Source organism: Rhodococcus sp. IEGM 1366 (assembly GCF_033142425.1).
Lineage (GTDB): Bacteria > Actinomycetota > Actinomycetes > Mycobacteriales > Mycobacteriaceae > Rhodococcus_F > Rhodococcus_F globerula.
Genome location: NZ_JAWLRZ010000007.1, coordinates 345097 through 401166, shown reverse-complemented (window position 1 = coordinate 401166; position 56070 = coordinate 345097). Strand labels below are relative to the sequence as shown.

Here is a 56070-nt window from a genome sequence, read left to right as displayed (position 1 = left end):
TGCGGCGAGTTCGTGTGCGAGTCGTTCGCGGGTGTTCTTGGGGGGTACGAAGTAGAGGCTGGCTTCGAAGATGTGTTTGTCGACTGCGGTGGGCCAGTAGTGGTAGGTGAGGTACCAGCCTGGTGCCCAGATGAGGAGCATGAAGTTGGGGAAGATGGTGAAGCTGTCTTCGCCCCAGGCTGCGTGGCGTGCGGGGTTGAGTGTGGGGGGTAGGGGGTCGAGGCCTTCGATGTCGGGGCGGTCCCAGGGGCCGAAGAGTCCGCTGCGCAGTGCGCGTTCGATGGGTTTGACCATGTTGAGGTCTTTCGGCGGTGCCATTCCGCCCCATGAGGAGATGAGGGAGTGGGGTCCGTCGAGTTCGTAGTGGAGTGCTTCGAAGCCGGTGGCGGCGAGTTTGTCTGCTTCGGCCTTGGTTGCCTGCTTCTGGTGCAGGATGGGGGCGTGGTAGAACTCGGCGAATGCGTCGATGAAGAGTTTCCAGTTGCTGCCGATTTCGGCGCGGTAGCTGTAGACCTCGGTCATTTCGTGGAAGGGGTAGCCTTCGACGCCCTTGAGCATGGGGCCGAGGTATTCCTCGAGGCTTTGCTGGGGGTTGAGGTTGACGAAGATGAAGCCTTGCCAGGTTTCGCAGGTGACTTCGACGAGTCCGTAGTCCTGTTTGTCGACGTCGAAGAATTCGCCTTCTTGTTGGATGAAGGAGAGTTTGCCGTCGAGGTCGTAGCGCCAGGCGTGGTATTTGCAGGTGAACTGGCGGCAGGTGCCTGAGGTTTCGTCGCCGGGGATTTCGTTCCATACCAGCTTGTTTCCGCGGTGGCGGCAGACGTTGTGGAATGCGCGGATGGTTCCGTCGGCGCCTTTGACGATGATCAGGGAGGTGTTGACGGCGGCGAGTTCTTTGGTGAAGTAGCTGCCGGTGCGGGGGACTCGTTCGACTCGTCCGACGTTGAGCCAGGTGCGTTTGAAGATTGCTTCGCGTTCGGCTTCGTAGTGTTCGGGGTCGATGGAGTCGGTGTAGTCGACGGGTGCGGTGCCGAGGTGGGGATACTGTTCGGTCCAGCTTCCCGCGGCCGGTTTGGCGAAGTGTGGCACGGTCTACTCGCTTTCGTGGTCTGGCTCGATGCCAAATGAGTTGAAGGCCATGGCCATCAGGCCATAGCAGCCGACGGTGAAGACAAAATCCATCAGCTGTCGTTTGTCGAAATACTCGCTGAGTGCAGCCCAGGTTTCGTCGGAGACGATCGAATCGACTTCGAGCTCTTCGACGGCGCGCAACACCGTGATGTCGGGTTCGACGAGGGCTTCGCCGCGCATCGCCGATTCGATCTCGGCCGGCGTCAGGCCTGCTTCCTCCTGGGCGATGATGATGTGGTGGGTCTTCTCGTAAGCGCAGTTTCGGCGCGTTGCAACCCTCAGGATGGCGAGTTCGCGCAGGCGCGGCGGAAGGCTGTTGCGGTACAGCATTCGCGTGCTGAAGATGAGGAAGTCCCTGGTCAGTTCAGGGTGATTCACCAGAGTGGACAGAGCCGGTCCGGCACCTTCCGGGTTCTGCCGCTCACGGGGCAGCATTCCGCGCAACGACATTCGGACCTGGTCGTCCCAATCTGCTTCGGGTAACGGAGATAGCCGCATCAGATGTTCGTTTCCTTTGCTGTCATCGAAAGGTGCAATATTTTCGATCTCATCTTTGAGAATCACATTCTCTTTAACTGAGCGCAATATTTCCACAGTCCTCACCCGTCGTCAACGTCGGCCGGGTTCGGTCGGTCTACACACAAAAAACACGCGGTGTTCGACAAACGAACACCGCGTGAGATTCAGGGTCTGCTCGACCCGTTAGAGTTCGACATCAGCCACGGCGACTCGGCATCTCGAATCCTGACAGGATCACGGCATTGGTCTCGGCAGCACTCTCGCGCAATACCTTTGCCTCCTGGTACTCGTCGGACTCGTACCAAGTACGTGCCGCCTCGACCGATGCGAACTCCAAGACAACCGTCCGGTCGCCGTGCCAATCGCCCTCGAGTACGCGAGGTGTCGTCTCGACCGACAGAACTGTGGCGCCGCCCTTTGCCAGTGAGGGCGCAGATGCCCGGCCATAGGCATTCATGCCGGCTTCGTCCTTGACGGCTTCGGTCAAGATGACATATCCCTTGGGCATTGCGTACTCCTGGTTGTCGTGATTGATGGTTGAAAGTGAAGTCAGGTCAGGGTGATTGCGCGCTCGGGGCAATTCGAGACAGCGTCACGAACTGCACCTTCCGAGTCTGTCGGAACCTCGTCGGCAATCGCCTCGGCGTAACCGTCGTCGGTGAGAGTGAAGACCTCAGGGGCGATCGTGAGGCAGACGCCGTGCCCCTTGCATCCGTCCGGGTCGACAGTGACCTTCATCGGGCGCCCTCCTCGGCGAGCGTGTACTCGAGATTCAAGTTGGTGAGACCGCGGAGGATGAACGTCGGAACATACTGGAAATTACGGTTATCCGCCGTTCCGTGAATGCTCTCCGAAATTCGGATGTCCGTGGTGCGGTCCAGAAGGCGCTCGAGGCAAATCCGGGCTTCCGTACGAGCGAGTGGGGCGCCGGGGCAGCTGTGAATGCCGCGGCCGAAGGCGATGTGTGTGCGGGAATTGGGTCGATCGATGTCGAACGTCGCAGCATCCGGGAACTGGCGCGGATCGCGATTGGCGGCGCCGTTGACCAACATCACCGTGGTTCCTGCCGGGATATCCACTCCGCCAATGGTTGTGGGAACCCGAGAGAGCCGGAAATCGCCTTTGATCGGGCTTTCGATCCGCAGTGTCTCTTCGATGAAGTTGGGAATGCGGTCGCGTTCCTTGCGTAGAAGTGCTTGGAGCTCCGGCTCTTCCGCAAGAATCTTCAGTGCGGAGCTGAGCAGGCGGACCGTGGTTTCCTGGCCGGCCGAAAAAAGGTTGGCAGCAACATGTACAACGTCTGCGACATCGGGGGTCGAGCCGTCCGGGAACGTTGCGGTGGCCAAACCGGTCATGACATCGTCACGTGGTTCACGGCGACGGTCCTCGACGTAGGCGGTGAACTGTGCGTACAGGAATTCCATCGGAGTGTGGGCCATCGTGTCGTCACCGGTGCTTCCGACGCCGCCGCCCCCACCGCCGTGCGGTTGCCCGAGATTCCGAACAAAATTGTTGCGATCGTCCTCGGGAACACCGAGCAGATCGGCGATGGCCAGCAGCGCATACGGCAGCGCGAACTCGCTGATGAATTCACCTTCGCCGCCCTCGAGTGCCTTGTCCAGCAACTGGTCTGCGAGGGTCCACATCCAGTCCTCGTTCTCTTTGAGGCGCTTGGGAGTGATCAATCGCATGAGCAGGGCGCGGTGGTCGGTGTGCATCGGGGGATCGAGTGTCGGTAGCTGATCGTTCATCGGGAGCTTGTGTCGGTGCAGTTCGATCAATTCCGAGACGTCGTCGCCTTCGAGTGGGACCGGGAAACCTGGGAACGGACCGGTAACCGACGTGCACGACGAGAATGTCACGCTGTCCTGCAGCACCTCCACGGCTTCCTCGTACCCCGTCACCATGACTACGTCGTGGTGCGGTTCGCGCTTGACGGGGCATTGACCGCGCATCGCCTCGAAGTACGGATACGGGTCCACGACAAGATCGTCGTCTTTGAAAAAGTTCTTGGTCTCGAAGTCGGTCATGGCTACACCGTTTCCCGCGACATCGCTCGCGCGTATGTCTCGATTCTTGAGGCGAGGGGCTGCTCACCTGAGTCAGTGGGTCATTTCGAACAGTGGGACATTTTCAGAAGGATGGTTCGGTGAGACGGTTCAGGACCGCGTCGCCGCCGTCTACGACCTTGGGCTGATGCCAGATTTCGACGCACATCGCGACCATGATGACGGAGTGCACCAGGCGGAGCAGATTGCGCGCGTCGTCGGGGAGATCGTCGAGCGGAAACTTGTCGCAGTAGGCAAGAGCGTCTTGAAGGACGGGGAAACCGGCGTCGTAGAACGCCTGCATCGTTGCCATGCTGCTCGTCATCCGCATATTCCAGCGTTCAGCCTCCGTTTCGAGACTCCACACGGCGGCAAAATCCTCGAGTTCCGAGAATTGCTGAGGAAGAAGAGGATTGATGTTCGTCATGCATTCACCCCGGAGCCTTGGTAATTCGCGACCCAGTCGGCAACGGACTTGTGGAAATGCCGGACGAGGAGTTCCTGGTCGTTGAGTGGGAAGTCGCTCGAGTCGCCCAGAGCGTCGAGACCCTGTTGAGTTCCGACGAGGGTGCCGGCGTCCTGCAGAGCGAACTCCTTGAACATGACGACGGCGCATTCCTGTGCAGCGCGGTCGCTGGCGCTTTTGGCCGGTGGGAAGAAGAGTGTGCCCTCGAACCGGTGCGTGTTGTGCGACGTAGGCCAGTAGCGGTAGACGAGGTACCACCCGCTCGCCCAGATCAGGATCTCCAGGTTGGGGAAGATTTGGAAGTTGTCGGCCGCCCATGCCTTGATGCGTCCCGGGTTGGTTCCGGACAGCTCGCCCCCGAGATCGGGTTCGTTCCACGGGCCGAACAAGCCGCTGCGCGTTTCCATTTCGATCGGGTACTGGAAATTGGCCGGCCACAGTCGACGCGGAACGCTGGACGTGGACACCATTCGATGGGGCCCGTCGAGTTGATAGTGCGGAGCCTCGAAACCCTTCATCATCTGGGGCCTGGCGTCGGGGGTTGCTTCCTGGGTATGCAGCGACGGGACGTGGTAGTACTCCTGGAATGCGTCCAGGAAGACCTTCCAGTTGCAGTCGATGTCGGCGCTGAAATCGTAGCGCTCGGGCATCTCCTCGAACGGATACCCCGCCAGATCGGTGATCATCGAACCGAGGAATTCGGTAAGAGTGGTGGGCGGTTCCTTGGCGAGATTGACGAAGATGAACCCTGCCCAGACATCGCAGTGCACCGGGACCAGTCCGTAATCGGCCTTGTCCAAGTCGAAGAACTCGCCCTCCTGCTGCACAAACGTCAGTGACCCGTCGAGCGAGTAACGCCACGCGTGGTACTTGCAGGTGAAGGCGCGGCACGAGCCGCTGGTCTCCGCACTGGGAATGTCGTTCCACACCAACTTGTTTCCGCGGTGACGGCAGATGTTGTGGAAGGCGCGAACCTGCCCCTCCAGATCGCGCACGATGATGAGCGAGGTATTGGCGACCTCGATTTCCTTGGTGAAATAGCGACCTTTGTCAGCGACGTCCTCGACGCGCCCGACATTGAGCCACGCCTGCTTGAACACTGCTTCGCGTTCGGCTTCGTAGAATTCGGGCGAAATGCAGTCCTGATAGGACACCGGCCCGGTTCCGACGTCCGGATAGTGCTGGGTCCAGCTTCCTTCGGCAGGTTTGGGAAAGAGTGCCATGCGGATGTCCTTCTATAGTGGCGGCGCTTCCGATGCTTCCCAGCGCGCCGTCAATTGTCAAGAATTGCATTCTGTTACAAGAGTATTCGTATCCTAGGCAGTGATGCCAAGACTTTGTCCGTAATTGTGCATTGTGGTGCAACATATTTCGATATCTCGGGCAGTGCGGGCGAAAATGAAAAGACCGCAACGCCCGGCATGCGTGAAGCTATGCATGCCGGACGCTACGGTCTGTACAGTTTTCTTGCTTCCCAAGAGCTTTCGCGCGAATCCGTGTCTAGACGATCAGACGACGGGTTCGACGGTGACGGCTACGTAGGCTGCGCCGCTGTCGGGGACGCGGGGTTGTTTCCAGACTTCGATGGGGAAGGTGACCATGACGAAGGATTGCATGAGGTGTACGAGTGCTCGTGCGTCGTCGGGTAGGTCGTCGAGGGGGAATTTGTCGCAGTAGGTGATGGCGTCTTCGAGTCGGTTGAAGGCGGCGTCGTAGAAGTCTTGCATTTCGGGCATGGTGGAGGCGAGGCGTTTTGCGTAGCGTTCGCCTTCGGTGGGGAGGATCCAGTCGGCGAAGCGTTCGAGGTCGGCGAAGTCAGTTGGTAGTGGCATCGCGGTGCTCCTTGACGTGTGTTCGTGCGGTGTGGTGAAGGTGGCGGATGAGGAGTTCTTGGTCGCAGAGGGGGAATTCGGTGACGGTGCGGGTGGCCATCATTGTTTGTGAGGCTTCGAGGGTGTTCGCGTCTTGGAGTGCGTATTCCTTGAAGGTGACTGCGGCGAGTTCGTGTGCGAGTCGTTCGCGGGTGTTCTTGGGGGGTACGAAGTAGAGGCTGGCTTCGAAGATGTGTTTGTCGACTGCGGTGGGCCAGTAGTGGTAGGTGAGGTACCAGCCTGGTGCCCAGATGAGGAGCATGAAGTTGGGGAAGATGGTGAAGCTGTCTTCGCCCCAGGCTGCGTGGCGTGCGGGGTTGAGTGTGGGGGGTAGGGGGTCGAGGCCTTCGATGTCGGGGCGGTCCCAGGGGCCGAAGAGTCCGCTGCGCAGTGCGCGTTCGATGGGTTTGACCATGTTGAGGTCTTTCGGCGGTGCCATTCCGCCCCATGAGGAGATGAGGGAGTGGGGTCCGTCGAGTTCGTAGTGGAGTGCTTCGAAGCCGGTGGCGGCGAGTTTGTCTGCTTCGGCCTTGGTTGCCTGCTTCTGGTGCAGGATGGGGGCGTGGTAGAACTCGGCGAATGCGTCGATGAAGAGTTTCCAGTTGCTGCCGATTTCGGCGCGGTAGCTGTAGACCTCGGTCATTTCGTGGAAGGGGTAGCCTTCGACGCCCTTGAGCATGGGGCCGAGGTATTCCTCGAGGCTTTGCTGGGGGTTGAGGTTGACGAAGATGAAGCCTTGCCAGGTTTCGCAGGTGACTTCGACGAGTCCGTAGTCCTGTTTGTCGACGTCGAAGAATTCGCCTTCTTGTTGGATGAAGGAGAGTTTGCCGTCGAGGTCGTAGCGCCAGGCGTGGTATTTGCAGGTGAACTGGCGGCAGGTGCCTGAGGTTTCGTCGCCGGGGATTTCGTTCCATACCAGCTTGTTTCCGCGGTGGCGGCAGACGTTGTGGAATGCGCGGATGGTTCCGTCGGCGCCTTTGACGATGATCAGGGAGGTGTTGACGGCGGCGAGTTCTTTGGTGAAGTAGCTGCCGGTGCGGGGGACTCGTTCGACTCGTCCGACGTTGAGCCAGGTGCGTTTGAAGATTGCTTCGCGTTCGGCTTCGTAGTGTTCGGGGTCGATGGAGTCGGTGTAGTCGACGGGTGCGGTGCCGAGGTGGGGATACTGTTCGGTCCAGCTTCCCGCGGCCGGTTTGGCGAAGTGTGGCACGGTCTACCTCTCGTTCTCATGTTCGTGTTCCGCCGCGATGCCGAAGCGTGAATTGGCTGTGCGCTGCGGCTGGTTCGGCTGGTACAGATTTCTGAAGGATGCACTCTCTCGAATGAGAATGCGATTCTCAACAACGAAATTCAGACTGCCATATGCGAATGTCGGTAGTCAACCGCTATCGCCGGAGTTTGGAGAAATCCCAGCTCACGATGTTCTCGGGAACGAGTTGGAGCCAGCCGTGCCGGCCGTCGTAACTGAAGTTCCCGTCCTTGCCGATGTACTTGTCGGCAAACAGGCGCTCGGGGGTGATCAAGGCGTCGTCCGGTTCCCCGTGGCGAGGTATTTCGCCTACTTGTCGCACCTTTCCCTCCAGCTCAACGCCGCGTAAGCCGAGGAAGTCCGTATCTCCCTCGTCGACGATGACGCTTACCCGGGGATCGAGTTCGAGATCGGTCCACCGTCTGCTCCGGGTGAGTGAATTGAGCCAGATCGAGGTTCCGTCCCAGACGAACCACAGGGCGCTGACGTGTGGTCTTCCGCTCTGCCCGACGGTCGCCACTCGGCAGATCGGCTGCGCGGAGAGGAACGAATGGCGTTCCTCCTCTGTCATGGCGATGGCGGTTCCACGACGCTGTCCTGACATTTTTCCTCCTGCGAATAGTCAAAGAGAGCTTGATTCTCTAGTATGGAGAATATAATTTCCTAGGAAGTCGTCAATTTGGACGATCCACCGACGAGTACCTGTCGGCTCGGCCTGATTTCTTCGCGTCGACACTTGACGCCCACAGGTTCGGCCCTGCTCGGCGATCGACCTATCGAAAAGGGAGGTTCACCATGACCGCACCAATACCTTTGCGGCCGGGAGGCCAGCTCGCCAGTTCCGTGTGCACCACGCGGGTGATCGTCGTCCGCGCACCTGCAGCCGGAAACCCGGTAATCGCCTGTGGGGGTAGCCCAATGGTTCCCGCTGCGCCGGGGCAGGCGGCCGCCTCAACAGTCACCGACGCGGTCACGCTCATCGGGAAACGCTATGTAGACGCCGATCAGAGCCTCGAAGTGCTGTGCACGTCGTCCGGAGTAGGTGAACTGAGCTGCGACGGCGTTGCCATGACCCTCAAGGCTGCCAACGCGCTCCCCGCCTCCGATTGAACATGTAGACAGCAACGAAAGTCGGTGCGGGAGTTCGGGTAACCGGGCGCCGCACCGACGAGCCTTCAGGTGATGCACAGCAGAGGAGTCGATTGTGTCCGGCGGTATGAATTTCGAACTGACCGAGGATCAGGAATTGATCCGCAAGTCGGTCGCTGAACTGGTGAAGAAGTTCGACGATCAGTACTGGATGGAGAAGGACCGGGCGCACGAGTTCCCCGTCGAGTTCTACAACGCCATCGCCGAGGGCGGTTGGCTGGGAATGACCATCCCCGAGGAATACGGCGGTCACGGGCTCGGAATCACCGAAGCCACAATACTTCTCGAAGAGGTGGCCAGGTCCGGCGGCGGCATGAACGCCGCCAGTTCGATTCACCTGTCCATCTTCGGAATGCATCCGGTGGTGGTCCACGGGTCCGATGAACTCAAAGCGCGAACACTGCCGCGTATTGCGTCAGGTGACCTGCATGTCTGCTTCGGAGTGACGGAACCGGGTGCCGGTCTGGACACGTCTCGAATCTCGACCTTCGCCAAGCGCGACGGAGACCACTATGTGGTCAACGGGCGTAAGGTATGGATCTCGAAAGCACTTGAATCCGAGAAGATTCTGCTTCTGACCCGTACCGAGCGTTATGACGACGTCAAGAAGAAAACCGACGGAATGACGTTGTTCCTGACCGATCTGGACCGCAGTTGTGTCGACATCCGGCCGATTGCGAAAATGGGTCGAAACGCCGTCACGTCCAACGAATTGTTCATCGACAATCTTCGGATTCCCGTCGAGGACAGGGTTGGTGAGGAAGGTAAGGGGTTCTCGTACCTCCTCGACGGCCTGAATCCGGAACGCATGCTCATCGCGTCCGAGGCGCTCGGTATCGGCCGGGTGGCACTCGAGAAAGCAGTGAAGTACGCCAACGAGCGTGAGGTATTCGGTCGGCCGATCGGCATGAATCAGGGCATTCAGTTTCCGCTTGCGGACGCGCTCGCCCATCTTGATGCCGCAGAGCTGGTGCTGCGCAAGGCAACCTGGTTGTACGACCAGGGCAATCAGTGTGGCCGCGAAGCCAACACGGCCAAGTATCTGTGTGCCGAAGCAGGTTTTGCCGCTGCGGACCGAGCACTGCAAACTCACGGTGGGATGGGCTATTCCGAGGAATACCACGTCGCCCGCTACTTCCGTGAGGCCCGACTGATGCGGATTGCACCCATCAGTCAGGAAATGATTTTGAACTATCTGGGATCACATACTTTGGGAATGCCGAGGAGCTACTGATGACCGCAACCAATCCGATGTTCGACTTGACGGGACGATCAGCACTGGTCACCGGCGCGGCCGGCGGTATCGGCTCCGCCGTTGCGCGGGCGTTTGCGACGGCTGGCGCGACCGTGCTGGTCACCGACGTCGACGGTGACGCGGCAGCTGCTGTTGCAGAACGTATTACGGCGGCAGGTGGCAAGGCGGACAGTTTTGCGCTCGACGTCAGGGACCGTGCAGCCGCCGACGCCGCGGTGGCACGAGCCGCCGGTTTCACCGAGGGGAAGCTGCACATCCTGGTGAACAATGCCGGCGTGACCGCGCCCGCGATGTTCAAGGATCTTGCGCAGGATTCGTTCCAGCGGATGCTCGACATCCACCTGCTCGGCGCATTCCATTGCTCGCAGGCAGCTTTGCCGTTCCTGGCTACCGACGGGACAGGGCGAATCATCAACGTGACGTCCTCGGCCGGAATCACCGGAACGCTCGGCCAGGTGAACTACTCGGCCGCGAAGGCCGGGATCATCGGCCTGACCAAGTCTCTGGCTCGGGAACTGGCGCGTAAGAACATCCTGGTCAACGCACTTGCCCCATTGGCTGCAACGCCGATGACCGAGACCATTCGCACCGACGAGAAGTTCGCCGCGAACATGATGACGCGAATCCCGTTGCGCCGCTGGGCGGAGCCCGAGGAAATCGCGGGTGCCTTTGTGTTCCTGGCGTCGAATGCCTCTTCCTTCGTCACCGGGCAGGTGCTGCCGGTGGATGGTGGCATGGTGATGTGATGTCGGGTTCGGAGCCTGCCGCGGGCTCCTCTGCTACATCAGGGGGGCCGCTCGCGGGAATTACCGTGGTGACGTTGGAGCAAGCCGTGTCCGCTCCGATGTGTACGCGTACGTTGGCGGATTTCGGCGCCCGCGTGATCAAGGTCGAGAATCCGCAGGGTGGCGATTTTGCGCGAGACTACGACGATGTCGTGAATGGTCTTGCCGCACATTTTGTCTGGGCCAATCGCGGTAAGGAATCAGTCACCTTGAACTTGAAGTCCGAGGCCGGGATCGAAACCATGCACAGGCTGTTGGACAAGGCTCACGTGTTGGTGTCGAACTTGGCGCCGGGCGCGATGGCACGACTTCGTCTGTCGGCGAGTGATCTGGCCGAACGGCATCCGGATTTGATCACGGTGGAAATCGACGGCTACGGCGCCGGCGGTCCGCTGTCGCACAAGCGGGCGTACGACCTTCTCGTCCAGGCAGAGTCCGGTGCATGTGCCGTCACCGGACGCCCGGGCGAGCCGGCAAAACCCGGACCGCCCGTCGCCGATATCTCCTCGGGACTGTATGCGGCGCTGTCGATCCTGGCGCTGCTGTGCGGTAAGGGGCGTGGAAACGGCGGCGAACTGTCGTCGGTGTCGGTGAGTCTGTTCGACACCATGACGGAGTTGATGGGCTACCCGCTCACGTACACGAAGTACTCGGGGATCGATCAGCAACCATTGGGGATGAGTTCGCCTGCAGTATCACCGTACGGTTCGTACGGGACCCGAGACGGGCAGACGGTTGTACTCGGCACGACCAACGACCGTGAATGGCAGCGACTTGCCCGCGAGATACTGGAGCGTCCCGACCTGGCGGACGACACGCGGTTTGCCGGCAACTCCGGGAGGGTTCGTCATCGGGAGGTTCTCGACGAGGCCATCGAATCATGGTGTGGTCGACACGATCTCGAGCACATTCAGAAGACTGCCGACGCTGCCGGAATCGGAAACTCTCGCTACAACCTCCCCAGCGAAGTGCTCGAGCACCCACAACTGAGTGCTCGTGACCGCTGGCGGCAGGTCGACACATCTGCCGGCCCGATCGAGGCACTGCTGCCACCGCCGATCATTGCGGGCTTCGAGCCGCCGATGGGGGCGGTACCGGGACTCGGGCAGCACACGGATCGTGTCCTCGCGGACTTCGGTTTCACCGGAGACGACATCGCCGCGTTGCGCGGCGACGGCGTGATCGGACCGGCGTACTGCTGATGGCGCACGAGAAACACACATCGGTGGCGCCCGGCCCCGTCCTGCTGAGCGACGACCGCGACGGCGTTCGGACACTGACGCTCAACCGCCCGCACCGTAAGAATGCGATCAATCCGGAACTATGGGCAGCACTGCGCGATTCGCTGGTATCCCTCGAGACCAACCGCGATGTTCGGGCGCTGGTCATCGAGGGGGCAGACGGCGCGTTCTGTTCGGGTGCGGATCTGTCGGAAATCGCCGATATCCACCCGATGCACAAGTTGCGTGTCCTCACCGATGTTGCCCTGCTGCTCCACGAACTGCCGATACCGACCGTCGCCAAGGTGTCCGGAGTGGCCGTTGGTGCAGGGTGGAATCTGGCGCTCGGGTGCGACCTGGTGGTGGCCACACCCGAATCGACGTTTTCGCAGATCTTCTCCAAGCGCGGGTTGTCCTTGGACCTCGGCGGATCATGGCTGCTGCCAAAACTTGTCGGTCTACAACAGGCCAAACGCCTTGTATTGCTCGCCGAGACCATTGACGCCGAGGAAGCCGAGGCACTTGGCCTGGTGACCTGGGTTGTGCCGAAATCGGAGATCGACGGATATGCCCGCGACCTGGCACAGCGATTGGCGTCAGGACCACCTATCGCGCTGGCACAGAGTAAATCGTTGTTGAACGAAGGCGCCGACCGCACGATGCGGGATGCGCTCGCCAACGAGGCACGCGCGCAGGCAATGAATTTCGGTACCTCCGACGCACCGGAGGCGTACGCCGCATTCGCGGAGAAACGTGAACCACGATTTGCCGGCCGCTGGGCCGTGCCGCGAATCGGTAGTTGAACAGAATCAGTTCGGAGAGTGGAGAGACATGCGTGAAGTTGTAATCGCCGAAGCAGTTCGGACTCCGGTGGGGAAGCGCAACGGCGGGTTGTCGAGCGTACATCCGGCGGACTTGTCCGCAGTGGTCCTCGCCGCCCTGGCCGAGCGCACCGGAATTGATCCCGGGATCGTCGACGACGTGATCTGGGGTTGCGTCTCCCAGGTCGGTGACCAGTCGAGCAATATCGGTCGCTACTCGGTACTCGCAGCCGGATGGCCCGAGTCCATCCCGGGTACGACGGTCAACCGAGCGTGCGGTTCGAGCCAGCAGGCACTCGATTTTGCGGTGCAGGCCGTCATGTCCGGTCAGCAGGATGTTGTTGTCGCGGGCGGCGTCGAAGTCATGAGTCGGGTTCCGCTGGGCGCTGCCAAGGCGTCCGGGCAGCCGTATGGCCCCAAAGTCTTCGAACGCTACGACAATTTCTCGTTCAATCAGGGATTGTCGGCCGAGGCCATCGCACAGAAGTGGGCTCTCACGCGTACCCATCTCGACGAGTTCTCCGCGCTTTCACACGAGCGCGCCGCCGCAGCCCAGGACGACGGCGCCTTCGAGAACCAGATCGTCTCGGTGACAACCGATTCCGGAGTCGTCTCGGCTGACGAAGGTATTCGCCGCGGAACCTCGGTGGAGACTCTCGCGAAGTTGAAGCCCGCATTCGCAGATGACGGAGTCATTCACGCGGGCAACTCGTCGCAGATTTCCGACGGCGCCGCAGCACTGTTGGTGACGACGCCGGAGCGGGCACGTCAGCTCGGACTGACGCCGATTGTTCGCTACTGCGCAGGCGCTGTGACCGGTTCCGATCCGGTGCTCATGCTCACCGGTCCGATTCCGGCGACGGACAAGGTCTTGAAGAAGGCTCGAGTCGACCTGAACGAGGTCGGAGTGTTCGAGGTCAACGAAGCCTTCGCGTCGGTGCCACTGGCGTGGCTTGCGGAAACCGGTGCGGATCCGGCATTGGTCAACCCCCTCGGCGGCGCGATCGCGCTCGGACATCCGCTCGGTGGTTCCGGAGCGGTTCTGATGACTCGAATGATTCATCACATGCGCTACAACGGAATTCAGTACGGATTGCAAACAATGTGTGAGGGTGGCGGCACCGCGAACGCCACGCTCGTCGAACTGGCTGTGTGAGGAAGATACAAAATGCGCAGAGAAGTGTTCACTCCCGATCACGAGTCATTCCGTAAGCTCGCCCGCGATTTCATCGAGAAGCACGTTGTCCCCGAGTACCCGTCGTGGGAAAAGGCCGGCCAGATGCCGCGGGCGACTTTCGAACAACTCGGCTCGTTGGGGCTGCTCGGTACCGCAATCCCCGAGGAGTACGGGGGAGCAGGGATGCCCGACTATCGGTACAACGTCATCTTGCAGGAGGAGTCGGCGCGCGCGCTGGTCACGTTGAGCACGGTCCGCACACAACTCGATGTGATCCTTCCGTATTTCCTTGCCTACGCTAACGAGGAACAGCGATCACGTTGGTTCCCCGGGTTGGCGGCAGGAACACTTCTCTCGGCGATCGCGATGACCGAACCGGGTACCGGTTCAGATCTTGCGGGCGTACGCACCACTGCGGTGCGCGACGGGGACGAGTACGTGATCAACGGTGCCAAGACATTCATCACCGGCGGCTTGCTCGCTGATCTCGTGATCGTTGTCGCGCGCACGTCGACGGATCCGGAGAATCGACGCGCCGGTCTTTCACTGCTGGTCGTGGAGGATGGAATGCCCGGGTTCACCCGCGGGCGTGTCCTCGACAAGATGGGCTGCAAGGTTCAGGACACAGTCGAGTTGTCGTTCGACAATGTGCGAGTGCCTGCTGCGAACAGATTGGGCGACGAAGGCGCCGCGTTCGGCTACCTCGGTCGCAATCTTCCGCAGGAGCGGATGACTGTTGCTGTCGGTTCGGTGGCTCAGGCTCGGGCCGCGGTGACGGCAACTATCGAGTACGTCAAGGAGCGCAAGGCTTTCGGGACACCGGTTGCGTCGTTCCAGAATACGAAGTTCGAATTGGCGGCTATGTCGGCGGAGATCGAGGCCGGGCAGACGATGATCGATCGGGCGGTTCTCGATCTGGTCGACGGCGAGTTGTCGGGTGCTGATGCAGCACGGGTCAAGTTGTTCTGCACCGAAATGCAAGCGCGCGTGGTCGACCGATGCCTTCAGCTTTTCGGCGGTTACGGCTACATGATGGAGTATCCGATCGCGAGGCTGTACACAGATGCCCGGGTGGCACGTATTTATGCAGGTACGAGCGAGGTTATGAAGGTGATAATCGCGAAGTCCCTCGGGTTGTAAGCGATTTAGGGGTCTTTGCGCGCGCGGCGACCGAAAAGCGGCACATTAGCTGTGTCCTGTTGCACAACTTCATCTTTGATGAGACGCTTGTCACAGAGCTTAAAACAACCTACTGTGTGTTCAGTAGGTTGCTTTGAGCAGAGGAGTTCGATGACCGCGCAGCGCCCGTATGCCACTCTTTTAGCAAAAGGCGAAGACCGGAAACAGCTCATCCTTTCCGCTGCTCAGCGACTACTTGCACTAAACGGGTGGCGCAGTACGACGCTCGCGCAGATCGCCGGTGAAGCCGGTGTGACGTCGGCTGGACTTTTGCACCACTTCGAGTCCAAAGAACAGTTACTGCATGCCGTGCTCGACGCGCGGGATGCAGATGACGATGCTCATGCTGATCGAACTGGCGATGTCATAGAACAGCTCGAGCAAGTGGGTGCGCGGTTCGAACGCTCGCCTCACTTGATCGGGATGTACTCGGTGCTTCTGATCGAGAGTTTGGATCCGGAAGCCCCGTTGCATGGTCGCCTGCTCGCTCGGCAGCGTGCGGCAATCGACACGATTGCCGCAGGTATTCTGCGCGGTCAACGCGCAGGAAAATACCGCAATGATATTGACCCGGCCGTCAAGGCCGTAGAGATTGTCGCGTTTCTCAACGGAATGGAGACCTCATGGCTGCTCGATCGTTCGATTCCACTGACCGAAATCTTCAAGGACTACACGCAATCGCTGACTCGACAGCTCGCGCTCGCCGGCACAGCCTGAGGTACCGTCTGGCAGTCCTCGCGCCCAGCGTTGCCGACGTGGTGCGCCATGCAGGCGGGTGGATGTTCGACCAGGTAATGGCTGGCTGGGACGTCACGGTTATCGTCGAAAAGCACGAGAACACTCGGCCGTTGCAGATTCTCGGGGCAACCACGTTGGATTTGGAGTCCGTGATGGCCGCGCCCAACGGGCCGCGCCCGCAGGCGATTGCTCTGGCGGGTGATCTGTTCGAGTCCAATGCGATGGTGCGTGAAGGATTGCTCGATACCCTCGATCGCGGCATTATCGACGTCACGTTGTGGGGTGACACGGTCCCGAGCGATCTTGCTCATCACTTCGGGCCGAGCTCGCACCAGTTAAGCCGCGCTGCAATGGTTTTCAAGTCCCACGCACTTGCGGCCGCATCCAGCTCGCCCGATCCCGTCGGTGCGACCGAAATGTTTCGTGGGGTCAGTCTGTTCGGCAAGTGTCCGGCAGACGGAGTGAACCTCGTGTCAGTCGGTTAGTGAACTACTTCCCGCGCACAGTCCGGTGCGGGAAGGATCGAGAAGCCACATGCTCCGGCTGTTGATACGCGTGAACGTGTATCAACAGGCGGAGCATTGTTGTGAGAAAGCAGTGCATGTGAACAGTAATGACTTTGTCAGCAGATATGGCCCGGTAGCGCTGGTGACTGGTGCTTCCTCCGGCATCGGTCAGTCGTTTGCCGAACAGTTGGCGGCCATGGGCCTGGATGTGGTCTTGGTTGCGCGTCGGGAATCGCTCCTGGGGGAATTGGCCTCGAGATTGCGAGCAGAGCACGGCGTCGAAGTAACTGTCTGCTCTGCAGATCTTGCTGAAGTTACGGCGACGGCGTCGATTCTCGACGCGACATCAGGCCTCGATATCGGGCTGGTTGTGAGTAATGCCGGTTACGGGTTCAAAGGAGAACACTCCGCCATGGACCCAGCAGAGCTGGCGGACATGGTGATGGTGAACTGCACAACGCCCATGCTGCTGACCCGTGGTTTCATTCCGCGCCTACGAGCGCGTGGACGTGGCGGCATCATTGTAACCAGCTCGATCGAAGCATTGTTGGGTTGCCCGTATTCCACGGCCTATTCGTCGAGTAAGGCATTCCTGAACAGTTTGGGAGAGGGCCTGTGGGGTGAGCTGACGCCGGAAGGTATTGACGTACTGACGATTTGCCCGGGGGCCACCGATACCGAAGCGCTGCGGCGGAGCGGGATCGACCCGGCCACGATGAATAATGTCATGTCACCGGACGAGGTGGTGACGCTGACCTTGGACAACATCGACAACGGGCCGACGCTGTTTCCCAGCGACCATCACAAAGCGGTTTTCGATCAACTCCTGTCGATTCCTCGTCGAGATGCTCTGACGGCGATGGCTCGGGGTATGAAGGTGAACTCGGTCCAGCCCAACTAGTCGGGACGGGCAAATGTCTTGGTCGCGTGTTGTTTTGCGGGGATCGCGAGATTTCCTTGCATTCAGCGCATCCGGGTGAGAATATTCTTCTCATGCCAAAGAATCTTGTTCTGGGTGTTTCGGGCGCACGGGTCTCACAGGCGCCGCGGATCGAGGTGATCGAGGAATGAAGGCCGAGGATCTTTTCCATCTCGGGATCGTCACCGAAACGTTCGAGCAGACCAGGGACGAACTGTCGTCGCTGTTCGGGTACGAATGGGGCCCTGAGGTCGGTGGCCCGATCGACGTCACATTACCGAGCGGCGATGCCACAGTTGATCTGCGATGTGCGTATTCGGTGACCGCGCCGCGCGTGGAAATCATTCGCGCCGTTCCGCAGTCGACTCTGTGGGATGCAAGTAGAGGGCAAGGCATTCATCATGTCGGGTACTGGTCCGACGACGTCGCGGCAGATTCTGCAGAGCTGGCGCGTCACGGATACGTCACCGAGGCAACACGTCTCGGGTCTGATGGCATACCGTTCTTCTCGTTTCAGCGTAGTCCTTGGGGATTTCGGATCGAACTCGTGAGCAGAACCGCGAAGACCGGCCTCGAACAGTGTTGGGCGACACCGGTCGCGCGGGAAGCGGAAGTTGGTGCGAAGTCATGACTACTGTCGGAATTGTGACCGGCGCGGGACGTGGCATGGGTTTTGCCTGCGCGCGGCGTCTGACCGACTCGGTGGACCGTTTGTTGCTGGTCGACATGGATCCGGAAACCGTGGCGGCGGCAGCAGCTGAACTTTCCGGGACCGGCCGCGCCGTCGTAGAACCGTTTGTTCTCGATGTCACGGACCCTGCTGGCCTTGCTCGTCTGGTCGATCGAGTGCGTGAACTCGGAACCTTGCGGTCGATCGCACATGTCGCCGGAATCTCGCCGACCATGGCCGACTGGCGCAGAATCTTTTCTGTCGATCTTGTGGGTACCGCCTTGCTCGCGCAAGCGTTGCGCCCGCTCGCCACGGCTGGCACGGCAATGGTGTGTTTTGCATCCATGGCGCCGACACTGGCGTCGCTCGAGCCGGACGCTACCACCGCTGCGGCACTGGAAGATCCTCTGCGAGAAAACTTTCTGGACGAGATCTACGAAGCGGTCGGGCCCGCGATCGAACACACCGGCGCCGCGTACGCATGGGCGAAATACGGTGTTCAACGTTTTGTGAAACACGAGGCCGTGCGATTGGGAGCCGTCGGCGCACGCGTCTGCTCGCTGTCACCCGGATTGATCGACACCCCTCAAGGCCGACAAGAAGCCGAGAACAACGCGCACCTGAGTGCGCTGGTCACACAGACGCCTCTTGCCCGGACCGGTACTGCTGACGAAGTAGCAGCAGTCGTGTCGTTCCTGCTCTCGGATGACGCCAGCTTCCTCAACGGAACAGATATTCTCGTCGACGGTGGAATCTGCGCCGCGGTGCATACCAGCGGCGGACTGAGTGCGGCTCGTTCGTGACGGGGTATCTTCTTCCGATGGACATGAGTGGTTCGACCACCGAGCCGACACAAGATCTGGCAACCCGAATTGCTGCGCGGGCCTTGGCAGATCGAGGCGCTGTGTATGCCAGCGAGGTTCGCCGATTGCTTGACGCCGCGTTGGTGGTCATCAGGTCACTGGGAACGAACTCCCGCCCTCGCGTCGCGGATATCGTGGCACAAGCGGGCCTGTCCAACGATGTCTTCTATCGGCACTTCAAGTCGAAAGATGCACTGGTTTCGGCAATCTTGGAGGATGGCTCCGAGCGTTTGACAACGTATGTTGCGCATCAGATGGACAAGGAGAACACCCCAGAGGGGAAGATTCGGCGGTGGGTCGAAGGTGTCCTGTCCCAGGCCGACGAAGATTCGGCGGCCACCACCCGAGCGGTGCTCTGGAATGCGGGTGGGACGGGCGTCGGCGCAGTTTCGGGGCCACCGTCGGCGAGCGGTCCACTGGCGACCCTGCTGCGTGGTCCCCTTGCGGAACTGGGCAGCGCAGCACCGGAGTTCGATGCCACATTGGCGGCACACGCGACAGTCGGAAAGCTTTCCGACTACCTCTGGCAGCGGATTCAGCCTACCGATTCGGATATCGACCGGATCACCGAATTCTGTTTACGCACAATAACGCCCGCCTAGTCGATCTCAATCAGGTCTGAGACTTCGAAGAAACAGTGCTACCGCGGACTGAACATGCCGTTCTTGATCTGCGGGGTCATGCACAATTCCGAACGAGGCCAGGCGGGCCGGACCGCCGGACGCCATGCCGAGAAAGAGTTCGGCGAGTACGTCCGGTTCCTCGGCGACGATCTCGCCGGCCTCGGCATGCCGCACGAGTAGATCTGTGACCAACTGTTTGCGCGGCCAGAATCCCGTGCCGTGAGTTCGACGAGCGATGTCCGGAAAGCGCTCAGCGTAGGTGATCGCGATCTGTTCGAGTTTGATCATGGACGGGTTCAGGGCGCGGCTCAGTGCCGTCCTCGCGATGGTGGTCAACGCGACTTCCAGATTGTCGAGATCAGGTGCAGGTGGTTCTGGCACAGGCCAATCCGTGCGTTGGACGGCCCAGCCGAGAACCGAGCGGAAGACTGCTTCCTTGGTGGGGAATCGTGTGTACAGCGTCGGTTTGGTAGTGCCGGCCGCGGCAGCGATGGCATTCATCGACGTCCCCTCGTATCCATGCTCGAGGAACATGGCGAGGGCGCCTTCACGTATGGCGTGATCCAGTGCGGTGGCTTGCTCGAGAGTGGGGCGCCCCCCGCGGCTTCGGCGTGCTCCGGCTGCGCCCGGTTCGGACCTGTGCGACGTCATGAACATCAGTGTGCCAGTCGAACTCAGCTATAGACAGAAAACTAAACCCATGGGTAAAGTTAATTCCGGGGGGCAACATCGACTGGAGGCACAATGTCAGGGACGACCACACAGCGAGATGAGATTGTCGAGCGACTCGACGCGCGATTCCAGGAACTGCGTCAGCAGGTACCGGTACTGAAGCAGCGGGCGGACGACGAGGGGATCACCGAAATCGCACGGCGTGAGGACATGATTCCTCTGCTGTTTCCGCATACCACGTACAAGAGCTACCCGGAATCGTTGATCGCTAAAGGTCAATGGGCGCAGCTTAATCGGTGGCTCGATTCGCTTTCGGCGCATCGCGTCGAGGGAGTGGACGTGTCGGACGTCGTCGACGTCGACGGGTATATCGATGCCCTCGAAGCTGTCGGGCACCTGGTGTCGAGTTCGAGTGGGACCAGCGGGAAGAGTTCCTTCCTCAACAAGTCCGTACAGGATCGCGAAGTGTCCATGCAGAACATGCTGGACTGCCTGACGGACTTGGGGATTCATCGCGACAACTCGTGGCACGTTATCCCGGTCGGGCCGGAAACGGGTCTGAGTGGACACAACGCCCTACGTGATCTCATCTACAAGGAGTACGGCCGACCGGACGGAATCGAGCGGCCGTCGGGCGCGGAGGCAAGCGGTCACTATGCGTATATGGCGCGTCTGTCTGCCATGCGTAAGGCAATGGCAGACGGGACCGCGGCACCGGACGAGCTAGCTACCCATGAGGCGTCAGCCGCCGCGCGCCAGGCGGAAAACGAACGCCGTCTGCGGCATTGGGCAGAGCAGATCATCGAACACCGCACCGAGAAGATCTTCTTCAATTCTCAGTTCCCGAACCTGTTCCGCCTCACCGAGATTCTGCGAGAACTCGGAATGAAGGAGGGAGACATCACGGGGGAGAACGCGATGACTGCGGGCGGCGGGCTGAAGGGCATGTCGCTGCCGGCCGATTACCAGAACCAGATCTTTCGAATGCTGAATATCGATCCGAGCAGGTTCTTTCATTACTACTCGATGCAAGAGCTGAATATTCGTTTGCCGAAATGCGCGTCGGGTCGGTACCACGTTCCTTCGGAGCTGGTTCTGTTCGTTCTCGACAAGAACGGCGAAGCGCTTGCACCCGAGTCGGATGGCAAGGTGGAAGGCCGCGCCGCGTTCTTCGACACTACCGTCGACGGACGTTGGGGCGGAACGATCACCGGAGACAAGATCTCGGTCGAACTCGGTGACTGCTCCTGTGGCCGAACCGGCCCCACGGTTGACGCAGACATCACCCGCTACTCCGATCTGGCAGACGACGACAAGATCACCTGTGCCGGCACCACGGACGCGTACGTCCGCGGATTCCTCGAGGACTGAGAGAAACTTCAATGACTACGTCATCAACACTCGCACCGAGTAAGTCCAAGATCCGTGTACCTCATTTCATTCGAGGCAAGCTCGTCTGGGGTGAGGACACCGAGTATCTGTCGCGGGACTTCGGGGTTCCGTTTGTCACGCCTGCTCTGGAACTGAACAGATTATTCGTGCCACGCACCGAACCCGGACCGGCATTCGACGTGCCGGTCACGGACATCATCGACTTCCTGGTCGAGACGGCAAAGCATCTCACGCTCGAGACAAACGAGTACCTGCAGGAATCCCTCGAGATGACCCTTCAGGTCAGTGCGCTACCTAGACGAATCATCGAGAACACTTTTGCGCGGCCGGGACAATTCCTGACGCGGGAGGCGCTGGAATACCGTCTTGACCGCACCTTCGGTGATCGCAACCTCCTCGACGGATGGGTGGAGCGCACCGACCCCAACGGTCGTGTGAGCCGGGTACGGGCATTCCCACCCCGCCTCGTGCACATGCTTGCCGGAAACTCGCCGAGCGCCGCTATGACATCGATCGCAGACGCGGCGCTTGTCAAGGCAGTCAACGTCTTCAAGATGCCATCGGCCGACCCGTTCACCACCGTGGCGGTACTGCGCACCATGTCCGACATCGAACCCGATCATCCGATCCTGCGCTCGATGTCCGCCGTGTACTGGCGCGGCGGTGACGAGAAGGTCGAGAGCGTGCTCTACCGCTCCCAGTACTTCGACAAGCTTGTGGCGTGGGGTGGTGGCCCCGCCATCGAGAACGCCGCGAAGTACGCCGGTCCTGGCTTCCAGCTGATCTCCTTCGACCCCAAGGTCTCGATGTCCGTCATCGGACGCGAAGCCTTCGAGTCCGAAGAGACCCTCCGTGAGGTGGCGGAGCTGGCAGCGTCCGATGCCACGATCTTCAACCAGGACGCCTGCCTCGCGGCGCGTCACATTGCCGTCGAGGGTGACATCGAGCAGGTGGATCGCTTCTGTGCGTTGCTGTGTGAGCGTCTGGGAGTCGACCGCGACTTTGCCGAGGCCGTTGGTCCCAAGACGCCGCGCGATATTCGCGAAGAAGTCGAGGGCATGCGGTTCCTCGAGCCCGACTACCGCATCTGGGGCAGCTACGACGGCAGTGGTCTTGTTGTCCGCTCACCGGAACCGGTGGACTTTCACCCGACCAACAAGACGGTCAACGTCGTCCCCATTGCATCGATGGCCGACGCGGCGCATTTCGCGACGGTGGCAACACAGACCGTGGGTGTTTACCCGACACACCGCAAGGCCGAGGTACGAGATCGCCTGGCAACGGCAGGAGTTCAGCGTGTGGTGAAGCTCGGTAGCGCGTTGACCGGCAGTATGGGCAGCCCGCACGACGGCATGTACCCGTTGCATCGATTCGTCAACTGGGTAGTGGACGACGATGCCTGAAGCCGTGAGTGGTGCAGGCATGCCGCTGCGAGTGCTCGGCAGATCCGGACTGCGAGTCAGTGAAATGTGTCTGGGCGCCATGACATTCGGAACGGACTGGGGCTTCGGAGCCGACGAGTCCATTTGTCAGGATATCTACAAGGAGTTCCGCAGTGCCGGCGGTAATTTCATCGACACAGCCAACAATTACACCAACGGTGCGAGCGAGACGATTCTCGGGCGGCTGATCCCTTCCGAGCGCGACGATGTTGTCGTGAGTACCAAGTACACGCTGCCGACACATCCGGGTGATCCCAATTCCGGTGGAAATCATCGGAAAAGCTTGCGTCGCAGTGTCGAAGAGAGTCTGCGACGCCTCGGCACCGACTACATCGACTTGTTGTGGGTGCATGCGTGGGATCGGCAGACGCCGGCCGAGGAGACGCTCCGCGGACTCGACGATCTGGTCCGCAGTGGCAAGGTCTTGGCGATCGGTATCACGAATACTCCGGCCTGGGTGGTTGCCCGCTCGAACGCAATCGCCGAGTTGCGCGGTTGGAGCGCCTACTGCGCCATGCAGGTCGAATACTCCTTGGTGGCACGAAGTCCCGACCGTGAGCTTCTTCCGATGGCGAGCGAATTGGATTTAGCCCTGTGTGCGTGGAGTCCTTTGGCTCGCGGCCTACTTGCCGGAAAGGGAGACCCCGAACGACTCTCGCCTGCCGGTCGGGAGGCCCGAACCGTTGCCCAAGACATTGCAGCCGAACTGGGAGTCAGCCCCGCGCAGGTTGCCTTGGCGTGGGTCATACGTCGGGGGCTCATGCCGTCGATCGGCGCGCGCACGGTGGAACAGCTTCGAGACAACCTCGGCGCTCTGCAGGTGATGCTCGACGAAGGGCAGCAGGAGCGTCTCGACGCAGCATCGCGGGTGCGACTCGGCTATCCGCACGATTTCCTGAACGAGCGGCGCGCGGTGTTGGAGCCGCAGGAGTTGTAGCAGCTTCAATTTCTGAAAAGCATCGCCAAAGGGTCGGCACTTTGTTAGATTCTCGACATTAGAGTCGGCTTATTACGTCATCTTGTAGATGGGAAGTGCGTTGGACAAGCTCGATCATTGGATCGCCGGTAGTGCGGTGATGCCGACCAGTGCCAACTACATGGCTGTCACAGACCCGGCAACCGGATGTGAGGCAAGGCAACTCGCGTGCGGTAATGCTGACGACGTCGACCTGGCGGTTCAGGCCGCATCTGCTGCCGAAACGGCATGGAAGCAGATACCGGCGCTTGCTCGGGCGCGGTTGTTCGGTGACCTCGCCCGGGCCATGCGCGCCGATTCTGCGGAGTTGGCCCGGTTGGAGATCAGTGAAACCGGTAAGCCGGAGGCCGTTGCACTGGCTGAAGTCGAGAACTCCGCGACGTACTTCGATTTCTACGGCGGGTTGATCGGCATGCCGGCCGGTGACACTCTCGACGTGGCACCGGATCAGCATGTGTACACCCGCCGTGAGGCTTTCGGAGTAATCGGAGTCATCACGCCGTGGAATGTGCCACTGAACCAGGCAGCGAGGGCGTGCGCACCAGCTTTGGCTGCCGGCAACACAGTGGTGGTCAAGCCGTCGGAGAGCACGTCGGCGTCGACGGTTCGGTTGGCTCAACTCGCGACCGAGGTGGGTTTTCCGTCCGGAGTCTTCAACGTGGTTCTCGGTACGGGGCAGGATGCGGGTGCTGCTTTGGTGGCCCATCCGGATGTGTCCAAGGTGGCATTTACGGGTTCCGTGGGAACCGGCCGTGCTATCGGGCATATTGCTGCAGACCGAATCATCCCGGTCACACTGGAATTGGGTGGAAAGTCCGCCAACATCATCTTTGCCGACGCCGATGTGGAGAAGGCCGTCGCAGGTTCTCTCCTCGCTTTCACGGCCAATGCCGGCCAGGTGTGTTCCGCCGGCACAAGGCTCCTGGTTCATCGATCGATCCACGACGGGGTCGTACAGAAATTGGCTGCGGGTGCCGCAGCGGTGCGTCCCGGGCGCGATATCGGTCCACTGATTACCAGGGCGCAGTTCGAACGAGTGCAGGAATACTTCAAGATCGCGGAATCCGAAGGTGCACAGGCTGTAACCGGAGGAACAGTCTCTGTGGTGGCACAGGAGACCGGCGGCTTCTACATCGATCCCACGGTGTACATCGGAGTCGACAACTCGGCCCGGATCGCGCGCGAAGAGATATTCGGACCCGTGGTTCTCGTGCTCGCGTTCGATACCGAAGACGAGGCGATCGAACTGGCAAACGACTCGGATTACGGACTGGTAGCCGGTGTTTGGACCAGCAATGTGTCGCGGGCACTGCGGGTCAGTGAGCGGATCCGAGTTGGTCAGGTGTTCGTCAACACCTGGTCAACCGGATCCGTGCAGACTCCGTTCGGCGGGTGGAAGAACAGCGGTTACGGGCGCGAAAAAGGTGTGGAGGCACTCCATCACTACAGCCAGGTCAAGTGCGTGACCATCAAATTCGAGGGAGATTCACAGTGACACAAGATAGCCCGCTCGATCTGGCTCACCAGACCGTCTTCGAGGCCGGTTTGGCAGTGCGTAGGGAAGTCCTCGGTGCCGAATACGTCGATGCGGCAATGACCCGGAATGCCGGGACTGACGGCGAAGAGTTGCAGAAGTTCGTGAGCGAGTTCGTGTGGGGCGGTGCCTGGACCAGGCCAGGCCTGGACCGACGGAGTCGTTCGCTGATCAATCTCGGAATTCTGATCGCCCTCAGCCAGCCCCATGAGTTGTCCGTCCACGTTCGCGTGGGTCTGAGCAACGGCCTGACTCGCACAGAGATCACCGAAGCTGTTATCCACGCCACCGCCTATGTGGGAGTGCCCATGGGTATGGCGGCGATGCGTGTGGTTCAGGAAACCCTGACTGCCGAACTGGGCCCCCTCACCGCGGAGGTCTCGGCATGAGCGTGATTCCGTTGCCGGGCAAAAGTGTCGGTCTTGTCGGGCTGGGTGCGATGGGTGGCCCGATAGCCCGCAACTTCGTCAACTCCGGCCAACCGTTGATTGTCCGTGACGCCGATGCCGCGTCGCAGCAACGGTTTCTCGACAGTCATCCGAGTGCAATGGGCACAACGGATTTCGCGGACTTCGCGAAGTGCGACGTGGTGGTGCTGGTCCTGCCGACCAGTGACATCGTCGATGCCGTGGTTCTCGGTGAGGGGGGACTACTGTCGCAACTGCAGGCAGGTAGCACCATCGTGGACATGGGGTCGAGCATTCCGGACCGCACTCAGAAGTTGGCTGGAATAGCCGCCGAGCAGGGTGTTCGAGTTGTCGACGCCCCGGTCAGTGGCGGAGTCGGACGTGCACTGAAGGCGGATCTTGCCGTGATGGCGGGCGGTGACGCCGATGTGGTTGCAGAGGTTCTGCCGCTCCTGCGTGCCACCGGAACGGCAATCATCCATGTCGGTCCGGTTGGGTCGGGGCACGCTGCAAAGGCACTCAACAACCTTCTTGCAGCCAACGGTCTTGTTGCCGCAGCGGAGGCCATGTTGGTGGGCCGCAAATTCGGTATCGATCCGGCGACGCTCCTTTCGGTGATCAATGCCAGTAGCGGCCGGAACCAGGCAACGGAGACGAAGTATGAAAAGTTTGTTCTGTCAGGAACATTCGACTCAGGATTCGCCGCAACTCTGATGCGCAAGGACATCGGAATCGCTTTGGATTTGGCTCGTTCTCAGGACGTATCCACTGTTCTCGGCGACACGCTCGGCAAGATCTGGGAAACCGCTGTCGACGGCTTGGCTCCAGGAGCAGACCAAACCGAGGTTGTGCGATACCTCGAGGAGCTTGCGCAGGTGTCGCTTCACGATTAGCTCCGTGTAGGTGATGCGAGGCGCGTACCCCTCATTCCACGACACCCCGTCGGATGCGAAGATGATTCGAATCCAACGGGGTTTCGAATTCAGCGGAGTGAGGTGGTCATGGCTTCATCGCCGCGGCGCGTGGGTGCCGAGAAGTCGAAGACGCGAGATGTTCTGCTGGACAGTGTCGAGAAGATGATGCTGGACACCGGCTACGCCAGCGTGACCTATCGATCTTTGGCAGCAGAGGCCGGTGTGACCGCGAGCCTGGTCCAGTATTACTTTCCCACTCTTGACGACATCTTCCGCGCCGCAATTGCGAGGTACACCGATCGCAACCTCGCGGTACTGCAATCTGCGCTGCAGAAACGAGCCGAAGATCCGTTGCATGTGTTGTGGGAGTACAGCTGGGATGAGGCCACAAGTGCTCTGATGACGGAGTTCATGGCTCTCGGCAATCACCGTGAGTCAATCCGTGCTGAAATCGCCGAAGTCACCGAACGGGTCCGGCAACTGCAGATGGAGGCCGTGGCTCGCAAGTTCGGGCCGGGTGCTCGACCGGACGGCCGGCTGTCTCTCGGCGCAATGGTGTTGCTGATCACCGGGATTCCCAAGTTCCTCAATCTGGAATCGGGTATCGGCGTCGACACTGCGCATGCCGAAGTGGTGGAAGCACTCGAGGGCTACATCGATTCGGTGGAGCCTCGCATTACGCAGACTGCGCGCACCAAGCGACCGCGGACGTAAGAAACGGATCGCGGCTTTTTTCGAAAATTGGTACGACTGTATAGCAAGTGCGGTACTGTCCTGTAGTGCGCGAGCTCGCTTGACCTCAGACTGCTTACCGAGCGCCAAAAGTACCTCTTCCCAGTATTTTTCGAGAAACGTGCCGATCGAGGAGTTCTTCTTGCCTGCTTCCATACGTCCCATCACGTCGACCGTCGGACTGGAGGTCACAGGTCTGACTGCCGACGATCTCATGAAGTCGGACTCTGCCCGAGAGATTCGGCAACTCCTGGACCGGCATGGGGTCCTGGTGTACCGCGAGATCAACATCGACGACGACGCCCTGTTGGCTCTCAGTCGTGCACTGGGCACCGTCGTAGTCCAATCCACCGGCGAGCACCGCCTCCCGGAGATTCAGACCATCACCATGGATCCGTCCAAGACGAATGCAATTCTCGCGTCGTATCGAGCGGGAAACTTCCACTGGCACATCGACGGTGCCACACAAGTCATTCCGCAGCAGGCGACGCTCCTGAGCGCTCGTGAGGTAGATCCAGCCGGGGGCGACACCGAGTTCGCCAGTACGTACGCGGCCTATGACGGCTTGAGCGACGAGGAGAAGGCCGAGTTCGAGCCTCTCGAGGTTGTGCACACGTTTGGGCATGCACAGTCGCTGGCGAACCCGGATCCCGACGAAGCAACCAGGCGAGCCTGGGCACGGGTACCAGCGCAGGTTCATCCGTTGGTATGGACCAGGAAGAATGGACGGAAGTCGCTGTTGCTGGGCGCTACCGCGTCCGAAGTTGTCGGTTGGCCGATCGAGCGAAGTCGTGCGTTGTTGGATCGACTGCTCGCGTGGTCCACGCGACCCGAATACGTACTGCGCCAGGTGTGGCGCAAAGGTGACCTGGTCATCTGGGACAACACCGGAATGCTGCATCGAGCGACGGAGTTCGAGCCCTCGTCTCAGCGTCTCATGCACCGCACGACCTTGGCGGGGGAGGAATCAGTCTGTCGTGGTTAGGGTCTGTGGTGGTTGAGGATTGGCCGAGTCCGTGAACACTATTTGCGACTATGACATGCGTCTGGGCTTCGCATCGTCTTTGTTGGTGATGCGAAGCTTGCACGCCGTATATGGTTCTGGCAGAGTCGGGTTCAGTCTCGGTGGACTGGGCCTTGGCGGGTGGTGGAGCGGCGGCGTCGTTGTTTCGGATCGATCGCAGCTGGTGGGATGAACCAAGGTTTGCGATCGGTACCCATTTTGATTTCCCAGATCCCGCGGAACCCGCTGGTGCTGTGGATCAATCGGTGATGATTTCGGCAGAGGAGGGTGAGGTTGTCCATCACCGTCAAGCCTCCGGTTGACCAGGGTTGTATATGGTGCGCGTCGCACCAGGCCGGAACCGCATCGCAGTTGGGGAAGGCGCAGCCTTTGTCCCGGGCGATCAACGCAGTCCGCTGCTCAGGTGTGACGAGGCGTTTGTGCGGAGTCGCATCCAGCGGTGCCCCGCTCCCGTCCATCAACACGGTGGAGAGCATGCAGTCGCACGCGAGCATCCGGGTCAGGCTCACACTCAGTGGTCCCATCCAGGGCATGTATCCGACATCAAGATCTTCGACATCAAGCTCTGCGTCCCGGCTAGGTCTCGTAGTGGCGCAGTCGCGATGCTCGGCAAGATCTTTCGCGGTGATATGCACATTCACATGCGGACGCTGACCACCATCAACACCGGTGACGGCGTTGTCGAGGTAGCGGCGGATCAGTTCCGTGAAGGCATCCGCGGTGCGTTTGGCTGCCGACCGCTGATCCGGGGTTCCGTCGGCAGCCGGTTTCGGCATCGACAAACCCGAGAGAGCCGACAACAACATTTCACCAGTGAGTGCATCGAAATCGCCCTTGATCGCGACCCGACCGTTCAACGTCGGCGAAATCCGCAAGACGTTGAGGTCGTCATCCTCACCGGGCGGAGTCTCATCGGATTCGAATATCCGCTTCAAAACCGCAATCGCGTAGCGGAGTTTGATTGTGGTCGCCTCCACGCCGGATGCCGCAGCGAGCAGGGTTTTCATGCAGGACGGTAACGCACTGTCCGGCATTCCTTTTGGTGGTGATTCGCAGAACGCGACGATTATTGCCGCATGATCGAGCGAGAGATCGCCGGCCTCGAATTGGGCAGTAATATCCGGGAATACCCGCAGTGCGGCACCGAGTGCGGCGATCTTGTTACCGGCCGCGTTCTGCAGCATCGTGTTCGCCGCCAGCCAGCGACCGACACCCCGGTAACAGAGCACCTGCTCATCCGGATTGAGTGACAACTCGTCGACCGCGGCAAGTCGAATCGCTTCCAATCGAAGAATTTCCGCCGATACACAGACTGCAACGTCTCGAACCTCGGCCGGTCGTAGCCGCCACAACCTGCCACGCACACCCGCAGCCGAACCGGCTACAACATCCCCCACCGCAGTTGAATCGCAAACCGTAGTCATCAAGGCCTCCCCACCCTGACCCAATTATAGTCGAACAAACATTCGAATCAAGAGGCATTTCGGGCACATTCGGCCGAATGATATTTGTAGCCAGAATCTTTGACCAAAGCCGAAGTGGTTTCAGGAGCCGTGACGACCGGCGCGCTGAATCGAGAGTCGATGCTCGTACCGTTCCGACGCATGCACCGTCAACGAGATCTCTACCGGAACTCCATTGCCGTTCCGGTAGACCCGCTCGATGTGCAGGGCGGGTCTACCCGGCGGGGTGTGCAGAATTTCGGCGATGTCGTCGGATACGAGAATCGCGGTGACAGTTTCTTCAGCTCCGGCAACAGGACCCGCGACGCTACCGACCGAGGCAAGGATGGTCCCGGGAGTACGGACTGTCGGGATCAGGTTCTCCGATATCAGTGTTTCGGCGACGTCGGGCGGAAGAATGATCGTGTTGACCGCATACGGCTGGTTGTCGATCCAGCGCCGAACCTTCAACTGCGCCACAACAAGACTGTCGAGTTCGAGCTTCTCGGCGTGGACACGGTCGCGTTTGAGTTCGAGAGGCGAGATGACTTCCATCTCGGTGCCCGGCCACTCCTCGAGTTGTTCGATCGAATCGGTGGAGCGGACGGAGCGGCCGGTGCTGGGCTGATCCGTCGGAAATGTTCCCCGACCGCGGACGCGATATACCAGTCCGTCCGCCACAAGCTCCTGAAACGCTCGCCGCACCGTTTGCCGTCCGAGGCTGTACTCGGTCATGAGTTCGGTATCGGTGGGCAGCGGAGTGTCCTTGTCGTACCTGCCGGCAGCGACCGCTTCGGCGAGCGTCAGAGCCAGGCGCCGGTACCCCGGTAGATCGGTACTGCCCGACAGGACTGACCCGCCCATCTTGTTCTCCCAGATCATGGTCGATTGACTGCCGATAGTGTCATCGGCAACGCTATCCCATTCGGAAGAACCGGCGTGAGTCAGACGCGATTCGGTAGAGCGGCGTTGACCGCGTCGTCGAGCAGTCCGAGATTACCGTCCAGCTCGGTGACGATCTTTCGGACGACGCCCACGTCCTTGCTCAGGAAATCTCCGACCGAATCTGCGAATGCAGACACTGAGCCCTTGGCTGAAACACTGGTCAGTGCACGGCTGTTGGAACTGCCGTATGGCAGGGCCGCGAGCAGATCGCCCTCGTCGATGCCGAGTTGTGTTCCCAGTGCGACAGCTTCGGTGAGAAGGCCGATCTGAGCGGCGAACAGAGCATTGTTGACTAGCTTGACCCGCTGTCCGTTGCCAGTGGGGCCGACATAGAGAACTGGATCTGCGTAGCTTTCCAGGGTCGGCTGGATGCGTGCCAGGGTGTTGGCATCGCCGCCGACAAAGAGGGTCAACCTACCTGCGGCGATATCGTGCGGTCCACCGCTGACCGGTGAGTCCACGACTGCGACACCAAACTGTGCTGCTTGCTCGGTAACGGCTTCAGCTGTGCGCGGGCTTCCCGTTGTATGCAACACCAGGGTGGATCCGCGAGGCATCGACGCGAGCAAGTCGCTGCCGAGACATATCTCGCGAACCTGCTCGTCCGTGAAAACGCAGATGATCACGAGGTCGGTATCGCCGCCGACCTCTGCGAAGGTGGACACGGCCTGCGCACCGGAGGCTTCCAGGGCAGTTTTTGTTGCGGCGGAGCGTGCAAGCCCGCGAACCTCGTGACCGGCTTCGACGAGACGGCTGACCATCGGTCCGCCCATCCGCCCGGCGCCGATGAACCCGACGCGTGTCATCGGCGGTGATCCATGAGTTCGAGGGTGGCGTCAGCTGCGGTCAGGACGACTCCGGTGGGTGCTTGGGCTGTTGTCGCGAGATCTGCAATCAGCCCGACGTCCTTCTGCAGCAATGTGCCCGCGTGCTGGGCGATACGCTCGAGCGTTCCACCGGCAGAGACGATCCGGCTCAGCGCGAAGCTGTTTGCCGTGCCGTGCGAGATCACGTCTCCGAGGCGGTTGGGATCAACACCGAGCGACTGGCCGAGCGCAAGCGTGTTCGCGGCTGTAGCCAAATTTGCCGTGAAGAGGAGATTGTTGAGCAGCTTCGTGATCTGACCGGACCCCAAAGGTCCAAGGTGAACAACAGGATTCGCGTACATCGAGAAGACGGGACGGACGCGTTCGAAGTCTTCGTCGCTGCCGCCCACCATCACCAGAAGGCGGCCCTCGGTTGCGGCGATGCCACCGCCACTGACGGGAGCGTCAACGACGGAGATTCCTCGAGTAGCCGCTGTTTCCCCGAGTTCGCGACAGGTATCCGGGTGAACCGTGCTGTGCACGGCAATGATTCCACCTGGCTTCATGCCCGCGAGGACGCCGTCCTCACCCGTGACAACGTCGAGAACATCGGCGTCGCTGCCGACGCAGATGCACACGAGATCGCTTGCCGCGCCTAGTTCCGCCGCAGATTCGGCGAACTTGGCTGCGGTGTCGGCAAAGGGAACGCGGGCTTCGGGACGTCGTGCCCACAGCGTGGTTTCGTAGCCGGAGTGGACGATTCGCCGTGCCATCGGCGCGCCTTGGCTACCGAGTCCGATGAATCCTACGTGCATCGCGGGTCCTCCTAGAGTGATCATGAAACCTCCTGTAGCTGTGGCCGCCAGAACAAGCCGAGAAGTACGGCGGTGCCGACCGCGCCCACTCCGAGGGCGATACCGCCACCTGCCCACCCGGAGAGTTCGATGTTCAGTGCGCCGTCGAGCGATATGCTGCCTGGCCCGAGCATGGCTGCGGCGAGCGCTACAAGCGCGAGCACCATCACATACTCGTAGCCGTCACGAAAGATGAAGAATCCGTTGGGGCGGTGTGCCAGTATCCCGGCAACCAGCATGACCGAGATGACCGCCGCACAGGCAAACGGATTCAGGAATCCGACGATCAGCAAGACACCGGCACCGACTTCGGTGACCACGCTCATCCAGGCCTGGAATGTGCCGTTGCGTAATCCGAGTCCGCTGAACCAGCGAGCCGTGCCCTCGATCTTTCCGCCGCCGACCCAGTGATTGACTCCGTGAGCAATCATGGTCGAGCCCACGGCCAATCGGATCATTAGAAGTGCAACATCTGCGGAATTCATGGGGTCACCTTCCGTGGCTCGCGTGCGCGGCCGTGCTGTCGTCTGTTGTCAGGTCTGCGAATTCGGATCGGCCGGCGATGCATTCCTCGACAAACGCCAAGACGCGGAGGTGATATGCAGTCGCGGTGTAGCCAAGGCTGAGGTTGTGTCCACCGTCGAACTGCTTGTCCACGACTACTCTCGGCGCAGCGGTGAACAACTCGGCGACGGTGAGCAACGCCTCGGGATCGTTACGCCACACATGCTCGTATTCGCCTGCAGTGAAATGGACGGGAATATTCACGCGTGCAGCAAGATTCGGAAAGTTCTCGCGGGGCCAACTTCGCACCACGTCACCTTCGTACTTCGGTGTCCGGGATGCGATCGGAAGACCGCCGAACAGTTCTTCCGGGTACAGCCGACTCGGCTGCCACAGCAACTCGCGCACGGCGATCGGATCGGCGTTGCGGGCGGTGACGCCCAGGATTTCCTGGGCAAGGGGCTGTTGCTCTCGGCCGGTGCCGGAGAGTTCGATTCCGAGGAAGGCGTCTCCGCGATCGTCCGCGGCCAACCTGGTGGCCAATTCGCAGCCGATGGAGTGAGCCAATACGAATATTCCTGCGCCGCGGTCGATTCCCTCGAGGTGACGCTCGATCGCCGCATACGTTACGTCGACGCGAACATCGGGATCGGCCAATTCGGTCGCATGGGGATTCGAGCTGCCGTAACCCGGCCGGTCGAGCGCCAGCACGGTGAATCCGAGGGCTGCTGCGGTGTGCAACAGCGACAGGCGGGGGTGCCCGGGGCAGTCGAAGTACGCAGAGTTTGTTGCTCCGCCATGCACAGCGAGAATGACCGCGCGCGGTTCTGGAACCTCGATCAGCAACGCGGACATGGGAATACCGTCGACATCGACGATCCGGTGTACGGGAACGGGGCCTGAAGCGGTCGTGCCAGCCGAACTGGCTACTACGGTATTCGTGGTGCTCATGTATCCGTCCTGAAAAATAGCGAGCAGGGTGAGCATTGAAACTTCGCCTTCACGAATGCGTTTCGTGAAGGCGAAGTCTCGAATCAGATGTGGTAGTCGTACGACTTCAGGTAGCCGCCGCCGTCGACGCGCATCTGCATGCCGGTGACGTAACGAGCTTGCTCCGACGCGAGGAAGAGGACGGTTTCGCTGATGTCCTCGGGCTCGACCCACGGGATCTGCATTGCCTGCTGAACCGGAAAGGACAGCACAGCGTCTTCACGGCCCGGGTTCTCGAGGTCGGGGCGGAATGACTTGTACATCGATTCGTTGTGCAGCATGTCGGTGTTGCAGTTGGTGGGGTGCACAACGTTTGCGCGAATTCCGCGAGGTGCGAGGTGCGTCGCCAGCTCGTGTACGTAGTGGGAGAGTGCACGCTTGGAGAACACGTAGGCAACTCCGCCGAGGTCCTTACCTGGTACATCGACCTTGCTGGTGTCGATCATGGACGCCGTCGAACCGGTGGCGATGATCGAGGCGCCCTTGCCCAGGTAGGGCAGCGCTGCCTGGATGGCATTGATGGTGCCGACGAGGTTGGTGTCGACGGTGTCGGACCAGGCCGCGATGTCCGGTTCGCCGCGCATTCCGGCGACGCCTGCCTGCGCGACAACGATGTCGAGCTGGCCCAACTCGGCAACGCCGCGCTCGAGTGCAGCACGCAGCTCGTCGACCTTACGGACGTCGGCCTTGGCAGTGACGATGCGGCGACCGTGCTTCTCGACGAGACGAGCGGTCTCCTCGAGATCCTCAGGAGTGGCCATCGGGTAGGTGATGGAATCGAAGTCGGCGCAGATGTCGACGGCGATGATGTCGGCGCCCTCTTCGGCCAAACGAACCGCATGGCTTCGGCCCTGACCTCGTGCTGCGCCGGTGATGAACGCAACCTTGCCTTCAACGCGTCCCATGGTGAATCCCTTCGTTTGATGTGTTGGGTTGTTCAAACTGGTTGCGCAACAGTGTTATTTGCCACGCGTGCAGCGGAAGGACTTAGGTGTTGCGGCCGCCGTTGACGCCGAGGATCTGACCGGTGATGTAGCCGGCCTCTTCGGAGATGAGGAAGGCGCAGGCTGCGGCGATGTCTTCCGGTCGGCCGACGCGCCGAACCGGTGTCTTGGCAATGTGGTCTTCGACGGTGCCGCCCAGGAGGCGCTTGCCTTCGGCCGTACGCAGCATCGGGGTGTCGATGAATCCCGGTGGCACGGCGTTGACGGTTATTCCTTCGGGGCCGAGTTCCAGCGCCAAGGACTTGGTGAGTCCGTTGACCGCTGACTTGGACGCGACGTAGTGAGTCATGAACGGCTGCCCGGAATGTGCGCTGGACGACGAAATATTGACGATGCGTCCCCAGCCGGCTTCGAGCATGTCGGGGAGCGCCGCCTGGCAGCAGTGGAATACGCCGTCGAGGTTGACGTCGAGGACGCGCTTCCAATCGTCGAACGACAGTTTCGTGAATCGCTGGAATCCGTCGAGGCCGGCTGCGTTCACCAGAATGGTGACGGGACCCAACTCGGTGCGGATCTCCGCCAGAACCTCGTCCAACCGCGCGCGGTCCGTGACATTAGCTGTGTACGAATACTTTTCGTCCGAGGGTGTGAGGTCGATCGTGGCAACGTTGTAACCGTCGGCGCGCAGGCGTTCTGCGACAGCGCGGCCGATACCCGAACTGCCACCGGTGACAACTGCAGTTCGCGTGATCTGAGTACTCACGTTTTCTCCGTTCGCGGATTCGCTCATGCCCACGGCTCATTGCCGAGGATGGTGGTGCGGTGCATCGTTCGCTCCGACTTGGGGTCGTAGGGAAGTGCGCGGTGCAGCATTCCGGTGTTGTCCCAGATGACTACGTCGTCGACCTCCCACGTATGGCTGTAGGAGAAGCGCTCCTGAGTGGTCCATGCGAGCAGTTCGTCGAGGAGCGCCCGGCTTTCGTCGGGCTGCATTCCGACGACGTGGTCAGCCGTTGCGCCGAGGACGAGTGACTTGCGTCCGTCGCGGTGTTCCCAGACCAAGGATGATTCATGGGTGGGCAGACGGCGCCAGGATGCAAGTTGCTCGTCCGTGGGGTTCGGCTCGATAAGTCGCTGCGCAGCTTCGAAGCTGTGTACGACGCGAAGATCGTCGTAACGCTTACGTTCCTGCTCCGGCAGGTTCTCGTAAGCCGCGTAGGTGCTGGCGAATTCGGTGCCACCGCCAGTCATGGCCACGTGCCGTGCCGTCAGCATTGTCGCCTTGGCCGGCACGTCGTTGGTGGTGTCGTCGATGTGCCAATTGAACGTGCCCCGAAGGTATTCGGCCGACGGGTTCTTGGCCGGGTCGAGCGTGACCTTGAAAATTTCCTTGCCCGCGGGGGCCAATACCGGTCCGAGCTTGCGGCTGAATGCGACCTGAGCCTCGTCGTCGAGGTGCAAACCGCGGATGAGCAGTACCCCGCGCCACTTCAATGCCTCCAGGCATCTCGCAACTACAGCCTCGTCGTCCAAGCTGTCGATACCGATGACCTCTACGCCCAATGCCGGGCTGAGCGCCTTAGTCTCCATCAGAAGAATCTCCCTTCAATTTATGAGAACCATACTCTCGCCTTCATGATGCCCGCAAGAGTCGAAGAAGGGCAGATCACTCGGGTGGAAGTCCGGCGATCGGGGAACGCGGTTCGTTCCTGTGGGGCTATGCGAGAGTCTGTCTGATTGCTACAATTCCCGGAGCGAGAATGCAGTATTCTCATTTGTGAGAATGACGTATTCAAATCAGAGGGAGGCGAGATGCACTCGATGGATATCAGGAGTGACCTCCTGATTTACCGCGTACCTGCTCTCGCTTGAAGTTCTGAGCGATTTTCACGATTACGGGGAGACTGGCATGTCATACATCGCTTCGATAGGGACGTACCTACCGTGCTGGGGAACGTCGGATTCCCGCGTGCCGGGTGACGACGAGGACGCGATTACTCTCGCGGTCGAGGCCGGCAGAGCGGCGTGTAGCACCAGCACCTCCGTAGAACACGTCATTCTGGTGAGCCGGGATCTGCCGCTGCTGGAAAGCAGTAATGCCGCGGTTCTGCTGGCCGGACTCGGACTCGATCCAGAGCTGGAGGTGGTCGAGCGCCTCGGCGGCGCACCCGCAACGCTCGACGCCGTCAGTAATGCTCGGCCGCGGACACTGATCATCGGCGTCGACCTTGAACCGGCAGGGGCAGCCGCCGTACTGACGTCGGACCACGGACTGCGAGTCCGCACCGCTGCTCGGGTGTCGCGCAGCCTTCCGGTGCGTACTCGTAACTCCATTGGCGTTGTACATGATTACGGCGATCCGCGGTTGCTCAAGGAACGCGGATTTGTTGCATCGCTGTCAGCTGCGTGGGTGGATGCACCGGTTGCGGTAGCCGGTGTCGAGCACAAGCAGGCCACGACGTTGTGCGCGGCAGAGCCGGTTCGGCTACCGACACTCGGCGCGAGTTCGGGTCTGTTTGCCCTTGCTGCCATGGTCGATTCGGGAAGCACCGGATCGCTCGTCGGTGTCGAGCAGGCCAGCCTCTCGGGAGTCCGGGTCGCGGACGGCACTGCTGAGGTACACCGCCGGGAGCCCGCGCCGCGTCCCAAAGTGGAAGGCCAGTTCGTGCCGGGCGCCGATATTCCGATTTCGCTGGCAGCCTATGAGCGTGCCTTCGACGCAAAAGTCCGGTGGGAAGCGGGAAAATACGAGGACAGCGACGACCTGGACTTTCCCCCTCGCTATCGGGTCGACAACGACGGCACATTGCAGACGGACTACACGTTTGTGCCACTACCACGAACCGGGTCGGTGTATACCGAAGTAACCGTGCATGTTCCGGTTCCCGGACTGAAGACTCCCTACTCCTTGGTGATCGTGGAACTCGACGACGTCGACGTTCGAGCGCTCGTCAAGGTGACCGGCGTCGAACCGGGAACTGTTGATCTCGGCGATCGTGGCCGGATGGTTCTACGCCGGGTGGCGATCCGCTCCGGGGTGCCGGACTACGGATACGCATTCGAACCGGAAACAGCATTTCTGATCGAGCAGGAGGCGGTATGAGAAACGTGGCGATAGTCGGCGCGGGGATGACACCCTTTGCCGAGCATTTCACCCTGGGTATCAAAGACCTGTTGCCCATGGCGTTCTCCGAATGCGCCGCCAGTATCGACAAGGGCTTGGACAAGTCCGATCTGCAGGCGGCCTGGTTCGGTGCGATGGGAACTCCAGACGGCTTTCCGTCCGGCATTCTCGCGGACACTCTCGGCCTGGCAGACATCCCCGTAACACGCATCGAAAACTCCTGTGCAACAGGCCATGATGCCGTGCGCAACGCGCTGTTCGGAATCGCGTCCGGTGCCTTCGACGTCGCAGTGGTCGTAGGAGCGGACAAACTCCGCGAGAGTGCGTCCAAAGACATGCTGTGGGAGTGGGAAGCTATGGCCCGCGACATGGCGTGGGATTACCCGCTCGGTCTGGTGGCTCCGGCCGGCTTCGCCTTGCACGTGCGTCGCTACCTGCACGAATCTCCTGCCACCCGGGAGCATATGGCCATGGTGGCCGTCAAGAATCATCTTCACGGCGTCAATAACCCGAAGGCCTGCAAGCGATTCGAGATCACCATCGAGGAAGCTCTGAACGCACCGACCATCGTGACGCCGTTCAGTGCCTACGATTGCGCTCCACAGAGTGACGGCGCGGCAGCGTTGGTGCTGGCGGCAGAAGACGTCGTGGAGAGATACACCGATCGTCCGGTCTGGATCCGCGGCGTCGGCTTGGGCCTGGATTCCGTCATGCACCAGCACAAGCGTGACATGACGTCGTTCCCCGCCACGGTTCGCGCTGCGAAGCAGGCCTTTTCGATGGCCGGCATGACCCCTGCCGACGTGGATGTCGCAGAGGTACACGACTTCTTCACCGGCATCGAGTTGATCAGTTACGAGGATCTCGGCTTCGCCGACCGGTTCGAGGGGTTCAAACTCATCGAATCGGGAGCTACCGGAATCGGCGGCTCCATACCGGTGAATCCGAGTGGAGGTCTGATCGCCAAGGGGCACCCGCCGGGAGCAACCGGTGTCGCGCAGTGCGTCGAGTTGTTCGAACAGTTGCGCGGTGATGCCGTCAATCAGGTTGACGGTGCCCGGATCGGTTTGGCACACAACGTCGGTGGACCGACAGCCGTTGCAGCAGTGACCATTTTGGAGGGGCCGAGCGTCTGATAGTAGTAAGTACCGAGAACTTCAGGCAGTGGGCGAGCGTCGAGCGACGCTCTCCCGCTGCTGCCCAGAAGGCGACGCGCGAATCACCGACATGGTGTGTGAGCGCGTCGTCAATGGTGCTCTTTTGCAGTGCAACTGAAAGCTGATCGACTGTGTCGATAGCTCGAGATTTGCCGTAGCCGCCTGTGTTCACACGCCAGGCGGCTGGTCTTGTTGTCGTGGCCCGTGTCGGTCGTTTTCACCAGTGGCGCCGAAGATCTCGATAATCGTCTGTGTGTTTCTTCCTTCCTGGGTACTCGATTCCGGTGACGTGGGCATTCTTCGACGTGCGGACCTGCGCAGAACCATTTTCCTTGACACTTTGCGCAATAGTGTCTAGTTTTATGATCGCTCAGCCAGATTTACTGCGGCAGGGTTTGCCGTTGCAAGCCGAGTCCGGGTGGGTTGATCTCCGTTCCGCGCATTTCTCGAGGGGGTAGCAGTGTCCGTGGGTGACGTGACGGAATTTTTTGCTGGGCCGGCGGCGGGCGCGGATTTTACCGATTGCCTTGCAATAGACACTGATTCATTGCAGTGATCGAGGTGGGGTCGCGCTCCTGGTGTCGATTCGCCTTGTGAGAGTCGGTGTTTCAGTGTGTTCGACGGGGGAAATACTGTAATGCGCACTCGGCGACGAAGGTTCGGTACGCACTGTGATCTTGACCTCATTCGGCAACTCGTGCTAAGAAGGTGCTCAGCATTTTAGTGTGAAAGCTGAGATCCGCACAGGTGGTCATCATCTTTCGGGGGCAATGCTCAGTTCGGAAGATGGCAGATCACTCGGTAGCGGTGACGGCAGGTTCGACGCAATGCGTGCCCACTCTCGTATGCGGCGGCGGACTGAACTTGTGGGCGAACGGAAAGTGGAAGATCCATGGAGATCCCAGATCGAAGTTTTGGCCAGAAGCGTTCTGCATCAAGTGAAATCACGAGTTGGATGCACGGGTATACGCGACGGCATCCCGTTGCCGCACTGGAAACGGTTGGTGGACAATGCGTTCTCGGGCTTCGTGCGATCCAGTACTTGGTGATCGACATCGCGACATTCCGTTTTCCAGTAGCGGAGTTCGTGCGTCAGACGGCCTTCATGGCGTCGGCATCCGCCGTTCCGACTCTGTTTGTCGCTATACCGATCGGCGTGACATTGTCGATTCAATTCGGCTTGCTCGCCGGACAGGTCGGTGCGACATCCCTGGCGGGCGCTGCCAGTGGCCTCGCGGTGATCAGACAGGGCGCTCCGATGGTCGCTGCATTACTCATGGCATCGGCAGCGGGATCGGCGATATGCGCTGACCTCGGATCTCGCAAGATCCGCGACGAGATCGATGCGTTGGAGGTCATGGGGATTTCGGTGATCCGCAGGCTTGTGGTGCCCAGGCTTGTAGCGGCGATTACGGTTGGTGTTGCACTGACGGGGCTCGTCTGTTTTGTGGGATTCTTTTCCGGCTACCTGTTCAACACCTTTGTCCAGAACGGCACTCCCGGCAGTTTCGTGTCGACATTTGCATCCTTTGCCACCGTCGGTGATTTCTTCCTGACGATGATCAAGGCAGTGCTCTACGGCGCGATCGTGGCAGTCGTCGCGTGCCACAAGGGACTTACCACTCGCGGTGGACCCGCCGGCGTTGCCAACTCGGTCAATGCCACAGTGGTGGCGTCGATCTTGCTCCTCATGGTCGTGAACGTGGTCCTGACACAGTTGTACGTGTTGATGTTCCCGCGGACGGGTTTCTAGATGGCATCGCGGTATTACCCGCCGGGTATGAGGTCAGCGGTCAAGGTGGTCTCGGCGCAGGCAACAGTTGTCATGCGTCTGGGTCACATGGTCACCTTTCTGGGCCGGGCACTGGCCGCAGTTCCCTGGACCTTGAGGCATTACCGGAAGGAATTTCTGCGGATTCTTGCCGATGTCACATGGGGCAACGGTTCGATCGTAGTTGGCGGCGGAACGGCGGGTGTGATCATCGTTCTGGGTGCCGCGGCGGGGGCGATCGTGGGAATCGAAGGCTACAACGCGTTGCATCTGCTCGGTTTGGAGCCGGCGACCGGGATGATCGCGTCGACCGCAACAACGAGGGAACTGGCACCCATCATGGCGTCGTTGGCTTTTGCCGCGCAAGCAGGATGCCGCTTCACAGCGCAACTGGGTGCGATGCGGATCTCGGAGGAGATCGACGCGATGGAAGCGTTGGCGATCCGTCCTATCCCGTATCTCGTGACAACGAGGCTGATGGCATCCGTGGTTGCGGTGGTGCCGCTGTATCTACTCTGCCTCGCCTTGAACTACGTTGCGGTGAAGGTAGTCATCGGGCTGTCGGGTGGGGTGTCGACAGGTACCTACGAGCACTACTTCCGCCTGGTTCTCAGCGCGACGGACATCGGTTACTCGTTGGTGAAAGCTGTTGTCTTCGTGATTATTACCTCTACCATTCAGTGCTACTACGGTTTCTTCGCGTCCGGTGGCCCACAAGGGGTCGGGACTGCCGCCGGCCGAGCGATGCGTGCCAGCATCTCTGCGATGATTTTCGTCAATCTGCTACTGACGGTAGCGTTCTGGGGCATCGGCTCCGGGGCAAGGCTCGGTGGGTAGCTGATGCCGATACTGTTCGAAGCCGACGGCCGAGGCCCCTCTGCGACAACACTTCTCCTGCACGGTGTTGGCGCGCTGATTGTCGTGGCGCTGCTGATCACCGGATTGATCGCGAAAATGAACGGAGTCTTCGACAAGGCATTCGAGGTTACAGCGGTTCTTGCCGATGTCGGGGACGGATTGCCTGCGCGCTCGGACGTTAAATTTCGAGGCGTGCTGGTCGGAGTGGTGAACAGTGTGGATACATCGAGCGGCGGCGAGTCGAAGTATGTCGACATCGCTCTGAAACCGGAGTACGCGGCCGGGATTCCGGCAACAGTGACGGCTCGTGTTGTGCCCAGCAACGTCTTTGCCGTGTCGTCCGTTCAGTTGGTCGACAACGGGAGCGGCCCCCCGCTGTCACCCGGCGCGGAAATCCCGCAAGACGAAAGTCTGTCGACGGTACAGTTGCAGACCGCGTTGACAAAACTCCGTGAAATCGTCTCTGCTACAGCACGTATCGGGACGGATCGCACACTCGGAATGCTCGCGGCCGTTGCGGCGGCAACAGACCGTCGGGGCGCCGATATCGTCACTGCGGGTGAGCAACTCCGCCGAATTGCCGCCGAACTCGGTGAGTTGACCACACCGAACGGTGAACCTTCCAGCTTGGGTGCGTTGTCCTCTGCCATCCGCGGTCTCCAAGAAGCTGCACCCGACCTTCTTGATGCCGTACACCATTCCGTCGTACCCATGCGGACCTTGGCACAGAAGGATGCCGCGTTGACCGCGCTGCTGACTGCCGGTTCGACAACACTGTCGGAAGTCGGTTCCGTTCTCGACAACAACACGGACAAGATTGTCGCTATCACCACACAACTTTCACCGGTTCTCAGCGTAGTTGCCGACGGCAGTACGGAATTCGCGCCCATCGTCACGCGGATGAAAGTCATATCCGACAAGTGGTTCAGCGAGTTCTGGCCGGTGGGTCAGCAGAACGCGACGGGAAAATTCCTGTTCCAATTCACACCGCACAAGATGTACACCCGCGCCGATTGTCCCCGCTACGGTGAGTTGGCCGGTCCGAGTTGCGCGACTGCGCCGGAGACCGCCGCGCCACCTGTGGTAGCTGACGGCGTTGCCCGTCAATTCGACTTTGCCCCGACGTCCGGAGGGAATGTCGGTCCGGTCGGAAGTGCCCAGGAGAAGGAACTTCTGGGCGATCTTCTGGGAGGCGAATCGACCCCTGCCGACGAGTTCATCCTCGGACCGTTGGCCCGGGGCAACACCGTGCAGGTGACACCCGAACCCGACGTGCCACTCGAACTCGAGCAGGGGATCCGATGAGCTATCGAAAACCCTTGATCGGAATCGCCGTGTTCCTGCTGATCTCCTGTGGCCTCACGTGGACGGTGTTCGTCACACTGCAGCGCGGTGTTCAGGGCGAGACGAAATCCTTTACCGCGGTCTTCACCGACGTATCGGGATTACGCGCCGGCGACGACGTGCGGATGGCTGGGGTTCGGGTGGGGCGCGTCGATTCGGTCAGTCTCGACGGAACGCTTGCGCGGGTGGCTTTTCGGATCGAATCGGACCAAACGCTGTACGGCAACACCAACGCCGCGATCACGTATCAGAACATCATCGGACAGCGCTATCTCGGGTTGTCCCTCGGTGAGCAGGGGGAACCTCGAGTTTTGGTGAGTGGGGACGAGATTCCGGTGGAGAACACGGAACCATCCTTCGACATCTCGATTCTTCTCAATGGTTTCGAACCGCTGTTCAGCGTGCTCGATCCGCAGCAGATCGACAATGTCACAACCGCGATTGTCAGTGCACTGCAAGGTGATTCCGGATCGATTACCACATTGGTATCCGAGACGTCGACCCTTGCCGAGTCGTTTGCCGGCCCGGACAAGATTCTGGGCGACATCATCGTCAATCTGGACGGCATCGTTCACAGCCTCGCACTGCAGAGCACCAACGTCGACACGATGATCACGCAGGCACGGACGATCTTCGAACAGCTGGCAGCCAGGCGCGGCGAAATGGTCGACTCGTTGGATTCGATCGCGCTCGTTGCCGATCAAGTAGCAACACTGTCGAGCGACGTCGCCCCAGACCTGAGCGAGTTCCTCACTCGGGAACCGGGTTTCGCCCAGCACTTCCTGGACAACAAGGACACCTTCGGATACTTCGGTTTCAACTTACCGCCGATGTTGAAAGGGCTTGCGCGAGCGAGCCAGGACGGAAGTTACATCAACACGTACCTGTGCAATCTCAATGTCACCCTCGTCCCGGCGATCAGTGCCGTGATCCCCGCGATCGTTGCGCAGTCGACGCCCGGTGGTCAGATTACCCAGTCGAAGATTTGCAGGTAAGCGAAAGATGATCAGAGAAGCCACATCGAATTACACTCGGAGACTGCGTAAGCCCCTCGAGGATCGCAGTGCACTGGGGATCGGGGTCTTGACGGTGGCAGGTCTTGCCATCGCGATGGTCGTTGCCCTCTGGGTTACATCCGCAGGAATCGGCAAGGTCAGCTACGACGCCGAATTCACTCAGGCCGCCGGAGTCAGCGCGGGCGACGCGGTCACCATCGCGGGTGTTCCAGTGGGAACCGTCGATGGTGTCCGACTCGCAGGAGATCACGTTGTCGTGACCATGCAGATCGACGAGGGTGTCTCACTGGGAGCCGGTACCGCAGCCTCCATCAAGTTGACGACGTTGTTGGGATCGCGCTACGTCGAGATCCGTCCCGGCGGTGACGGTGACATTGCCGATCATCGGATCGGGTTGGCCAACACCGAAGTTCCCTACGATCTGCAGCAGACACTGGATAATGCGACCACCACATTCGAGCAGGTTGACGCGGAGAAGATCGGGCAAACACTTACCACGTTGTCCGATCAACTGGAGGGCACACCTGCGCTCGTACCGCAGGTACTCGCGAACATCGAGAACTTGTCTTCGGTGCTGGCCGAACGGCGCGGACAGATCGGTTCGCTGCTGACCAGTACAAGTGAGGTGACAACTGTAATCCGCGGGCAGCAGAACAGTCTGGGTGAGTTGGTGCGCAACGGCCGTGACGTGTTGGCGGAAATCAATGCCAGACGGGAAGTAGTCGACCAACTACTCGTATCGACCACCGCACTCGTAGACCAACTGCACAGCGTCGTTGTCAATGACAGTCCGGCAATCGACGAACTGATCAACAATCTGAATGGCCTGCTCCAAAGCCTGAGCAACAATGACGATCTGCTGCGCAACACATTGGAGATCCTGCCGGTTCCGTTGCGCAACTTCGCCAATACCTCCGGGACCGCCAACGAAGTCGATTTCACGGCCCCCGCTGGGCCTTTCATCGACTCGTGGATGTGCGCTGTCAGCGGCCATGCAAACGAGATGAACTTGCCGCCCTATCTGAAGGACTGCAAATGAGATCTCTCGTATCGATAGCGAAGGTCGCGTTGGTAGTTGTTCTCGCTACTGCCGGTTGTTCGGGTATTCGCAGCGCAACCTCGATGGACAATACGATCACCGTCACGGCGCAATTCGACAGTGGCGCAGGACTGTACGAAGGGAACTCCGTCTCGGTTCTCGGCGTTCCGATCGGTTCGGTGACCAGCATCGTCCCCCGCGGCACCGTGGTGGAAGTAACGATGAGCCTCGACAGCGGAGTCAAGATCCCGGAAACTGCGCAGGCAGTAACTGTGTCGACGTCGGTGTTGACCGACCGTCATGTCGAAATCACTCCGCCATACCGGGACGGCCCGGTGATGACGGACGGCGACATCATCCCGATGGACCGAACAAAGACTCCCGTCGAATTCGATCGACTGATCGCCATGGCGGACAAGATGGCGATCGAGTTGCAGGGCGATGGAGAGGGTTCCGGCCCGGTCGCTGACCTACTCGGGATCGGCAGCGCGATGGTCGACGGGAACGGGCAAGCCATCAAGTCGTCACTGAGCCAGTTGGCGTCGGCGCTGCAACTGGGTAGCGACGGCGGCGCGCAAACACAGAATGCCATCACGACTGTTGTGGACAATCTTGCAGTCTTGACTTCCGTTGCCGCGAACAATGATCAGGACATTCGTGAATTCGGTTCAGCCCTGGCGCAAGTGAGTGATCTGCTCGGTGAGGCGGACTTGGGCTCGGGGGACACCGGTACCAAGCTCAACGAAATCCTTGTCGAGGCAGATAAACTTCTCGCGGCCAACCAGGGAACTCTGCAATCGACAGTGACCAACGCAAACACCGTGGTGACCGCATTGGCCGACTATCGGCGTGAACTTTCTGAATTTCTTACTGTCACCCCACTTTTGATGGACAACGCTTACAACGCAATCGATCAGGAGAACGGCGGTGCGAGGGTGCACGCTCAGCTGGAGAAGGTCTTTCTCGACGGGCAGTTGGTCAAGGAGATCTGCAATGTCCTCGGTCTGCGTCAGCTTGGCTGCAGTACGGGAACACTCGAAGATTTCGGCCCGGACTTCGGGATCTCCGGGATGCTCGAGGGCTTGGCGGGGTTGCCGCGATGACGCCCCGAGGGTGGCGGGTTGTTTCCGCCGGGGCATGCGCCGGTCTGATGCTGTCCACGGCGGCGTGTGGTGTGGGGCTAGAGAGTCTCCCGCTGCCGGCACCTGGAGTTTCCGGGGACTACTACACGCTGTACGCGGTCTTCGACAATGCACTCAATCTGCCCGCCCAAGCGAAGGTGAAACTCCAAGGCGCAGACATCGGCGAGGTTGAAGCGATGAGAGTGCAGAACTACGAAGCGATAGTCACGATGCGGATCAAGGATGGCATCAGCCTGCCGGTCGGGGCCGGCGCGGAATTGCGGTCGGCGACACCGCTGGGAGACGTGTTTGTCGCAGTGGAACCCCCGCCTGGACCTGCGTCGAACGGTGCTCTTCTGTCCGACGGAGACAGCATCACGATTGCGTCGACTTCGTCTGCGGCGACGATCGAAGAACTCCTCACCACATCGTCGTTCTTGATCAACGGAGGCGTCCTGCGCAACCTGACGAAGGTTGTCAACGGGCTCGGAGAAGCTGTCGGCGGACGAGGTGAGGAAATGGCGGACCTGATCGGTGAATCGACCGCTCTGATCGGGACACTGTCGAGCCGGAGCAACGAGATTCGTGAGACGCTTGCGTCGACCAATCAGCTTCTCGTGACGGTGTCGGAGCAGCAATCGTCGATCGACGACGCGATTTCGGCAGCCGGTCCCGCGCTCGGCACTCTGAACGCCAACACTGCGCAAATGCTTGATCTGCTCGCACAGGTGGCGCAGGTAAGTAGTCAAGTGGGAAAGTTCCCGTCGGTGAGCGGTACCGGCGCAGGCGGGATGGTCGCCGACATCAACACAATCGCTGCAGAACTCAACGACGCGGCAACCGATCCCAACGCGAGCCTCGCAGCCGTCAACAGGCTTTTGCCGCCACTCCTCAAGATCACCAACTCGACGTCCGCCCATGTCAATGCCGACCTGGAACAGCTCGCTATCGGGGCGATTGCGGATCCGAACCATCCCGCTGACCCTGGCAGCCGACTTCCGGATTCGAGCGACTGGGATGCGCTGGTGGGAACGATTACCTACACGCTGATGCGGTTGCAGGGCAGAGTGCTGGGGACCGGCCGATGAACAAGCAGATCCCTGACGGTGAGGGTGAGATGGGCCCGGTTGCGCGGCTGTCGGAAGTCCCCGCGGCAGCTCTCGTCAGCGCGGTCCGCTTCAGTAGCGCTCACCGACTCACAATGTCGGTGGTTGCACTCGCCGCAACGCTGGTTGTCGGCGTGGTGTACCTGACCTTCGGGGTCTTTCACCTGAGCCCGATCAGCTCGAAGATTACCGTGCGCGTGCACTTTTCGATATCCGGCGGGCTGCTGCCGCAGCAGGAGGTGATGCTCCGCGGAGTTCCTGTGGGAAAGGTGAATTCGGTCGAGTTGACCGACAGTGGTGTAGTTGCCGTCGCGGAGATCGACGGGGGTGTCGAGATTCCACTGGGCGGTGAAGTGCGTGTGGCGGGACTGTCGATGGCAGGCGAACAGTATCTGGACTTCAGGCCTACCACCGACAGTGGTCCGTATCTTGTCGACGGATCGGAAATCTCTTCCGAAGAAACGTCGACCCCGGTGCCGCTGGCGTCCATGTTGGGAAACCTCGACGGCATGCTGGCGCAAATCGATCCTGCCGAACTCGAGATGATCGTCGCGGAACTCGGCGTCGGACCGGAAGGGCCGAAGAAACTGTCGGCGATACTCGACGGCGGCGCCTTCCTCGTCTCGACGCTCGATTCGGTATTACCGCAGACGGCAACCCTTCTGCGCAGCAGCAAGGTTTTGCTCGGCACACTTGGTGACAGCGGCCCTGGGCTGCGCAGTACTGCGAGCAATCTGTCGGAACTTCTGCTCGGCGTCGAAGCGAAGGACACGGGGCTTCGTGAGTTCCTCGACGGTACGCCGTCGACTCTGAAGTCGATTGACGCGCTCATCGCCGACAACTCGCCGACAATGGTTCAGCTCCTCGGCAATCTGACGACGGTAGCCCAGATGGCCTACTTGAACGTACCTGCGCTGCAAGAGTTCTTCGTCCCGACATACCGTCAAGGCTCCACACTCGAAGCACTCACATCTGTTTTTCACGACGGTGGAATCTGGGCGTTTGTCAACATCTACCCGCGCTATTCGTGTGACTACGACTTGCCACGTCTACCGGCGACGGTTCCGGATTTCCCGGAACCGTACCTGTACACGTATTGCGACAACGAGGACCCGTCGGTGCTTGTCCGCGGCGCTCGGAATGCGCCACGTCAACCAGGTGACGACACCGCCGGCCCGCCTGCCGGTGTTGCACCCGACACGCGAGCGTCGCCGACACCGATTGGGCCTCAATCGATTCCACTTCCCTATGGAGGTCCTGATCTCGAACAGAGTCCACCGGGGTGAACGCGGAAGAGCAGTTGAAACAGGAACATCGCAGCAGAGGAGAAGGAAAAATGAGCGAACGCGGTTCGACGACAACAATCGACAAGGCTGCAGATCTGGACCCTGAAGTAGACGAATCCGCAGCGGAGGGCAAGAGTGATGTGGGGTCGAGCGACACGGAGCCGGAGGTTCGCGTTCGCCGACGGGGGAGAGTAGTCGGAATCTCTGTGATTGCAGCCGTGGTGGCCATATCACTGTCCATGGCAGCAGTTTTCGGTTGGAAGCTACACGAAGCGCGCGCTGTCGACTCGGCAGCGGCCGCCGCACTCGATGCGGCGCGCCAGTACGCGGTGACTCTGACAAGTGTGAGTTCGGATTCGCTCGATCAGAACTTTGCGGCCGTACTCGACGGAGCCACCGGGGAATTCAAGGACATGTATTCCCAGTCCAGTGAACAGTTGAAGCAACTGCTGGTCGATAACAAGGCCGCAGCTCAGGGAGTTGTGATCGATGCCGGGATCAAATCGGCGACCGCTACGGAAGTCGAGGTCCTGTTGTTCATCGACCAGACCGTCAGCAATACCGTCGCACCTGATCCGCGGATCGACCGCAGTCGAGTCGTGATGACGATGAACCTGGTGGACGGTCGCTGGCTCGCCGGCAAGGTGGATCTACCGTGACACCGCGAGCGGGGAGCGGGGATGTCACGTGGACGGCCCCGCTCCGCACTCATTCATGTTCGGAGAGAGCCGCTCTGGGGCATTGCGCGATTGACGTCCGTACTCGGGCTTCGGCATCGTGCGGTACGGGTCCGGTAGTTACTTCCAGTTCCTCGTTGATGTCGAGGGCAAATACTTCCGGCGCGTTTTCCACGCAGAGTGCATTTGCCTCACACAGATTCTTGTCGACGACGACGCGCATTCGGAGTCCTCCCTGATCAAGTTCACGGCTCGAATCCATGCCGTGTTGCACTGAGTGCGCGAACGAAATTGATTCCAGCGGATCGGAACGCATACCCGCGTGAATGTAAAGTCATCCACCACCTTGGATACTGTACCTTCGCAGAAGAGATTGCAAGCCCCAAAAGGGTTAGGGCTGTGTCTAATTCGTGTCTTCGAGCCGTTCGCCTTCGAGTCGAACCAAATACTCCTCGACCAAGGCGAAGGTCTCCGCGTGCCCACCGAAAACGCCGAGTGACTCTTCCATCACGAGAACGCGTGACAAGCTTGTGATCAATACCAGCGCTGCGGCAGGCGGGCATGTTTTCGGATCGATACCATACTCCTGCAACACATTTCCCATTATTTCGAGTTGAGCTGCGCGGAATCGCTCGGAGTAGTCGGCGATTTCCGCCCGGATGACTTTCCGATGATTGGCGAGGGCGACAAACTCCATAGTGAAGGCGGTGCCCTCCGCTGCGATGCTGAACTCCCACAGCGCTCTCAGGGGTTGTGGCGATTTCAGTAGTTCGGCCTGACGCTCGAGACCTTCTACCGCGCGGCGACGAAACAGTTCGAGAAACAGATCGTCCATCGTGCGGAAGTAGTAGTACACGAGCGGCGGCTTCAGCCCGGCCTTCTTTGCGATGCGGCGAGAGCTGACCGCCGCATACCCCTCTTCCAGCATGACTTGTTCTGCGGCGTCGAGGAGGAGTGCTCGATTTTTTGCATCAGGTGCGCCGATTCTGCGTGGCGAAGTCATCCGTGGCTCCCTAGGCGTCAAAGGCTGTTCATGTGAACGGTTCTCGCTACAGCCTAATGCGAAGAAAACTCCGCTAGACCATTGCCTACACCCTAAGCTACGCATATGCTCAGCATTATGTTGATCGACTGATCAGCATTTGCCAGGCGACGTCGACAATTCGGCTCGCCTAGATGCCCGTCGACCCCGCTCGTCCCGAGGGTGCGCTGCCTTCCGACACACGTGCCTAGCCCCAAAGACGCCAATGCCCTGCTTTCCGACACAGGAGACCCGTAATGACTGAAATCGATCAGGTCGACTTCTTCACCGATCCGTCGATCGTGGATGATCCGTACCCGTACTTCGAATCCCTACGCGCGCAGTGTCCCGTCGTGCGAGAGCCACACCACGGTGTTGTTGCCGTGACGGGGTACGACGCGGCGACTGCTGTGTACCGCGACTCCGAGGTGTTCTCGTCGTGTGTTTCGGCAACGGGCCCCTTCCCCGGGTTGCCGTTCGAACCCGAGGGTGACGACCTCGGCGCTCTGATCGAGCAGTACCGCGATCATTTCCCGCTGCACGAGCATCTGGTGACCATGGACATGCCGCAGCACGCGGCGCACCGGTCGTTGTTGAAGCGACTGCTGACGCCCAGGCGTTTGGCGGAGAACGAAGAGTTCATGTGGCGGCTCGCGGATCGCCAGATCGACGAGTTCATCGCCCGGGGCTCGTGCAACCTCATGAGCGACTATGCGCAACCGTTTGCGCTGCTTGTCATTGCTGATCTGCTCGGTGTACCGGAAGAGGACCATCAGGTATTTCGCGTGACGCTCGGCGCGCAACAGGCGGGCTCGATCGACGAGTCCGAGGCCTTCACGAGCAATCCGCTCGAGTTCCTGGCAGAGCGATTCACGTCGTACATCGAGGACCGTCGACGGGAACCGCGCGACGATGTTCTGACGGCAATCGCCACAGCCAAGTATCCCGACGGCTCGACTCCGGAGGTCGTCGATCTCGTGCACGTCGCGTGCTTCTTGTTCGCTGCCGGCCAGGACACGACGGCGCGGTTGTTGACCGCGTCCTTCCGATTCATCGCCGAGAATCCAGAACTGCAGCAACTGCTTCGCGACGAACCGGAACGTATACCCAATTTCGTCGAGGAGACACTTCGGATGGAGGGGCCGGTCAAGAGCGACTTCAGGCTTGCGAAGAACCCGACAACTGTTGGCGACATGGATGTTCCGGCCGGGACCATCGTCATGATCTTGAACAGTGCTGTGAACCGTGATCCGGAAAGGTTCGAAGATCCCGACACGTTCGACATCGAACGGCAGAATGCGCGCGAGCACATAGCTTTCGGTCGAGGAATCCACGCGTGCCCGGGTGGTCCGCTGGCCCGCGTCGAATCACGTGTCAGCATCACTCGACTTCTGGATCGACTGAAGGACATTCGGATTTCCGAGGCCGAGCACGGACCAGCTGACTCGCGGACGTACGAATACGAACCGACATACATTCTGCGGGGCCTCAAGGCGCTGCATCTCGACTACACCCCCGCGACGGAATCCTCGTCGGCGGAATCCGTGATGACTGAAACCCACTGACTAGCACCCACTGACTAGCACCCGTTGACTGAAACTCGTTGACGAACAAGGAGAACAACATGACTTCATCCACTCAGGGGACCTCCGCGAACGACCGTGTGGCGGTCGTGACCGGCGCTGGATCGGGTATCGGGCTGTCTGTGGCTCAGGCTCTTTCGGAGCAGGGTCACCGAGTTGCATTGTTGGACAGAAATATCGACGAAGCGCAACGTGTTGCTGAGAAGTTGAGTGCGGACGGCACCGAGGCCATGGCATACCAAGTGGATGTCACCGATCGTGTTGGTGTCAGGGCTGCCATGGACGCGGTACGCGGTGAACTCGGCCCGATCTCGATCATCGTCACCAGCGCGGGTGTCGAGACGTTCACACCGGTAACCGAGATCAGTGCGGAGGAGTGGGACCATATCGTCGCGGTCAACCTCACCGGAACCTTCACCTCCATTCAGGCAGTTGTTCCCGACATGATCGAAGCCGGGTGGGGTCGAATCGTCACCATCTCGTCGTCGAGCGCTCAGTCGGGCGCGCCGAACATGGCCCACTACGTAGCGTCCAAAGGTGGGGTCATCGCACTTACTAAGGCACTGTCCTTCGAGCTTGCGCCGCAGGGGATTACCGTCAACTCGATCCCGCCGTCGATCATCGATACCCCGATGGCTCGTAAGTCCGAAGCGGACGGAGATTTTCCCGGCGTCGACGTTATCGCAAGTATGACGCCGGTCCGTCGTGCCGGACTGCCCAGTGATGTGGCTGCGGCGTGCGCGTTCCTCTGTACAGACAACGCGGGCTTCATCACGGGACAGCTCATCGGTGTCAACGGAGGTTGGTATATGTAAATTGTCCGTTTCCTGGTTTCTTTTCCAGTGGCACAGTACGATTCCGTTCAGATTTCGACTTACTCGACCCTCGCTCGTCGGAGATCCACCGGCCACGGGGTTCGGTCCGAATTCATCTAGGCGCGCTGCCTCTCCCACCCGTGGCCTTGGCACTCACGCCGCCGGCGTCCGCCGGTCTCTTCAGCCTGTATCGGTCGGCCCGTGGGGCCAAGTAACGAGGAGGAACGGTTGAAACTACAGCGAATACTTGTTGCCGTCGCGGCGACAGCACTTCTTGTCAGCGGATGTAGTGGCCGCGAGAGCGGCGGCAGCGAGAACATCGAAGGCGGTGGTGAGGGGGCTACCGCACAGTCTGCATCTGGCGACTTCGGTGATCTCCAGGACGTCTGTCAGTCTGGGGACGCCCAAGGCGGCACTGCTCAAGGTGTCACTGCCGACGAGATCGACGTTGGAGTTTTCTCGGACATGGGATTCACCAAGAATGCCGAATTCGAGGAAGCCGCAAAAGTTTTCACGTCCTGGTGTAACGACGCCGGAGGTATCAACGGTCGTAAAGTGGTCGCTACCACCCGCGATGCGAAGCTGATGGAGGTTCGTCAGCGAATGGTCGAAGCCTGTCGTGACGACTTTGCGCTCGTCGGTGGTGGCGCCGCCTTGGATGCTCTCGGCGTCAAGGACCGGCTGACGTGTATGTTGCCGAGTTTCCCAGCTCAGGCCGTCCAAGAGCGTTCTGCCGGAGCTGATCTCGAAGTCAGTGCATCTCCCGCAAAGATCCCGGGCTATGACAATTACAACGGTTTCCGAACCTGGGTGGTGAACGAGGCGTATCCGGATTCGAAGGGTGCGGTGGGAATGATCAACGGCGATTCCGCTGTCACCAAAGCGATTGCGGGCGTTACCGCTGAGACCCTCGAGGCCGCCGGTGCCACGCTGGTCTACAACGAGCTGTATCCGGCGATGGGTGTGTCGGACTGGACTCCGTACGCGCAAGCCATCAAGAGCAAGGGCGTCAAAGGGTTGATCTTCATGGGTGAGTTCGGTCAGTTGGCCAAGCTCGAAGAGGTCCTCACCAACATGGACTACAAGCTCGACTGGATCGATGCCAACAATAACGCCTACAACGCGTCGTTCATCGAACTGCTGGGGAAGTCCGCCGACTTCCAGAACAACCTCGTAGATCTCAGTGGTGTGGCGCCGTTGGAAAGTGACGAGCCTGCGGTGGCGGAGCTCGAGGCTCTGTACGAGAAGTACGCACCGAATGCGCAGATCACACTCCCGGCGATGCGGGCGATGTCATCGTGGCTGCTGTTCGCGAAGTCGGCTGCCAGTTGTGGCGACGAACTTACCCGTGGTTGCCTCTACAAGGCAGCGACGGCCGAGACTGCTTGGACCGGAGGCGGTTTGCATGCCGCAAACGATTTGGCGAATCCGATTCCACCGCAGCCGTGCTTCAATGTCGAACAGGCCACGTCGGACGGTTGGCAGGCAGCAGACTTCAATCCCGACAACGGTCTCTACCGCTGCGATATCCCGGCTCGCAAGTTGGTCGCCGACTTCGGCACGCCGATGACACTGGCAGACGTCGGTATGAGCATGGGCGATTTCGAGTAATGGAACAATTCGTCACCTTCGGGATCGTCGGTCTGAGCACGGCCGCGATCTACGCGATCATCGGCAGCGGCTTGGTGGTCACCTACACCACCACCGGAGTGTTCAACTTCGCACACGGCGCGACCGGCATGATGGCGGCATTCTCCTACTGGCAGCTCAGTGTCGGGTGGGGCTGGCCGGTGTGGTTGTCGGTAGCCACCGTACTTCTGGTTCTTGCACCGGCTTTCGGGCTTCTCGTCGAACTGTTGGTGCGGCCGGTTCAGGCTCTCGGCGAGGCTGAGAAGCTGGTGATGACGATCGCGTTGCTGAGCGGTCTGATTGCGCTCGCCCGATGGATCTGGAATCCGAACAAAGCTCGCTCGCTTCCCAGGTTCTTTGCCGAGCAGAACTCTTTTCACATCGGGTCAGCAACAATCAGTTGGCATCAAGCCTTGACACTGGTGGTGGCGATCGCCGTTGCGGTGTCTCTACGAATACTGATGCTGCGCACCCGAACCGGAACCGAAATGCGAGCGACCGTCGATGACCGTGCCTTGGTGGGACTTACCGGGGCAGATCCGGTACGGGCCAACCGGGTTGCTTGGATTCTGGGAACCGTGTTGGCCGCAATTGGCGGTATCCTCATCGCTCCGATGGTTGCGCTCGACGCGACCCAACTGTCGCTGGTCATCGTCAGTGCTTATGCCGCAGCGATATTCGGTCGGTTGAAGAGCCTGCCCATGACATTTGTCGGCGCAATTGTCGTGGGCTGCATGGAGGCGTATCTGACCGGCTACCTCCCGCAGAATCCGTACCTCCCAGGTCTGCGGCTGGCGGCGCCGGCGATATTGCTGTTGCTCGCGCTGTTGCTCTTTCCGCACGGGCGACTTCGAGGACGCGACCGTCACCTCAGTGCGGTTCCGCTACCGAGCGTTCGAGGGACGTTAGTCTTCGCCGGGGTGATCGTCGCGTTCGGTCTCGTCTTGGCCACAGTGCTGGGTGAAGGTGATCTGATCACCTACGGACAGATCTTCGCGTTCGGCGTGATCGCGTTGTCCTTCGTTCCACTTGTCGGTTACGCCGGTCAGATATCACTTGCGCAGTTGACCATGGCGGGGGTGGGTGCAATTGTCTGTGCACGCTTGGGCGGAAATGGGCAGTGGTGGGCACTTTTGGCGGTGATGGTCATCGCGGGCATTGTCGGAGCGGTCATCGCGATCCCCGCGCTCCGGCTCAATGGTGTCTACCTGGCACTCGGGACGGCGGCCATTGCGGCCGTCTTCGACCGATGGATATTCACGATCCCGTCCTTCGAGGTGTTCGGAGTCGAGATCGTGCTGTTCGACCAGGGCTCAGTGGATTTGGTCGGCCCACGACTGTTCGGATTAGAGGTGAATACTCCGGCAGAACTGACGGTGTTCTCCGCGATCTGTCTTGCCCTCGTCACGATCGCCGTGGCCGCGTTGCGCCGCGGGCGACTCGGCCGCCGGTTGATTGCGCTGCGCGACAGTGAGGCTGCCTTCGCGACCCTTGGGGGCAGTCTGCTGTTGACCAAGATGCTGGTGTTTGCGCTTGCCGCTGGTATTGCGGGGCTTGGTGGGGCGCTGTACGGAATGCAACTGATGTCGGTCACCGCCGAACAGTTCAGTTTTGTTGCCGGGCTGGGTATTTTCCTGATCGCTGTCGTGGGTGGCCTGGGAGTTGTGGGTAACGGGCTCTTCACGGGCACGATGATTGCCGGCCCGTTGAACGCGATCGTGGCATTGTGGCCGGCGGCCGCCAACCTCGTGCAGAC

The 56070-nt window shown here is 60.3% G+C and carries 58 protein-coding genes (2 of these 58 cut by a window edge); 36 read left to right on the top strand and 22 right to left on the bottom strand.

Annotation, left to right across the window (positions count from 1 at the left end; translation table 11 throughout):
- The 10 genes from R4P64_RS22845 to R4P64_RS22800 all read right to left on the bottom strand — a co-directional run.
- Window positions 1–1089: the 5' portion of an aromatic ring-hydroxylating oxygenase subunit alpha gene (locus R4P64_RS22845; protein ID WP_033237420.1), read on the bottom strand. 177 nt of this gene lie to the left of the window's left edge; the window shows 1089 of its 1266 coding nt (coding positions 1–1089); it begins with the start codon at window positions 1087–1089; its stop codon lies off the left edge, out of view.
- A gap of 3 nt (window positions 1090–1092) precedes the next feature.
- Window positions 1093–1629: a carboxymuconolactone decarboxylase family protein gene (locus tag R4P64_RS22840; protein WP_045066694.1), complete on the bottom strand. Its 537-nt coding sequence runs from the start codon at window positions 1627–1629 to the stop codon at window positions 1093–1095.
- Window positions 1630–1846: 217 nt separating this feature from the next.
- Entirely contained in the window at window positions 1847–2158 is a 312-nt protein-coding gene (locus R4P64_RS22835) for a DUF1330 domain-containing protein (RefSeq protein ID WP_033237409.1), read from the bottom strand.
- 41 nt (window positions 2159–2199) lie between these two features.
- Window positions 2200–2388: a ferredoxin gene (locus R4P64_RS22830; protein ID WP_045064766.1), complete on the bottom strand. Its 189-nt coding sequence runs from the start codon at window positions 2386–2388 to the stop codon at window positions 2200–2202.
- Window positions 2385–3680, bottom strand: a complete 1296-nt coding sequence (locus R4P64_RS22825) for a cytochrome P450 (RefSeq protein WP_033237411.1) — start codon at window positions 3678–3680, stop codon at window positions 2385–2387. The genes R4P64_RS22830 and R4P64_RS22825 overlap by 4 nt, the downstream gene beginning before the upstream one ends.
- A 103-nt stretch (window positions 3681–3783) precedes the next feature.
- Window positions 3784–4125 carry a hypothetical protein gene (locus R4P64_RS22820; RefSeq protein WP_092803473.1) on the bottom strand — a complete coding sequence of 114 codons (342 nt, stop codon included), beginning with the start codon at window positions 4123–4125 and terminating at the stop codon, window positions 3784–3786.
- A complete protein-coding gene (locus tag R4P64_RS22815) occupies window positions 4122–5387 on the bottom strand; it encodes an aromatic ring-hydroxylating dioxygenase subunit alpha (RefSeq protein WP_317822830.1) in 1266 nt (421 codons plus the stop codon). Before R4P64_RS22815 ends, R4P64_RS22820 begins: the two co-directional genes overlap by 4 nt.
- 285 nt (window positions 5388–5672) lie before the next feature.
- Window positions 5673–5996 carry a hypothetical protein gene (locus tag R4P64_RS22810; protein ID WP_033237421.1) on the bottom strand — a complete coding sequence of 108 codons (324 nt, stop codon included), beginning with the start codon at window positions 5994–5996 and terminating at the stop codon, window positions 5673–5675.
- Window positions 5980–7245 (bottom strand): aromatic ring-hydroxylating oxygenase subunit alpha, encoded by a 1266-nt coding sequence (locus tag R4P64_RS22805; RefSeq protein WP_033237420.1) that lies wholly within the window; start codon window positions 7243–7245, stop codon window positions 5980–5982. The genes R4P64_RS22810 and R4P64_RS22805 overlap by 17 nt, the downstream gene beginning before the upstream one ends.
- Before the next feature lie 175 nt (window positions 7246–7420).
- A complete protein-coding gene (locus tag R4P64_RS22800; protein ID WP_141485097.1) occupies window positions 7421–7888 on the bottom strand; it encodes a pyridoxamine 5'-phosphate oxidase family protein in 468 nt (155 codons plus the stop codon).
- A 191-nt stretch (window positions 7889–8079) separates the two neighbouring features.
- Between R4P64_RS22800 and R4P64_RS22795 the strand changes: the two genes are divergently transcribed.
- The 13 genes from R4P64_RS22795 to R4P64_RS22735 all read left to right on the top strand — a co-directional run bounded on the left by R4P64_RS22795 (window position 8080) and on the right by R4P64_RS22735 (window position 19168).
- The gene (locus tag R4P64_RS22795) at window positions 8080–8394 is read left to right on the top strand and encodes a hypothetical protein (RefSeq protein ID WP_033231790.1); all 315 of its coding nucleotides are present in this window, start codon (window positions 8080–8082) and stop codon (window positions 8392–8394) included.
- A gap of 106 nt (window positions 8395–8500) precedes the next feature.
- Window positions 8501–9667 (top strand): acyl-CoA dehydrogenase family protein, encoded by a 1167-nt coding sequence (locus R4P64_RS22790; protein ID WP_033231878.1) that lies wholly within the window; start codon window positions 8501–8503, stop codon window positions 9665–9667.
- Window positions 9667–10434, top strand: a complete 768-nt coding sequence (locus R4P64_RS22785) for an SDR family NAD(P)-dependent oxidoreductase (RefSeq protein WP_033231789.1) — start codon at window positions 9667–9669, stop codon at window positions 10432–10434. Before R4P64_RS22790 ends, R4P64_RS22785 begins: the two co-directional genes overlap by 1 nt.
- On the top strand, window positions 10434–11675 hold the full coding sequence (locus tag R4P64_RS22780; RefSeq protein WP_317822826.1) for a CaiB/BaiF CoA-transferase family protein: 1242 nt from the start codon (window positions 10434–10436) through the stop codon (window positions 11673–11675). The genes R4P64_RS22785 and R4P64_RS22780 overlap by 1 nt, the downstream gene beginning before the upstream one ends.
- On the top strand, window positions 11675–12496 hold the full coding sequence (locus R4P64_RS22775) for an enoyl-CoA hydratase/isomerase family protein (protein WP_317822824.1): 822 nt from the start codon (window positions 11675–11677) through the stop codon (window positions 12494–12496). The genes R4P64_RS22780 and R4P64_RS22775 overlap by 1 nt, the downstream gene beginning before the upstream one ends.
- Window positions 12497–12524: 28 nt before the next feature.
- Window positions 12525–13670: a thiolase family protein gene (locus R4P64_RS22770; RefSeq protein ID WP_317822822.1), complete on the top strand. Its 1146-nt coding sequence runs from the start codon at window positions 12525–12527 to the stop codon at window positions 13668–13670.
- A 12-nt stretch (window positions 13671–13682) separates the two neighbouring features.
- Complete coding sequence (locus R4P64_RS22765; protein ID WP_045064746.1) at window positions 13683–14831, top strand: acyl-CoA dehydrogenase family protein; 1149 nt, start codon at window positions 13683–13685, stop codon at window positions 14829–14831.
- A 150-nt stretch (window positions 14832–14981) separates the two neighbouring features.
- On the top strand, window positions 14982–15587 hold the full coding sequence (locus tag R4P64_RS22760; RefSeq protein ID WP_033231786.1) for a TetR/AcrR family transcriptional regulator: 606 nt from the start codon (window positions 14982–14984) through the stop codon (window positions 15585–15587).
- A gap of 38 nt (window positions 15588–15625) precedes the next feature.
- The gene (locus R4P64_RS22755; protein WP_307718099.1) at window positions 15626–16093 is read left to right on the top strand and encodes a hypothetical protein; all 468 of its coding nucleotides are present in this window, start codon (window positions 15626–15628) and stop codon (window positions 16091–16093) included.
- 118 nt (window positions 16094–16211) lie between these two features.
- Entirely contained in the window at window positions 16212–17015 is an 804-nt protein-coding gene (locus R4P64_RS22750; RefSeq protein WP_317822820.1) for an SDR family NAD(P)-dependent oxidoreductase, read from the top strand.
- 166 nt (window positions 17016–17181) lie between these two features.
- Window positions 17182–17664, top strand: coding sequence for a VOC family protein (locus R4P64_RS22745; RefSeq protein ID WP_317541183.1), 483 nt, complete (start codon window positions 17182–17184; stop codon window positions 17662–17664).
- Window positions 17661–18506, top strand: coding sequence for an SDR family oxidoreductase (locus R4P64_RS22740; RefSeq protein WP_317822819.1), 846 nt, complete (start codon window positions 17661–17663; stop codon window positions 18504–18506). Before R4P64_RS22745 ends, R4P64_RS22740 begins: the two co-directional genes overlap by 4 nt.
- 17 nt (window positions 18507–18523) lie before the next feature.
- Window positions 18524–19168, top strand: a complete 645-nt coding sequence (locus tag R4P64_RS22735; RefSeq protein WP_052683470.1) for a TetR/AcrR family transcriptional regulator — start codon at window positions 18524–18526, stop codon at window positions 19166–19168.
- 6 nt (window positions 19169–19174) lie between these two features.
- Here R4P64_RS22735 and R4P64_RS22730 read toward each other — a convergent pair whose 3' ends face one another.
- Window positions 19175–19840 carry a TetR/AcrR family transcriptional regulator gene (locus R4P64_RS22730; RefSeq protein ID WP_033231872.1) on the bottom strand — a complete coding sequence of 222 codons (666 nt, stop codon included), beginning with the start codon at window positions 19838–19840 and terminating at the stop codon, window positions 19175–19177.
- A gap of 93 nt (window positions 19841–19933) precedes the next feature.
- Between R4P64_RS22730 and R4P64_RS22725 the strand changes: the two genes are divergently transcribed.
- The 8 genes from R4P64_RS22725 (at window position 19934) to R4P64_RS22690 (ending at window position 28243) form a co-directional block, all read left to right on the top strand.
- Complete coding sequence (locus tag R4P64_RS22725; RefSeq protein ID WP_033231783.1) at window positions 19934–21232, top strand: hypothetical protein; 1299 nt, start codon at window positions 19934–19936, stop codon at window positions 21230–21232.
- Window positions 21233–21243: 11 nt separating this feature from the next.
- The gene (locus R4P64_RS22720) at window positions 21244–22656 is read left to right on the top strand and encodes an acyl-CoA reductase (RefSeq protein WP_033231782.1); all 1413 of its coding nucleotides are present in this window, start codon (window positions 21244–21246) and stop codon (window positions 22654–22656) included.
- Window positions 22649–23632, top strand: coding sequence for an aldo/keto reductase (locus R4P64_RS22715; RefSeq protein WP_317822816.1), 984 nt, complete (start codon window positions 22649–22651; stop codon window positions 23630–23632). Before R4P64_RS22720 ends, R4P64_RS22715 begins: the two co-directional genes overlap by 8 nt.
- 88 nt (window positions 23633–23720) lie before the next feature.
- The gene (locus R4P64_RS22710) at window positions 23721–25166 is read left to right on the top strand and encodes an aldehyde dehydrogenase family protein (RefSeq protein ID WP_317822814.1); all 1446 of its coding nucleotides are present in this window, start codon (window positions 23721–23723) and stop codon (window positions 25164–25166) included.
- Entirely contained in the window at window positions 25163–25594 is a 432-nt protein-coding gene (locus tag R4P64_RS22705; RefSeq protein WP_230590011.1) for a carboxymuconolactone decarboxylase family protein, read from the top strand. Before R4P64_RS22710 ends, R4P64_RS22705 begins: the two co-directional genes overlap by 4 nt.
- On the top strand, window positions 25591–26505 hold the full coding sequence (locus tag R4P64_RS22700) for an NAD(P)-dependent oxidoreductase (protein ID WP_233365067.1): 915 nt from the start codon (window positions 25591–25593) through the stop codon (window positions 26503–26505). Before R4P64_RS22705 ends, R4P64_RS22700 begins: the two co-directional genes overlap by 4 nt.
- Before the next feature lie 108 nt (window positions 26506–26613).
- The gene (locus tag R4P64_RS22695) at window positions 26614–27240 is read left to right on the top strand and encodes a TetR/AcrR family transcriptional regulator (protein WP_175393527.1); all 627 of its coding nucleotides are present in this window, start codon (window positions 26614–26616) and stop codon (window positions 27238–27240) included.
- 160 nt (window positions 27241–27400) lie between these two features.
- Window positions 27401–28243, top strand: coding sequence for a TauD/TfdA family dioxygenase (locus R4P64_RS22690; protein ID WP_317822810.1), 843 nt, complete (start codon window positions 27401–27403; stop codon window positions 28241–28243).
- A 131-nt stretch (window positions 28244–28374) separates the two neighbouring features.
- On the opposite strand, the gene R4P64_RS22685 is transcribed toward R4P64_RS22690, so the two are convergent.
- From R4P64_RS22685 to R4P64_RS22645, 9 genes are all read right to left on the bottom strand, one after another.
- A complete protein-coding gene (locus R4P64_RS22685) occupies window positions 28375–29706 on the bottom strand; it encodes an HNH endonuclease signature motif containing protein (protein WP_317822809.1) in 1332 nt (443 codons plus the stop codon).
- A 120-nt stretch (window positions 29707–29826) separates the two neighbouring features.
- Window positions 29827–30588, bottom strand: coding sequence for a GntR family transcriptional regulator (locus R4P64_RS22680; protein WP_162487724.1), 762 nt, complete (start codon window positions 30586–30588; stop codon window positions 29827–29829).
- Window positions 30589–30668: 80 nt separating this feature from the next.
- Window positions 30669–31475 (bottom strand): NAD(P)-dependent oxidoreductase, encoded by an 807-nt coding sequence (locus R4P64_RS22675; protein ID WP_317822807.1) that lies wholly within the window; start codon window positions 31473–31475, stop codon window positions 30669–30671.
- On the bottom strand, window positions 31472–32290 hold the full coding sequence (locus R4P64_RS22670; RefSeq protein ID WP_092803448.1) for an NAD(P)-dependent oxidoreductase: 819 nt from the start codon (window positions 32288–32290) through the stop codon (window positions 31472–31474). The genes R4P64_RS22675 and R4P64_RS22670 overlap by 4 nt, the downstream gene beginning before the upstream one ends.
- Window positions 32291–32310: 20 nt before the next feature.
- The gene (locus tag R4P64_RS22665; RefSeq protein ID WP_317822806.1) at window positions 32311–32814 is read right to left on the bottom strand and encodes a DoxX family protein; all 504 of its coding nucleotides are present in this window, start codon (window positions 32812–32814) and stop codon (window positions 32311–32313) included.
- A gap of 4 nt (window positions 32815–32818) precedes the next feature.
- Window positions 32819–33784, bottom strand: a complete 966-nt coding sequence (locus R4P64_RS22660; RefSeq protein ID WP_317822805.1) for an alpha/beta hydrolase — start codon at window positions 33782–33784, stop codon at window positions 32819–32821.
- Between the two features lie 83 nt (window positions 33785–33867).
- Window positions 33868–34728, bottom strand: a complete 861-nt coding sequence (locus R4P64_RS22655) for a mycofactocin-coupled SDR family oxidoreductase (protein WP_317822804.1) — start codon at window positions 34726–34728, stop codon at window positions 33868–33870.
- A gap of 82 nt (window positions 34729–34810) precedes the next feature.
- Window positions 34811–35530 carry an SDR family NAD(P)-dependent oxidoreductase gene (locus R4P64_RS22650; protein ID WP_230590010.1) on the bottom strand — a complete coding sequence of 240 codons (720 nt, stop codon included), beginning with the start codon at window positions 35528–35530 and terminating at the stop codon, window positions 34811–34813.
- Between the two features lie 23 nt (window positions 35531–35553).
- Entirely contained in the window at window positions 35554–36357 is an 804-nt protein-coding gene (locus R4P64_RS22645; RefSeq protein ID WP_080711616.1) for a TauD/TfdA dioxygenase family protein, read from the bottom strand.
- Between the two features lie 319 nt (window positions 36358–36676).
- Here R4P64_RS22645 and R4P64_RS22640 point away from each other — a divergent pair, with 319 nt between their 5' ends.
- The 11 genes from R4P64_RS22640 to R4P64_RS22590 all read left to right on the top strand — a co-directional run bounded on the left by R4P64_RS22640 (window position 36677) and on the right by R4P64_RS22590 (window position 49248).
- The gene (locus tag R4P64_RS22640; protein ID WP_033231773.1) at window positions 36677–37870 is read left to right on the top strand and encodes an OB-fold domain-containing protein; all 1194 of its coding nucleotides are present in this window, start codon (window positions 36677–36679) and stop codon (window positions 37868–37870) included.
- On the top strand, window positions 37867–39027 hold the full coding sequence (locus R4P64_RS22635) for a thiolase C-terminal domain-containing protein (RefSeq protein ID WP_317822803.1): 1161 nt from the start codon (window positions 37867–37869) through the stop codon (window positions 39025–39027). Before R4P64_RS22640 ends, R4P64_RS22635 begins: the two co-directional genes overlap by 4 nt.
- A gap of 913 nt (window positions 39028–39940) precedes the next feature.
- On the top strand, window positions 39941–40801 hold the full coding sequence (locus R4P64_RS22630) for an ABC transporter permease (RefSeq protein WP_317822802.1): 861 nt from the start codon (window positions 39941–39943) through the stop codon (window positions 40799–40801).
- Window positions 40802–41656, top strand: a complete 855-nt coding sequence (locus R4P64_RS22625) for an ABC transporter permease (RefSeq protein WP_317822801.1) — start codon at window positions 40802–40804, stop codon at window positions 41654–41656.
- Window positions 41657–41659: 3 nt separating this feature from the next.
- Window positions 41660–42982, top strand: coding sequence for an MlaD family protein (locus tag R4P64_RS22620; RefSeq protein ID WP_051730289.1), 1323 nt, complete (start codon window positions 41660–41662; stop codon window positions 42980–42982).
- Window positions 42979–44016: an MCE family protein gene (locus R4P64_RS22615; RefSeq protein ID WP_317822800.1), complete on the top strand. Its 1038-nt coding sequence runs from the start codon at window positions 42979–42981 to the stop codon at window positions 44014–44016. Before R4P64_RS22620 ends, R4P64_RS22615 begins: the two co-directional genes overlap by 4 nt.
- 7 nt (window positions 44017–44023) lie before the next feature.
- Window positions 44024–45076, top strand: coding sequence for an MCE family protein (locus tag R4P64_RS22610; RefSeq protein WP_317822799.1), 1053 nt, complete (start codon window positions 44024–44026; stop codon window positions 45074–45076).
- Window positions 45073–46179 carry an MCE family protein gene (locus R4P64_RS22605; protein ID WP_179300759.1) on the top strand — a complete coding sequence of 369 codons (1107 nt, stop codon included), beginning with the start codon at window positions 45073–45075 and terminating at the stop codon, window positions 46177–46179. The genes R4P64_RS22610 and R4P64_RS22605 overlap by 4 nt, the downstream gene beginning before the upstream one ends.
- Complete coding sequence (locus R4P64_RS22600) at window positions 46176–47285, top strand: MlaD family protein (RefSeq protein ID WP_317822798.1); 1110 nt, start codon at window positions 46176–46178, stop codon at window positions 47283–47285. The genes R4P64_RS22605 and R4P64_RS22600 overlap by 4 nt, the downstream gene beginning before the upstream one ends.
- Complete coding sequence (locus R4P64_RS22595; RefSeq protein WP_084702446.1) at window positions 47282–48589, top strand: MlaD family protein; 1308 nt, start codon at window positions 47282–47284, stop codon at window positions 48587–48589. Before R4P64_RS22600 ends, R4P64_RS22595 begins: the two co-directional genes overlap by 4 nt.
- Window positions 48590–48639: 50 nt before the next feature.
- Window positions 48640–49248 carry a hypothetical protein gene (locus tag R4P64_RS22590; RefSeq protein ID WP_172936614.1) on the top strand — a complete coding sequence of 203 codons (609 nt, stop codon included), beginning with the start codon at window positions 48640–48642 and terminating at the stop codon, window positions 49246–49248.
- 49 nt (window positions 49249–49297) lie between these two features.
- Here the strand turns inward: R4P64_RS22590 and R4P64_RS22585 are convergent, their stop codons facing one another.
- Both R4P64_RS22585 and R4P64_RS22580 read right to left on the bottom strand, forming a co-directional pair.
- Complete coding sequence (locus tag R4P64_RS22585; RefSeq protein ID WP_317822797.1) at window positions 49298–49489, bottom strand: ferredoxin; 192 nt, start codon at window positions 49487–49489, stop codon at window positions 49298–49300.
- 180 nt (window positions 49490–49669) lie between these two features.
- Window positions 49670–50269, bottom strand: a complete 600-nt coding sequence (locus tag R4P64_RS22580) for a TetR/AcrR family transcriptional regulator (RefSeq protein WP_095887043.1) — start codon at window positions 50267–50269, stop codon at window positions 49670–49672.
- A 275-nt stretch (window positions 50270–50544) separates the two neighbouring features.
- Between R4P64_RS22580 and R4P64_RS22575 the strand changes: the two genes are divergently transcribed.
- The 4 genes from R4P64_RS22575 to R4P64_RS22560 all read left to right on the top strand — a co-directional run.
- On the top strand, window positions 50545–51852 hold the full coding sequence (locus tag R4P64_RS22575; protein ID WP_045064720.1) for a cytochrome P450: 1308 nt from the start codon (window positions 50545–50547) through the stop codon (window positions 51850–51852).
- A gap of 59 nt (window positions 51853–51911) precedes the next feature.
- A complete protein-coding gene (locus R4P64_RS22570) occupies window positions 51912–52685 on the top strand; it encodes an SDR family NAD(P)-dependent oxidoreductase (protein ID WP_033231765.1) in 774 nt (257 codons plus the stop codon).
- Between the two features lie 228 nt (window positions 52686–52913).
- A complete protein-coding gene (locus R4P64_RS22565; protein WP_317822796.1) occupies window positions 52914–54296 on the top strand; it encodes an ABC transporter substrate-binding protein in 1383 nt (460 codons plus the stop codon).
- Window positions 54296–56070: the 5' portion of an ABC transporter permease subunit gene (locus R4P64_RS22560; protein ID WP_033231764.1), read on the top strand. 349 nt of this gene lie beyond the right edge of the window; 1775 of the gene's 2124 nt are visible here — the first part of the coding sequence; it begins with the start codon at window positions 54296–54298; its stop codon lies off the right edge, out of view. The genes R4P64_RS22565 and R4P64_RS22560 overlap by 1 nt, the downstream gene beginning before the upstream one ends.

What these genes read in the sequence shown, in the direction of transcription:
- R4P64_RS22675 (WP_317822807.1), bottom strand. Translation starts at nt 31,475, where the DNA reads ATGACACGCGTCGGGTTCATCGGCGCCGGGCGGATGGGCGGACCGATG.
- R4P64_RS22740 (WP_317822819.1), top strand. Translation starts at nt 17,661, where the DNA reads ATGACTACTGTCGGAATTGTGACCGGCGCGGGACGTGGCATGGGTTTT.
- R4P64_RS22710 (WP_317822814.1), top strand. Translation starts at nt 23,721, where the DNA reads ATGGGAAGTGCGTTGGACAAGCTCGATCATTGGATCGCCGGTAGTGCG.
- R4P64_RS22640 (WP_033231773.1), top strand. Translation starts at nt 36,677, where the DNA reads ATGTCATACATCGCTTCGATAGGGACGTACCTACCGTGCTGGGGAACG.
- R4P64_RS22700 (WP_233365067.1), top strand. Translation starts at nt 25,591, where the DNA reads ATGAGCGTGATTCCGTTGCCGGGCAAAAGTGTCGGTCTTGTCGGGCTG.
- R4P64_RS22730 (WP_033231872.1), bottom strand. Translation starts at nt 19,840, where the DNA reads ATGACGTCGCACAGGTCCGAACCGGGCGCAGCCGGAGCACGCCGAAGC.
- R4P64_RS22735 (WP_052683470.1), top strand. Translation starts at nt 18,524, where the DNA reads ATGGACATGAGTGGTTCGACCACCGAGCCGACACAAGATCTGGCAACC.
- R4P64_RS22760 (WP_033231786.1), top strand. Translation starts at nt 14,982, where the DNA reads ATGACCGCGCAGCGCCCGTATGCCACTCTTTTAGCAAAAGGCGAAGAC.
- R4P64_RS22590 (WP_172936614.1), top strand. Translation starts at nt 48,640, where the DNA reads ATGAGCGAACGCGGTTCGACGACAACAATCGACAAGGCTGCAGATCTG.
- R4P64_RS22770 (WP_317822822.1), top strand. Translation starts at nt 12,525, where the DNA reads ATGCGTGAAGTTGTAATCGCCGAAGCAGTTCGGACTCCGGTGGGGAAG.
- R4P64_RS22680 (WP_162487724.1), bottom strand. Translation starts at nt 30,588, where the DNA reads ATGGGCGGGTCAGTCCTGTCGGGCAGTACCGATCTACCGGGGTACCGG.
- R4P64_RS22625 (WP_317822801.1), top strand. Translation starts at nt 40,802, where the DNA reads ATGGCATCGCGGTATTACCCGCCGGGTATGAGGTCAGCGGTCAAGGTG.
- R4P64_RS22745 (WP_317541183.1), top strand. Translation starts at nt 17,182, where the DNA reads ATGAAGGCCGAGGATCTTTTCCATCTCGGGATCGTCACCGAAACGTTC.
- R4P64_RS22820 (WP_092803473.1), bottom strand. Translation starts at nt 4,125, where the DNA reads ATGACGAACATCAATCCTCTTCTTCCTCAGCAATTCTCGGAACTCGAG.
- R4P64_RS22605 (WP_179300759.1), top strand. Translation starts at nt 45,073, where the DNA reads ATGAGATCTCTCGTATCGATAGCGAAGGTCGCGTTGGTAGTTGTTCTC.
- R4P64_RS22670 (WP_092803448.1), bottom strand. Translation starts at nt 32,290, where the DNA reads ATGCACGTAGGATTCATCGGACTCGGTAGCCAAGGCGCGCCGATGGCA.
- R4P64_RS22570 (WP_033231765.1), top strand. Translation starts at nt 51,912, where the DNA reads ATGACTTCATCCACTCAGGGGACCTCCGCGAACGACCGTGTGGCGGTC.
- R4P64_RS22830 (WP_045064766.1), bottom strand. Translation starts at nt 2,388, where the DNA reads ATGAAGGTCACTGTCGACCCGGACGGATGCAAGGGGCACGGCGTCTGC.
- R4P64_RS22795 (WP_033231790.1), top strand. Translation starts at nt 8,080, where the DNA reads ATGACCGCACCAATACCTTTGCGGCCGGGAGGCCAGCTCGCCAGTTCC.
- R4P64_RS22610 (WP_317822799.1), top strand. Translation starts at nt 44,024, where the DNA reads ATGATCAGAGAAGCCACATCGAATTACACTCGGAGACTGCGTAAGCCC.
- R4P64_RS22775 (WP_317822824.1), top strand. Translation starts at nt 11,675, where the DNA reads ATGGCGCACGAGAAACACACATCGGTGGCGCCCGGCCCCGTCCTGCTG.
- R4P64_RS22725 (WP_033231783.1), top strand. Translation starts at nt 19,934, where the DNA reads ATGTCAGGGACGACCACACAGCGAGATGAGATTGTCGAGCGACTCGAC.
- R4P64_RS22655 (WP_317822804.1), bottom strand. Translation starts at nt 34,728, where the DNA reads ATGGGACGCGTTGAAGGCAAGGTTGCGTTCATCACCGGCGCAGCACGA.
- R4P64_RS22665 (WP_317822806.1), bottom strand. Translation starts at nt 32,814, where the DNA reads ATGAATTCCGCAGATGTTGCACTTCTAATGATCCGATTGGCCGTGGGC.
- R4P64_RS22800 (WP_141485097.1), bottom strand. Translation starts at nt 7,888, where the DNA reads ATGTCAGGACAGCGTCGTGGAACCGCCATCGCCATGACAGAGGAGGAA.
- R4P64_RS22720 (WP_033231782.1), top strand. Translation starts at nt 21,244, where the DNA reads ATGACTACGTCATCAACACTCGCACCGAGTAAGTCCAAGATCCGTGTA.
- R4P64_RS22785 (WP_033231789.1), top strand. Translation starts at nt 9,667, where the DNA reads ATGACCGCAACCAATCCGATGTTCGACTTGACGGGACGATCAGCACTG.
- R4P64_RS22580 (WP_095887043.1), bottom strand. Translation starts at nt 50,269, where the DNA reads ATGACTTCGCCACGCAGAATCGGCGCACCTGATGCAAAAAATCGAGCA.
- R4P64_RS22825 (WP_033237411.1), bottom strand. Translation starts at nt 3,680, where the DNA reads ATGACCGACTTCGAGACCAAGAACTTTTTCAAAGACGACGATCTTGTC.
- R4P64_RS22815 (WP_317822830.1), bottom strand. Translation starts at nt 5,387, where the DNA reads ATGGCACTCTTTCCCAAACCTGCCGAAGGAAGCTGGACCCAGCACTAT.
- R4P64_RS22635 (WP_317822803.1), top strand. Translation starts at nt 37,867, where the DNA reads ATGAGAAACGTGGCGATAGTCGGCGCGGGGATGACACCCTTTGCCGAG.
- R4P64_RS22575 (WP_045064720.1), top strand. Translation starts at nt 50,545, where the DNA reads ATGACTGAAATCGATCAGGTCGACTTCTTCACCGATCCGTCGATCGTG.
- R4P64_RS22630 (WP_317822802.1), top strand. Translation starts at nt 39,941, where the DNA reads ATGGAGATCCCAGATCGAAGTTTTGGCCAGAAGCGTTCTGCATCAAGT.
- R4P64_RS22685 (WP_317822809.1), bottom strand. Translation starts at nt 29,706, where the DNA reads ATGACTACGGTTTGCGATTCAACTGCGGTGGGGGATGTTGTAGCCGGT.
- R4P64_RS22810 (WP_033237421.1), bottom strand. Translation starts at nt 5,996, where the DNA reads ATGCCACTACCAACTGACTTCGCCGACCTCGAACGCTTCGCCGACTGG.
- R4P64_RS22645 (WP_080711616.1), bottom strand. Translation starts at nt 36,357, where the DNA reads ATGGAGACTAAGGCGCTCAGCCCGGCATTGGGCGTAGAGGTCATCGGT.
- R4P64_RS22600 (WP_317822798.1), top strand. Translation starts at nt 46,176, where the DNA reads ATGACGCCCCGAGGGTGGCGGGTTGTTTCCGCCGGGGCATGCGCCGGT.
- R4P64_RS22585 (WP_317822797.1), bottom strand. Translation starts at nt 49,489, where the DNA reads ATGCGCGTCGTCGTCGACAAGAATCTGTGTGAGGCAAATGCACTCTGC.
- R4P64_RS22835 (WP_033237409.1), bottom strand. Translation starts at nt 2,158, where the DNA reads ATGCCCAAGGGATATGTCATCTTGACCGAAGCCGTCAAGGACGAAGCC.
- R4P64_RS22780 (WP_317822826.1), top strand. Translation starts at nt 10,434, where the DNA reads ATGTCGGGTTCGGAGCCTGCCGCGGGCTCCTCTGCTACATCAGGGGGG.
- R4P64_RS22765 (WP_045064746.1), top strand. Translation starts at nt 13,683, where the DNA reads ATGCGCAGAGAAGTGTTCACTCCCGATCACGAGTCATTCCGTAAGCTC.
- R4P64_RS22660 (WP_317822805.1), bottom strand. Translation starts at nt 33,784, where the DNA reads ATGAGCACCACGAATACCGTAGTAGCCAGTTCGGCTGGCACGACCGCT.
- R4P64_RS22695 (WP_175393527.1), top strand. Translation starts at nt 26,614, where the DNA reads ATGGCTTCATCGCCGCGGCGCGTGGGTGCCGAGAAGTCGAAGACGCGA.
- R4P64_RS22790 (WP_033231878.1), top strand. Translation starts at nt 8,501, where the DNA reads ATGAATTTCGAACTGACCGAGGATCAGGAATTGATCCGCAAGTCGGTC.
- R4P64_RS22595 (WP_084702446.1), top strand. Translation starts at nt 47,282, where the DNA reads ATGAACAAGCAGATCCCTGACGGTGAGGGTGAGATGGGCCCGGTTGCG.
- R4P64_RS22615 (WP_317822800.1), top strand. Translation starts at nt 42,979, where the DNA reads ATGAGCTATCGAAAACCCTTGATCGGAATCGCCGTGTTCCTGCTGATC.
- R4P64_RS22715 (WP_317822816.1), top strand. Translation starts at nt 22,649, where the DNA reads ATGCCTGAAGCCGTGAGTGGTGCAGGCATGCCGCTGCGAGTGCTCGGC.
- R4P64_RS22840 (WP_045066694.1), bottom strand. Translation starts at nt 1,629, where the DNA reads ATGCGGCTATCTCCGTTACCCGAAGCAGATTGGGACGACCAGGTCCGA.
- R4P64_RS22620 (WP_051730289.1), top strand. Translation starts at nt 41,660, where the DNA reads ATGCCGATACTGTTCGAAGCCGACGGCCGAGGCCCCTCTGCGACAACA.